Origin of the sequence: Mesorhizobium sp. BR1-1-13, from assembly GCF_020165515.1 — a bacterium.
Taxonomy (GTDB): domain Bacteria; phylum Pseudomonadota; class Alphaproteobacteria; order Rhizobiales; family Rhizobiaceae; genus Mesorhizobium.
In genome coordinates, this window is sequence record NZ_JAIUIH010000013.1 from 1 (window position 1) to 55683 (window position 55683).

Sequence of the window (55683 nt, forward strand, 5' to 3'; positions counted from 1 at the left end):
CCCCCCCCCACGGCGGCACTGGCGGCGGCGAACTCGTAAGACTGCCGGTCGCGGACCTTCACGTAGGTCGAGCGGCGGGCGGCGGCGGATCCGGGGATTTCGATGGCGGTAATCATCTCGCCCGGTTCGATCGCGTGTTCCTTGTGAGGCGTGGTGCCGGGCAGCAGGAAAAAGTCGTCGACCAAGACGCGGCGTTCGCCGAGATGGACCACCGCATCGAAGGCGACGAGCGCGGTGGCGAGGTCGCCGGGATACGTGGCGATGCAGGCCTCGGTGGTGCCGAGCACCGCATGGCCCCTGGTGACGCCGCCGATCGCCGAACAGCCGCTGCCGGGCTCGCGCTTGTTGCAGGCGGCAAAATTCGAGGGATCGCGGAAATAGGGGCAGCGCGTGCGCTGCATCAGATTGCCGCCGACGGTCGCCATGTTGCGGAGCTGCGCCGATGCCGCCTGCCACAGCGCCTCCGAGACGGCGGGAAAGCCGCCCTTGATGCCAGCGTGGTCGGCGACATGGCTCATCCTGGCGAGCGCGCCGATGACCGCGCCGCGCTCGTCGATCTCGATTGTGTCCAGCCCCTTGAGATGAGTGATGTCGACCAGGCTGTCGGGCTCGGCGACGCCGCATTTGGCGAGGTCGATCAGCGTCGTGCCGCCGGCCAGCAGCATGGCGCCGGGCAGGGCGGCCGCCCGGCGTGCGGCGTCGACCGAGGTGGCGCGAAGATAGGAAAAATCCCTCATGACGCTACCTCCAGCGCTGCCTGTCGCACGGCAGCGACGATGTGCGGATAGGCGCCGCAGCGGCAGAGATTGCCGGCCATGTATTCGCGGATCTCGTCATCGGAGCCGGCATGGCCTTCGCGGATGCAGGCGACCGCCGACATGATCTGGCCAGATGTGCAATAGCCGCACTGGAAGGCGTCCTGATCGAGGAAGGCAGCCTGCACGGGATGCAGTTCGCCCTCCCGTGCAAGCCCCTCTATGGTGGTGACGGCGCGGCCTTCGGCCTGTGCCGCCAGCGTCAGGCAAGCCAGCACGCGCTCGCCGTCGACATGCACCGTGCAGGCGCCGCACTGACCGTGGTCGCAGCCCTTCTTGGTGCCTGTCAGGCCGAGGCGGTCGCGCAAGGCGTCGAGCAGCGTGACGCGCGGTTCGAGGTCCAGCGTATGCGGCTGGCCGTTGATATCGAGATGGACGGGGATTGTGGTGTTCGTCATGGGCGTCTGGCTCCAGTTGCTTGACGCTGAGGGAAATGAAGTGGTGTCGGGGCGGGGAAGGGCAAGGCCAATCGAGGAGGCGGAGCGGCGGAGACGGCGATCTCCCTCGCAACAGGTGAGATTGGCAGCTTTGCGGTCACGGCCACTCTCCAGCGGAAATCGGCTTTGGCTTGCAAGCTTTCAGCACGTGACATACCGGTTCCCCTGATTATATGATAAAGGTGCTCCACTAAAACGGAGGCGCCTCCGTTTATTACGTGGGGGCTGACCCGATGGGGTTCAAGCCCCATATTTCGACAGTGGAGAAAAAATTGGCCGCAGAGCCGTCCGCCATCCCCGATCGGAAGACCGCAGAGGCCAAGCCGTTGCGCGCCGACGCGCAGCGCAACCGCGACCGGCTGGTCGAGGTGGCGGCCTCGGTCTTCGCCGAGCGCGGGATCGATGCCTCGCTGGAGGAGATCGCGCGCCGCGCAGGCGTCGGCATAGGCACGCTCTACCGGCATTTCCCGACACGGGAGCACCTGGTCGAGGTGGTCTACCGCCGTGAGGTAGAGGGACTGTGCGCGGCCGCCGGCGAACTGGCGGCAAAACATCCCTCGGATGTCGCGCTGGAGGAATGGATGCGGCGCTTCGTCGACTATATCGCCACCAAGCGCGGCCTGGCGACCAGCCTGCGCATCCTGCTCACTACCAATTCGAGGCTGTTTTCAGACACATCCGGCAGGGTGTCGCAGGCCTTGCGGCAACTTGTCGAGGCGGCGGTGGCCGACGGCACCATCCGCGGCGATGTCGACGCGTCCGACGTGCTGCACGCGCTGGGCGGCATCTATTCGGCGCCCGACACTCCGGATTGGCGCGATCGATCGCGCCGGCTGGTCGGGCTGCTGATGGACGGATTGCGGTTCGGCGCCGTCAAGGCTAGGTGAGGGCGACTGGAGACTGGCCCGCGGCTGGCGGGCACGTCCGCGATTTGGGGGCATCTTATGTATGTAGGCCGTTCCTACAAGGTGATGGATTTCGCGCTCTGGTCGCGGCGCAGCGTCATCTACATGGTGGTGGTGAGCGGACTGGCTGTTGCGGCCTACCGCCTTCCCGGCCTTGCCGGGTTCTCGGTGCCGTGGTCTGTCGTGCTGGTGCTCGGCACCACGGTGTCACTGGTTGCCGGTTTCAAGAATTCGCAGGTGTTCACCCGCAGCGGTGAGGCGCTGCAGGCTTTTGCGCAAATCACGGCCAGCAGCCGGTTGTGGTCCAATTTCTGCAGGGACTTCACCGACGCCCCGACGGCGAAGCAACTCATCTATCGCCACATCGCCTGGATGACGGCGCTGCGTTTCGCGCTGCGGCGGCCGATGCCATGGGAATCCATGGCGCGGGCCGCCAATGTCGAATACCGGCGGCGTTACCATGTCCAGGAGGATACGGGCTTGATTGCCGACGAATTGCGGCCGTTGTTGGCCGAGCAGACCGGGGGCGTCCTGAAATCGCCCCGGCCGGCAATCGCCTTGCTCGAAATGCAATCGGTGCAGGTCAACGGGTTGTTCAAGGACGCCAAAATTCCTCCGCAGATCTATGTCGAACTGACGAAACTCATCCGCGACTTCCACGACCAGCAGGCGCGCTGCGACCGCATCAAGAATAATCCCTATCCCCGCCAATACGCCATCGTCAGTTCCATGTTCGTGATGATCTTCTGCACGCTGTTGCCGTTCGGCGTCGTTCCGGTCTTCGCGGAGATGGGCAAATTCGGCGGCGCGCTGGGCTCGATCGCGATCTGGCTGACGATCCCGTTCAGCACGCTGCTGGGCTGGGCATACATGTCTCTCGACCAGGTCGGCGAGAGCAGCGCCAACCCTTTCGAGGGCAACGCCAACGATGTGCCGATTTCGCAGATCTGCCGCGACATCGAGATCGAAATGCGGACTTGGCTCGGCGAGGTCGATCTTCCCGCGCCATTGCTGCCTGTCAACGACATCGCGACGTAAAAGCCAGCGCGCTTGGCGGGGATGAGCAGAGCGAATGGCCGGCGTCATTTCCGCCTTGGGCGGCGCGCCAGCGCCGTCGAAGCGTCAGGTCTTTTCGGGCGTGCACCAGGGGCAGCCCTTGGCGGGTTGCGACGGCTCGTCGCCGCGCCGTGTCGGCTCCGCCTCGATCGGCTCCCGTGTGTCGGGACCGTGCGTCTCGCTCGTCTGTGTCATGGTCTTCTCCTTGACGGGGTTGCGATTCAAACTGCTTGCGCAGTGCCCTGTTTTTGCAGCGTTTTCTCCAAGCGCTTGGCTTTCTCCCGGCCCGCCTGCCTGTTGGAAATCACGCGCAGCCACGGCGCCAGATGAAAGGCGCTCATCAGCAGGTACATGGCCGGCATGCCGGTGAGCGGCGAGGGCGTGCCCATGCACAGCATCGTCGCATCACCGCCGAAGATGCCGGCCAGCAGCGCCATCAGGGCGAAGGTCGGCGCCGCGGCGAGACAAAGCCAGTCGGCGATGCCGAGGCGGGCCGCGTCCTGATCGGGACAGGGGCGGGCGCCTGTATGGATGTCGCTCATGTCTTTCTCCTCGGTTGCGCATTGGCGCGAGCCCGGAAAGCTGCAGCAGTTCTGGGAAAGCTGCCGCCTTGCGAAGAGCGTCCGGCCGTGCTTGCGCGGAGCCGGGCGCTCTAGCCAGGCTCTACTGGGCGTCTTTGTTGCGGAACGCCGCCTCGCCGGCAGCAGACACTTCGTCCCATTTCCTGTCCGGCGCGGCGTCGGCGTCGTAATTGTCGCTCCAGTTCCACCATTTGTAGGTCGGGGTCTGCGGATAGCCTTCGGGCGAGTCCTCCCAGACCTCCTGGCGGCCGAGCGGCGTGGCGTCGAGGTAGCTCCAGACGGTGCCCATCGCCTCGTCGCCGCGGTTATTAATCAGATAGGTGCGGAAGATGCGGTCCCCGTCGCGGATGAAGACGTTGTGGCCGTGCCATTCGTCGACGCCAAAATCTTTGTCGAAGCTGTCGGTGATGGTGTACCAGGGCATTGCCCAGCCCATCCGCTTCTTCAGCCGCGCAATGTCGGCCTGCGGCGCGCGCGAGGCATAGGCCAGCGTGGTATCGCGGGCGTTGAGATGGGCGAGGTTGGAGACCTGGTCGGCGCCCAGCGAGCAGCCGCGGCAGGCGTGATCAGGCCAGCCATACACACCCGGCTCGAAGAAGGCGCGGTAGACGATCAGCTGGCGGCGGCCCTCGAACAGGTCGAGCAGGCTCGCCTTTCCATTGGGTCCTTCGAATGTGTAATCCTTCTCGACGGCCATCCAGGGCATGCGGCGGCGCTCGGCGGCCAACGCATCCTTGGCGCGGAGCGTCGCCTTCTCCTTTACGAGCAACTGCTGGCGCGCCGCCTCCCATGCTTGCTGGGAAACGATCGGCGGTGTGTGCATCTGCTTGGTCATGGCTTTTGCCTCGCTGTTCCGGTTTGATGTGACGGGACTGACATAGCGCCGGACAGCGGGACGGTGAGAGTTACAAGTATGGCGGGATTCGCCATGGCGGGATTTTGAATGGATTCGCTGATCACGGCTGCGGGTCTGTTGCTGGCGGCGGGCGATCCGCTCGGCGCGCTCGACCGCGTGGCACTGCGCGAGGACGCACCAGCGCTGGCGCTGCGCGGCATCGCCATGGCGCAGCTTGGCGATCTCGACCGAGCCAGGGCGCTGCTGCGGCGCGCGGGGCGCGCCTTCGGACCCAGGGAAGCGGTGGCGCGCGCCAGGTGCGTCGTCGCCGAAGCCGAGATCGCGCTGGTTTCGCGCGACCTCGGCTGGCCGGCCAAGGCGCTCGATGCGGCGCGGGCGACGCTGGAAAGGCAAGGCGACCGGCTGAACGCCGCGCATGCGCGGCACCTGGAAGTGCGGTTCCTGTTGCTGATCGGCCGCCTCGACGAGGCCGAGAAGGTGCTGGCCGGGCTCGATGCGACGCCGTTTCCGCCGGCTTCGCGGGCCGCGCACGAGCTGGTCGTGGCCGGCATCGCCATGCGGCGCCTCAGGACGAAGACCGCGCGCGCGGCACTCGAGCGGGCGCGGCACGCCGCATGGCGGTCCGGCATTCCCGGACTGATGGCCGAGGTCGACAGCGCGTTCCGGGCGCTGGCAACGCCCGCGGCGCGACTGATCGCGAACGGCCAGCAGCGTCCGCTGCTGCTCGAGGAGGTCGAGGCCTTGCAGGCATCGGAAGCGCTGGTGGTCGACGCTCTTCGTCATGTCGTGCGCAGGCAGGAGGCGCTGGCCTCGCTGGCGACACGCCCGGTGCTGTTTGCGCTGGCGCGCGCGTTGGCCGAGGCCTGGCCCGGCGACATGCCGCGTGCGGCGCTCATCGCCAGAGCCTTCGGCGGCAGGCACGCCGACGAGTCGCATCGCGCCAGGCTGCGGGTCGAGATCGGCCGGCTGCGCGCCGAGCTTCGCGGGCTGGCCAGCATCCAGGCGACGAAACGCGGTTTTTCGCTGGCGCCGAAAGGGGGCGGCGAGGTGGTGGTGCTGGCGCGGCCGATCGAGGAGCGGCATGCGGCGGTGCTCGCCTTCCTCGCCGACGGCGAAGCCTGGTCGAGCTCGGCGCTGGCGCTGGCGCTCGCATCCAGCCAGCGCAGCGTGCAGCGCGCGCTTGAACAGCTTGCCGAGACCGGCAAGGTGCAATGGTTCGGTCACGGCCGGGCGCGCCGCTGGATGACACCGCCGGTGGCGGGTTTCACGACCACCTTGTTACTCCCGGCGCCGTTGCCGAACGGCTAGAAACGGATCACACGATCAAAGGCGAGGATGAAGGACATGAAACATGCAGCGGCCGAGATCCTGCGCGAATACGGCCCCTTTGCGGGCGTGGACAGCGTGCATGGGGTGAGCTTCGATGGGCGGAACGTCTGGTTTGCCTCGGGCAAGGGGCTCACCGCCTTCGACCCGGAGAGCGGGCAGGCGGTGCGCTCGATCGATGTCGCCGCGCATGCCGGGACGGCCTATGACGGCCAGTACCTCTACCAGCTCGCCAAGGACCGGATCCAGAAGATCGATCTCGACACCGGCACGGTGCTGTCCACCATTCCGGCGCCCGGCGGCGGCGGCGATTCCGGCCTCACCTGGGCCGAGGGCACGTTGTGGGTGGGGCAGAACCGCCAGCGCAAGATCCACCAGATCGATCCCGAGACCGGGGCGATCCTGCGCGTCATCGAATCCAACCGCTTCGTCACCGGCGTGACCTGGGTCGACGGCGAGCTATGGCACGGCACCTGGGAAGGCGACCAGAGCGATGTGCGACGTGTCGACCCGGAGACCGGAGATGTGCTGGAACGGCTCGACATGCCGCCCGGCAAGGGCGTATCGGGGCTCGAATCCGACGGCGGCGACCGCTTCTTCTGCGGCGGCGGCCCGGGCGGCGTGGTGAGGACCGTGCGCCGGCCGAAATGAGGACTGATCCTTGCGGTGAGCTCAAATGCCGACGCCTGCGGACAAAGCGACAGGAGCATCGCCTGTGTCGATCACACATTCGGCAATTTGTCCGCCGCCGACTGGCCGTTGCCCGATGCCGGGCCTAGATAGGCTGGACCATCTTCGCAGAGGACCAGACCATGCCTGAACAGATTTCGTTGAACGACGGCTCGACCATTCCCCGGCTCGGCCTTGGCGTGTGGCAAGTCGATCCGGCTATCACCGCCAAGGTGGTGGGCTGGGGGATCAAGGCCGGCTACAGGCTGATCGACACCGCCGAAGGCTACCAGAACGAGAAGGGCGTCGGGGAGGCGATCCGGAGCGCGGGCGTGCCGAGAGGCGAGCTGTTCATCACCTCGAAGCTGCGCAACGGCGCGCACCAGCGCGATGCCGCATTGCGCGCTTTCGAGGATACGATGGACAAGCTCGGCATCGAACAGATCGACCTGTTCCTCATCCACTGGCCGGTGCCCAGCCAGGACAAATATGTCGAGGCCTGGCAGACGCTGGTCGAGCTGCAGAAAGCCGGCCGGATCAAGTCTGTCGGCGTGTCGAATTTCAACCGGGATCACCTGGAGCGCATCATCGGCGAAACCGGCGTCACGCCCGCCGTCAACCAGATCGAGCTGCATCCGCGCTTCCAGCAGCGCGAGATCAGGGAATTCCATGCCCGGCACAACATCCACACCGAAAGCTGGAGCCCGCTCGGCAGCGGGAGGCTGCTCGGCGATCCGACCATAGCAGGCATCGCCGCAAAGCACCGCAAGTCCGCGGCGCAGACGATGATCCGCTGGCATCTCCAGGAAGGGCTGATCGTCATCCCGAAATCGGTCCACCAGGACCGCATATCAGCCAATTTCGACGTCTTCGATTTCGAACTGGACGCGCAGGACCTGAAAGCCATCCGCGGCATGGATTCAGCCGACGGCCGCGTCGGGCCGAACCCTGCCACGGCGGCGTTCTTGTTCTGAGGTCACCAAGGTTTTTACTCTACGCCGGCGTCTCAGGAGATCAGCAGCTTCAGCGCCTCAAATCCCCGAGCCGTCCAGCTGCTGGGCGTCGTCGCCTTCCCAGGGCGAGGGCATGGAGGCGCGGGCGAGGTTGGCCGAGGGCATCGGCATCCAGCATTTCAGCTCGGGCTCGGCGTATTCGACGATGCGGCCGGGCGAGGAGTCCGATGCGCGCCAGCCTTCTTCGCCGAACTGGTCGCCGTCCGACCAATAGGCGAGGTCGACTTCCGCCGGCCCCTGCTCGGACGGCCGGACCGTGACGAGGATCCGGCTGCCGTCCTTGGGCGCGCTTGACATGTGGCGCCAGCGGTCGGGCTCATCCATCGCTCATCCTCCTCGAGATCCATTGCCGTGCTTCGGGAGGGATAGTCGCCTCGCGTCCGGAAGCGGTCAACCCGGACTTTTCGCAAAAACCCGTTCTTGCGGTCGCGACCGCATTGTCGGATTCGATGGGCTCTATCCGTCCTTGGCGTGCATGCCGCAACAAAGGAGCGAGGCGATGGCGAGTGACAAGGTCGGGCCGAAACCGCACGGGGCGGACGCGGGGATGAAACTGTTCTTCAGCCGCAACCCCAATCCGCGCCTGGGAGTCGCGGTGGCCCGTCACCTCGGGGCGAAGGTCGCGTTCGAATTCGCTTCGCCCATGGCGCCGGGGCAGGCGGAGCGGTTCCGTCCGCTCAATCCCAACCTTTCCCTGCCCTTGCTGGCCTGGCCGGGAGGGAGCCTCTGGGAAGCGGACGCCATAGCCTGCCGGCTTTCGCGCGACATGGGTTCGGATTTCTGGCGCGCGGGCGACGACGAACCCGAGATGATCCGTTGGCTGAGCTGGGGCAAGGAGGAGTTCGTCAGGGCCTGCGACATCGTGCATTTCGAGCGCGGCACCAAGCAGCGCTACGGCATCGGTCCGATCGACGCGGAAAAGGTCGCGGAGGGACTGGAACAGTTCCACAGGACGGCGCCGATCCTCGAGGCGGCACTTGGCCGGCGGCCATGGCTGGCGGGGACTTCGGTCTCCTATGCCGATTTCCGCATGGCGACGTTCCTGCCCTTCAACGACGCCGCCCGCTTGCCGCTCGGCGATTATCCCGGGATCGAGCGCTGGTACCGCCGGCTCGAAGAGATCGAGGCCTGGCGCGATCCGTTCCAGGGGCTGGACGCGCCCGCATTGGCGCCGGTCCCCGGACAGTGATGCCCGCGTGAGACGAAGCGAGAGCGGTCGACGAGGCTTCAGGGTTTGAATCGCGATTCCGCTTCAACTGCTTGTTTTCACGTCCATCCAAAACGATTGCGCGCTTGTCCTGCAATCGTTCCCCCGGTCCGATATTCGCATCCGGCAGGCAGTATTCGCACAACTGTGCGCAACGCCCAACTGCCGGCCATCGGCGCTCGACGCGTTGCAATCGGGTTGATAAGTCCCTCTGCGAAGGAGCGGCTGAGTCTGACATGACCGTTGCGATCGAGATGGGACAGACGACCGCCGGCGCGCCGGCAGCGCTGGACCTTGAGGAACTGCTGGCGACGCGGCTTTTGGTGCAGGGCAATTCGGGCTCCGGCAAGTCTCATTTGTTGCGCCGGCTGCTGGAGCAGAGCGCGCCCTGGGTGCAGCAGACCATCATCGACCCCGAAGGCGACTTCGTGTCGCTGGGCGAACGCTTCGGCCATCTGGTGATCGATGCCGAGGAGCATACCGAGCGCGGGTTGCAGAGCGCCGGCGAGCGGGCGCGCATCCACCGCGTCTCCACGGTGCTCAACCTCGAAGGGCTCGACGCCGAGAACCAGATGCGGCGCGCCGCCGCCTTCCTCGGCGGTCTGTTTGAGGTCGCGCGCGACCATTGGTATCCGATGCTGGTGGTGGTGGACGAGGCACAGCTTTTCGCGCCGGCGGTGGCCGGCGAGGTTTCCGACGAAGCGAGAAAGCTTTCGCTCGGCGCCATGACCAATCTGATGTGCCGCGGCCGCAAGCGCGGGCTTGCCGGCATCATCGCCACGCAGCGGTTGGCCAAGCTGGCCAAGAACGTCGCGGCCGAGGCCTCCAACTTCCTCATGGGCCGCACCTTCCTCGACATCGACATGGCGCGCGCGGCCGACCTGCTTGGCATGGAGCGGCGCCAGGCGGAGGCTTTTCGCGACCTGGAGCGCGGACATTTCATGGCGCTTGGGCCAGCGCTTTCGCGCCGTCCGCTCGGCCTGCGCATCGGCCCGACCGATACGAGCCCGCGCAACGGCACGCCGCGCCTGATGCCATTGCCGGAGGCAGCGCTGGAGGATGCACGCGCGATCATCCTGGCCGCGCCGCCGCCTGAGGCTGTCCGGCCGCGACGCCAGGCGGCATCGCCGGATCTGCTCGACCAGCTGATGGCGGCGAAGTCGGCGGCGCTGGAGATCCGCCCCGAACCGGCCGAGCCGGCGCCCAGCGCCGAGGACCTGGCGGAGCGGCGCGAGCGGATGGACCGCATCCTGCGCGCCATACTGGCGGAGCCCGACGCGGGCTTCCGCGTCATCGGCGTGCTCTACCAGGAGTTCGTGGTGCGCTGCCGCATCGAGGGCCTGGCGTCGGTCGTGCCAGACCTGCAGGAGTTCCGCCGCATGCTGACGCGCGCCCGCGCCGGCGTCGGCTCCGATATGGCCGAGGGCGATGCGTGGCGCGACGTCTCGGTGCGCGCCTCGCTGCTGCCCGAGGACATGCAGGGCGTGTTCATGATGATCGCCCGCGCGGCAAAGGAGGGCTGGCCCTGCCCGAGCGACGCCGCGATCGCCCGCGCCTATGGCTCGCACTCCATGCGCCGCGCCCGGCGCCTGCTCACCTATATCGAGGAGCAGGGCCTGATCGTTTGCCAGCTCGACGGCACCGGCCGCCGCACCGTGACGCTGGTGGAACTCGCCTGGGCGACGGCGCCGGGCGATCCCAATGCGGCGCCGGGCGAGCCCAACGCCGAGGAGACGGAGCAGGGCAGCCTGGCGCTGTGAACGATGCATGCGCGCGGCATGGTTGCGGTTTTTCACTGGAACATAACGAGAACATGTGATACTCTATCGCATCGGTGAGTCTTGCGCGGTACGGTTGAGGGCGATGGGAAAAATTTCACAGATTCGCGGGTCGAAATTGCCTGCCGTCTTGCGCTCGGTGGTTGATGCGTTGGCAGCGGCGCGCGCTGAGCTGTCGAAGGCTCGCCTTCTGGCACGCGCATGGTGCGAGACGATCAACGAGTGCGACCGCGAAGCCTATGCGGTTTCGCTGACCCGGCGCGCGCTGGCGGCCTTGTCGGCGGCCCTCGGCATTTCGCCGGCGATTTGCCCCTCGCTCGCCTTCGACACGGAGCCGTTGGACGAGCCGGCATCGGCACTTGCACACAGCATCGGAGAAACCGCCGCAAGGCTGCCGATCCTCGAAGCGCTGCATCTCGTCACGAGCCTCTATCCGGTCCTGCTGCCGACCAGGGAGCGAGGCGAGCGCGGCGCCTTCTACACGCCGCCGGCGCTGGTCAACCGCCTTCTCGACCAGGCTGAAGAAGAAGGCCTCGACTGGCGCACCGCACGGGTTCTCGATCCGGCCGCCGGCGGCGGGACGTTCCTGTTCCATGCCGCGCACCGCATGGTCGCCGCGCTCGGCGATTGCGAGCCCGCCTTCGCGCTCAGCCATGTCGGCACCAGGCTTGCCGGTTTCGAGCTGGACCCGCACGCGGCCAGGCTCGCGCAGGGCGCCCTGGAGATCGCTCTCGCCGATGTCGCGACCAAGGCCGGCCGCGCTGCGCCCGCCATCGTGACGGCGTGCAACACGCTCGAGGCCGATCCGGAACCCGTCTTCGATCTCGTTGTCGGCAATCCGCCCTACGGACGGGTGTCGCTGCCGTCGCAGTTGCGGGAGCGCTATGCGCGCAGCCTTTACGGGCACGCCAACCTCTACGGCGTTTTCACCGATGCGGCGCTGCGCTGGACGAAGCCGGGCGGCCTGATCGCCTTTCTGACGCCGACAAGCTTTCTCGGCGGCCAGTACTACTCGGCCCTGCGCGGCCTGCTCGCCAGGCAGGCGCCACCCGTCGCCATCGACTTCGTGCATGCGCGACGCGGGGTTTTCGAGGATGTGCTGCAGGAGACGCTGCTTGCCGTCTATGTCAGCGGCGCCGAGCCGCGGCGCGCGCAGATCCACTACCTGACCGTGGCCTCCGAAACCGAGGCCAAAATTGTCCGCAACGGCACGATAGGCTTGCCATCCGACCGCGCCATGCCCTGGCTTGCGCCGCGCACGCCGGAGCACAGCCGGCTCATCGCCCGGGCCGAGACGATGACGCATCGGCTTGCCGATTGGGGCTATGGGGTCTCGACCGGCCCGCTGGTCTGGAACCGCTTCAAGGGCCAGTTGCGCGACCGTGCCGGCGGCAAAGGCGTGCATCCGCTGATCTGGGCGGAAGCCGTCACCTCCGACGGCCAGTTCGCCTATCGCGCGCGCAAGAAGAACCACGCCCCTTATTTCAAGCTGGAGGCTGGCGACGGCTGGCTGCTTGTCGAGGAGCCCTGCGTCCTGGTGCAGCGCACGACCGCCAAGGAACAGGCCCGGCGCCTGATCGCCGCCGAACTTCGCCAGGAATTCATCGATGCGCATGGCGGCGTCGTCGTCGAAAACCACCTCAACATGGTCCGCGCGACCGGCAGCACGAAGGTGCCGGCGGCAGTCGTGGCTGCGCTTTTAAACAGCCGTGTCGCCGACGATCTTTTCCGCTGCATCAGCGGCAGCGTCGCCGTTTCCGCCTTCGAGCTCGAAGCGCTGCCGCTGCCGTCGCCCAAAAGCACCAGGGCGTTGGCGAAGCTCGTCGCAGCCGGTGCGGCGCGCGATGAGGTCGAGGCGGAATGCCGCCGCCTCTACGGTGAGCCTGCATGACGGCACGGCCGCCCTATGCGACGCGCGATCTTGTCGCCGGGCGCCTGCCGCTGATCTTTCCGGAGGGCACGCCGAACCGCACCTACTGCATCCGGGAACTGGCCGCCAGCACCGTGTTCGCCGCCATCTATATCGGCGCCGTCGAGGGTTCGGGGCGGTTTCTCGGCCCGGTCCATGTCTATCGCATGACCCGCGAACAGGCGGCGCTGGCGGACGATGTAGATCGGGATGCCTACGCCGCAACCGTCCTGCGCAAGAACGGCGTCGTTGCGGGATCGCGCTGGTACGCGGACAATACGCGCGAGCCCATCCGCGACGAGACGCTGCGCGACGGGCTGGTGGCGATCGGCGCGGTGCTGCGCCGGGAAGATCTGCCGACGACATCGGGTCAACCCCGCTATGCGCTGAAAGCGGCGTTTGCCGCCCTGTTCGATCCGGCGCTGGAAGGCGAGGCGCTGGAAACCGCCATCGCGGACTTCCAGGAAACGCATCTCAGCAAAGGCGCGCTGGCCCGCGTGACCATCATGCGCGCCGGCGCCGTCGCCAACACCGCCGGCATCCGCGTCACGTTTCCGAACGGCGACACGAGGCTTTTGGCGCCGGGACCGAGTTCGGTCATCGCGCAAGCCGTCATCGAGGTGTTCGCCAAACGGTTTCTCGCCGCCCCTGCCATGTTGTGGTTGAGCGAGAGCGGCAACAAGGTGGTCCTGCGCGACGACGCCATCGCCAGTGCGATCGGCCTCAAGATCGAGGCCGACAGGAACCTGCCCGACATCATCCTGGCCGATCTTGGCCGCAAGGAGCCGCTGATCCTGTTCGTGGAAGTGGTGGCGACCGACGGCGCGATCACGGACCGCCGGCGCGATGCCCTCCTTGCCGTGACGGACGCGGCTGGTTTCGAGCGAAAACAGATTGCCTTCCTCACGGCCTACCAGGATCGCCAATCCGCCGGCTTCAAGAAGACCGTTGCGCAACTCGCCTGGGGTTCGTTCGCCTGGTTCGTCTCGGAACCCGGCCAACTGCTCGTGCTGCATGACGGCGCGGGCGACGGGCGTCCATTCGGCAGCTTGCCTTGGACAGTGGTGTAATAACGCTTCCCTAGCGTCAATAGGACAGCCGGTCGATACACGGTTTATCCGGTGTTGCGCGCCCTTGGCGGCCTGGCCTGTTATGTTTAATGTTGGACTTATTGTATAAAAATAAGGTCTGGCGAATAGCACTTCGTTGGTCGGGAACGAGGAGCATTTTCGTTTGATGGCGAGGGGAGCGCCAAACGATGACGTTCAACTTCGATGGACCTCCAGTGGATGAGTCCGAGGCTGACATCCCGCTTGCCTGCCAGCGCCAATTGTTGCCTCTCGTAGGCGAAATCGTCGAGGCGGCTGTCGCGGCCGGCTGGGACAAGGATGATGTGCTTCTGGCTTTTGTGGAACTCGCGTGGGATCTTTACGAGAAAGGTCGCGGCGACCCGCAATAGACGGCCGTGAACGGCTGGCTCCGCGCCGTTCCGTTGCGTGCCACTGATGCCGAACAACGCTGTCGAACCACGGGGCCGACACAGCCTCGCATGTGAACTCTTCCTTCGTGACCGATGCGTTGCCGGCTTCCGCCTGGGGCGACGAAACCGTAAGCGAAGAACCGTCAAGGCTCTTCGCTATTGACGGTAGAAATGCTGCTGAACTTCCTTCGACGGTCAATTCTTCTTTCTTATCTCGAATAAAGAATTTTCTTTGCGCGTGGAAGTTCTTTCTAATTCGAGGCGTGTGCGTTACGTTGATTCCGGGTTAGGGGAAGGGGATACCAAGCGGCGATAAGCCGGCTGAGGCGACACGTATGAAACATGCGGACCGGGCTCGGGAAAGCGGCGATTCCCGGGGCGTCGATCAAGAGCGGACAGCTCGATACGTGCTAGACATCATTCCGGAAAGTGCTGGTCCCAGAAGAGCCACCGCCCGCGGCAGCGTCATCTATTCCGTCCGCAGTCCTGGATCCCAGAAATTCCTGGCCAGGGAGCATTCCACGGGAATTGTGCTGAGGCCGGCACGCAAACTGAGAGCCTCGCTCGGCAGTGACAGGATCACGCAGTACGATGCGCCGGTCGGCTGTCTCGTCATCAACCCAGCGGGAATCGACAGCACGCTGGCCTGGTCGCAGACCAGGGAGAACGCCGTCGTTTCCATCTCTCCCGAGGCGCTGTCCGAGCTGGCGACCCATGAGTTCGACCTCCCGGAGGTGGAGCTCGAGCCGCCTGCATTCGGCACCGTTGACCTGAGGGCGCTCAACATAGCCCAGATGATTACTGCCGAATTGACCGACAGGCTGCCGCCGAACGAGCTTTATCTGGACTCGCTGCTGACGGTGTTCGGGATACATCTGCTGCGCAGTTACACGGGTCGCAAGAGGCGGGCCGCGTCGCCGAGAGGCGGGCTCTCCGCCGTTGGCGCCCGACGCGTGCGAGAGTATCTCGACCAGAACTTCGCGCGGAAAGTCATGGTCGCCGAGCTCGCGTCGGTCGCGGGGGTCTCGCCAAATCATTTCATAGCAAGGTTCGCCAGGACATTCGGCATGCCGCCGCATCGGTATCTGATCAACCTGCGGCTCGACCTCGCGGAAAAGCTGCTGGCCGGCGGAGGGTTGCCCATTGCCGAAGTCGCCTACCTTGCCGGATTTTCGGATCAGAGCCATCTGGCCGCGACCATGAAGAGATACAGGGGAAGGACGCCAGGCGGACTGGTGGCGCTTTCCGCAAGAATTGAAAGCCCGACCATGGCAAAGTAGCAACACCTGCCGGCCGGCGATCCAAGACCGGAATTTCCTACAAGGCTTCCGGAGTTTTTCAAAATACGTCCGTCACCACCTGTGCCCCAAGCTTTGCTGGAGTCATTTGGAATGCCATTCAGTTTGCGTATTGTTTGCCGACCGGCCGGATCGATCACATGAGCGGGGCTGGCGATGCGGGCCCGCTTCGATCAATCACGAATTGTTTTTCAGGGGAACGGGGAGGGAGGCCTCGGGTTGAAGTTCATCTGGGAAATATCGGGAGGCCGAAAAATGCCGGGCGATGATGGTCCCCCCGGAGCGGTTTCCGGAACCAATCCGGCGCGGCAGCCGCTGCTCGACGTGAAGGGCGGGCTTTCCGTCCGCAGCGCGCGCAAGGTGCAGGAGTTCCTGAACGAGAACTTCTCGCGCAAGCTGGCGCTTGCCGAAATGGCCGCCGTCTGCGGTTTTTCATCCTATCACTTCGTGCGCGCCTTCTCCAAGACGTTCGGCATGCCGCCGCATCAATATGTGCTCGACCTCAGGCTGGATTTCGCGGAACGGCTGCTTGCCGACAGCCACATGACCATCGCCGACATCGCCCATCTCAGCGGTTTTTCGAGCCAGAGCCACTTCACCACCATGATGAAGAAATACCGGCAGGTGACGCCTATGCAGGCGCGGCTGACCAAGTTTAACGCGAAGATTAGATGAAGCCGCTCTGTGTCATTATTTGATTTCTTTGTTTTAAAGCAGCTGCTAAGGTAACGAGCCGTTAACCTCCGCCTATATGCTCGGCTCTTTTCTCACAAGACAGCAATTTCATGAAATACCGCGAGCGGGAATCATGTCTTCCTGCCGACGAGCGGAATTCTCAGACATTTCGTGCCGGCCAGCGGAGAGGGAACCATGACCGACAACCAGATTTCGGGCGGCCAGATTTCGAACGGCTCGCTTCTTGTTCGGCGTCGTGCGGTGCATTTCGCCAGTCACTGGATCGCGAATGCCGATCCTCGCTCCCGCTCGGCCCGGCGCCGCTTGATGGCGGTGCTGCGCATGGCGCATCGTGCGCTCGGCATGGGACGTAAGCGCCTGGGGCTGGGAACGCTGGGCGTCGGCGGCAGTGTGCGTTCGGCCCTGGCCTCCTCCGCCAGCCCGACCAGCATCATCGGCGGCCTGGCGGCGCTCGCCGCGCTCGGCCTCGCGACGCCGGCCCAGGCACAATACCAGGCTGGCGGCGGTTCGGCGACAGGCGGCAACGCCGTCGCCATCGGTAACGGTGCCACGTCGAATGGCGCGAACAGCGTGGCGTTGGGCACCTCCAACAGCGCAACGGGCGATGCCACGATCGCCATCGGCTATTCGATGAGTGTCAATGGCCTCAATTCCATAGGCATAGGTGTTTTCGCGAGCGCGACCGGCGTCAACGCCCTCGCGTTAGGCGGGAACGCCCATGCCAACGGAGACGCAGCAAGCTCCATTGGCGTCAACTCGGTTGCAGCCGCGGGCGCGGCGGCCTTCGGCCTGAACGCGCGTGCCGACGGATTGGAGTCTACAGCGATCGGCTATGTCACCCGGGCGACCGGGCTGCGCGCGACGGCGCTCGGGCATGGGGCAACAGCATCCGGAGTGGATTCGCTTGCCCAAGGTAGCAGCGCCGTCGCAAGCAACCAGAATGCCATCGCCATTGGATTCCAGGCGACCGCGACCGCGATCAACGCCATCAATCTTGGCAACCGAACTGTTGCGGGAAGGGGCGCCCTTCAAGAGAGCGCCATCGCCATCGGTACTGATGTGCTGGCGTCCCAGGTTGACACCACCGCGATCGGACGCGCGAGCAAGGCAACGGGAACGGGCGCCATGGCGATGGGCGCCACGGCCAGTGCGTGGGGCAACCAGTCCATCGCGCTCGGCCTTGGTGCGATTGCAGGCGTTCAGGCCAACACGGCCTTGCCCAACAGCATCGCCATCGGCACCAATTCTACCTCTTCCGGCGCGTTCGCCACCGCGATGGGCGCTACCTCAATTGCGAGCGGCGACGCTAGTACGGCCGTCGGCAACACAGCCGCTGCCAGCGGTGCAAACGCTTCCGCATTCGGGTCTGGAGCGAATGCCGCGGGCGATAATTCTCTCGCTGCCGGCGTCAGCGCCACGGCTAGCGGAATCGGCAGCACCGCGCTCGGCATCGGCGCCGTAACCAGCGCCACGAATGCCGTCGCCATCGGCAATACGGCGAGCGCGTCCGGGGTGAACTCCATCTATCTCGGCGCGCGCACCTTTGGAGCCGGGGCCAGCGCACAGAGCGCCATCGGCATCGGCACGGATGTGTCGGCGTCCGCAACCAACGCCATCGCGGTCGGTCTCCAGTCCACTGCGAGTTCCGCCGATGCCGTCGCCATCGGCACCAGGGCGAATGCAAGCGGCGGCAAGGCCGTCGCCATCGGCGCCGACAACGTCGCTTATGGCGACGGCGCGGTCTCGATCGGCGATCCGAGCTACGCCAGCGGTACCGGCGCCTTCACCGGCGGCGCCAACAACATCGCCAACAGCGACGGCACGACGACCGCCACGGCAGCGAACATGGCGGCCGGCGCCGTCGCCATCGGCAACAACAACAAGGCGATCGGGCAAGGCTCGGTGGCGTTGGGCAACGGCTCGACAGCGGGTGCCGCCGGCCTTGCCGGCAATGTCGCGCTGGGCGACGGCGCGACGGCGGCGGCAAGCTCCGGCGACGTCGCGCTGGGCTCGGGCTCGGTGACCACCACGGCCGTCGGCACGGCCAGTGGGGTGGTCAACGGCACGACCTATGCCTTCCAGGGCATCAACCCGACCTCGACAGTCAGCATCGGGGCGCCCGGCGCGGAGCGCACGCTCACCAATCTGGCGGCGGGGCGGATCAGCGCGCTCTCGACCGATGCGATTAACGGCTCGCAACTCTTCGCCACCAACCAGGCGGTGGACGCCATCGGCACCACGCTCAACAACATCAATGTCGGAGGCGGCATCAAATATTTCCACGCCAACTCGGCCCTGCCGGACTCGCAGGCTCTTGGAGCCGATTCCGTCGCGGTCGGCCCCAATGCGGTAGCCAACAATGCCGGCGACGTGGCGATCGGCCTGAATTCGACGTCGGGCGCGACGACCAATGTCGGCGGCACGACGATCGGCGGCGTCAACTACACCTTCGCCGGCGGCACGCCGGCCGGCGCCTTTTCGGTCGGCTCGGCCGGCGCCGAACGCCAGATCCAGAATGTCGCCGCCGGACAGTTGAACGGCGGTTCGACCGATGCGGTCAACGGCTCGCAGCTCTTCGCCACCAACCAGCAGGTGACGCAGAACACGACCGACATCGCCAATATCGGCACTGGCGTGACCGATCTCGGCAACACGATCAACAACATCGCCGGCGACACCTCGACCGCCTATACCGACGCCAACGGCATCGGCATCCGCTACGCCCGCACCAACGAAGCCGGCCTGGCGCAGACCGATTCCTTCGCACAGGGCGTCGGCTCCACGGCTGTCGGCTACCAGGCGACCGCAACCGGGGACAGCGCGCTGTCGCTTGGCCGCGACACCCTGGCCAGCACCGACGGCAGCGTGGCGCTCGGCTCGGGTTCGCTCTCCGATCGCCCGATCGCTCCGGCTACCGGGCAACTGCCCGCCGGCCCGTCGAACTTCATCCAGTACAACACCACCGACAAGGCGCTGCTCGGAGCGGTGTCGGTCGGCAACGCCACTTCGTACCGCCAGATCACCAACGTGGCCGACGGCACGCAGGACCAGGACGCGGTGACGGTGCGCCAGCTCGCCGGCGCCATCGCTGCCGTATCGGCGACCTCGACCAAGTATTTCCATGCCAATTCGGTGGCTGCCGACTCGCTGGCGGTCGGCGCGGAATCGGTCGCGGTCGGTCCGACCACGGTCGTCAACGGCGATAACGGCATCGGCATCGGCAACGGCGCCGTCGTCGACCAGACAGCGCCCGGCGGAACGGCCATCGGCCAGAACGCGCATGTGATGCTGGCCGACGGCCTGGCGTTCGGCACCAATTCGCTCGCCTCCGGCATCCAGTCGGTGGCGCTCGGCGCCGGCGCCCAAAGCACCTTCATCAACAGCGTGGCGCTGGGCGCGCAGTCCATCACCTCGGTCGGCGCGCAGGCCGGCTACACGGCTTTTGCACTGACCGCCCCGCAGACCTCGGTCGGCGAAGTGTCGATCGGCGGCGCCGGGGCTGAACGCAAGCTCACCAATGTCGCGGCGGGCTCGGCCGACACCGACGGCGTCAACGTCTCGCAGCTGCGCGGCGTGTCGCAAAACGTGACCAACCTGTTCGGCGGCAGCACCACGCTCAATCCCGACGGCTCGATCACCGGTCCGACCTACACCGTCCAGGGCAACACCTACACGACTGTCTATGACGGCCTCACGGCGGTCGACAATGCCTTGACCACCATCAGCAATGGCGGCGGCATCAAGTACTTCCACGCCAATTCGTCGCTGGCCGACAGTATCGCCGGCGGGACCGACGCCGTGGCGATCGGCCCCGAAAGCGTGGCGAGCGGCAACGACAGCCTGGCCGCCGGCCATGGCTCTACGGCTACCGGGGCGGGCGCCGTCGCGCTCGGCCAGGGCGCGCAGGCCAACAACGCCAATGATGTGGCGCTCGGCTCCGGCTCGGTGACGCAGACCGCCGTCGGCACCTCCAGCACCGTCATCAACGGCAAGACCTACGCCTTTGCCGGCACCACGCCGACCGGAACAGTCAGCGTCGGCGATGCCGGCGCGGAGAGGACGATCACCAATGTCGCAGCCGGACGGATTGCCGCCGACAGCACCGACGCGATCAACGGTTCACAGCTCTTCGCCTCCAACCAGGCGATCGAGGCCCTGCAAACCGGCGTCGGAAATCTCAACCAGAATGCGGTGACCTATGACACGCAGGGCGGCGCCAAGACGAACACCATCACGCTGCAAGGCGGAGACGTCAACGCGCCGGTCGTCATCTCCAATGTCGGACCCGGCGTGGCCGGCACCGACGCGGTCAATGTCAACCAGCTGACCAAGGGCCTGGACACCGCTATCAGCACATCCAACAGCTATACCGACAAGGTGGCGGCCACGACCCTGCAACAGGCCAACGACTATACCGACCAGAAACTCGGCCAGCTCAACTCCGACATCAGCGGCATCAGGGACGAAGCGCGGCAGGCCGCGGCCATCGGTCTTGCAGCTGCCTCGCTGCGCTACGATGACCGGCCCGGCAAGCTGAGCGTGGCGGTCGGCGGCGGCTTCTGGCGGGATGCGAGCGCCTTCGCCTTCGGCGCCGGCTACACCAGCGAGGACGGCCGTATCCGCGGCAATGTCTCGGGCACGGCGGCGGGCGGAAATGTCGGTGTCGGCGCCGGCCTGAGCCTCACGTTGAACTGAGGCGGGAATGAACGGGGCAACCAGCCATCATGCCCGGCTCTTCCTCCTGACCTGCCTGGCGGTTGCCGGCGGCCTTTCCCTGGCCGCCGGGCCGGCCGCCGCGCAAGCGACCGCGCCCTACAGGATCAAGCCGTCCGACGTGGTGGTGCCGCCCGAGGTGAAGATGGGCCAATACCAGCGCACCATCCGGCCCTTCGAGAACTGGACGCTGATCTGCGACGAGAACCTCAAGGCGCGCAAGAAGGTCTGCAACGTCTCGCAGGTGATCGAGGACGGGGCCGGCAAGATGGCCTTCAGCTGGTCGCTCGCCGCCACGCAGGACGGCAAGCCTTACATGATCCTGCGCACCGCGCCGAACGCGAAGAGGGACGGCCTGGTATCGGTGAAGTTCGACGGCCGCGACCCGATCGGCGTTCGCTTGAATGGCTGCAACGAAATGGTCTGCGTCGGCATGCTGCCGGTGGGGCCTATCATGCGCCAGGAGATAGTGCAGAAAGCGACGCCGGCGATTTCCTACAAGACCGTCGACGGCCAGACGATTACAGTGACCGCAACGCTCAAGGGGCTGTCCGAGGCCCTTGCGCCAGTCAAATAACCGAGGCAGCACCGTGAGCCACCAAGACCCGTTCATCTCCCCAGCGCGCGGCCCGAGCGTGGAGCCGGACCGCAAGAGGATCGTCGAGCCCGATCGCAAGAGGGTCGCCGAGCCGCAGCGGCGGTGGCCGCGCGTCCTGGGCTTCTCGCTGCTGGGGCTGGCCATGATCGGCATCGGCTTCGCTGCGGCGAACTATGCCGCGATCGCCGGCCTCGTCGGCACCCCGACGGCCGCGCAGGCCGGGACGGCGCCGCCCGCATTGCCGGACTCACCTTTCCTCGAACATGTCAAACAGGCCGGCGTTCAGGCCTGCTCGACAATCTTCCCCGTGCTCGGACAGGTCCTGACGACTGGTTCGAAATACAGCGTCAAATCCTTGTGGAACGATCAGGCCGCCGACAAGCACGCCGTGCAGGCCCTCGTCGGCATGGATTATGCGACGGAAAAATACAGCGGACCGGCCGCCGGCATGGTTTTCGCATCGCCCACCGCTTCCGGCTGCGAAGGCGCGATGGTGCGGGTGGCACCGTTCGCCAGCCCGTGTTCGGAGATCCCGTCCGTTCTTCCGCAAGGCAGCAAGATCACCGACCATCTCGGCCAGGTCGAAGTGTACGAGCTCGGCGGCAATTCGGGTGAAGCGCTTCTGCTGCCGACCGGTAATAGCTGCGTCGTGATCTCCATCGCGTCGGCGTCGAAGTGAGACACGGGATAGGCGAATGGGCGAGGGCTCCTGGAAAGGATTGCAGACCATGAAATCGCGACGTCTGGCAGTTTTGTGCATGGCCCTGCTGTGGAGCGGGCAGGTTGTCTCGGCCGACCTTGTGGCGCCGCCGGAGCCGGAGCCGAAGGAGGAAAAGGGCATCTGGGGGGCGATCGCCTATTCCAGCGTCGATACCAAGCACGGCTTCTTCTGGGGCGCCGACAAGCGCCAGGAGGCGAAGGACGCCGCGATGAAATATTGCGAGAACGCCGGCGGCAAGGGCTGCACTGTTGTCACGGTATTCCGCAATCACCGCCATTGGACAGACGACGACGAGACGGGCTTTCCCTACAAGCACTGCGGCGCCCTGGCTGTGGCCGAGAAGAAGCAGACCGACCGGCTGACGCCGTGGGGCGCGAACTCCGCCGAGACCCGCAAGGACGCGGAAGACCTCGCTCTGCATGCCTGCGAGGCGGCGGGAACCGAATGCAAGATCCGCGAGTGGGTCTGTACCTGAAGCGCGTCGGCCGAAACGGATTCGGGCGAGGCGCTTTGGAATTGCTTTTGCACCCTGCGTGAGGCAGATGACGGTGGCCCGCGGGTCCCGAAGATCGCACCGGTTTTCGGGGGCCATGCGCGTAAAAACCCGAAAGAGAAAGTCGCAATCGTTGTTTGACAGATTTGTTCTTCTGAAGGCGGCCGCACTCTGCGCGGCGGCCCTGGCCGCATCGAGTGCGGGTGCGCAACAGCAGCAGGCGGCCACGCTTCCAAACGGCGCGTCGTCGCTCCAGGAGACCTATCAGGACTGGAGCCTGGCCTGCACCATCCAGGACAATGCACGCGCCTGCTCGGTTTCGCAGGACCAGACGCAGAAGAACGGCCAGAGGCTGCTGGCGGTGGAGCTGCGCACGGGGCCGAAGGCTGGATTGACCGGAACCCTGCTTCTGCCGTTCGGCATCCTGTTCGACCCAGGCGTGACGATCCAGATCGACGACCAGCCGCCCCTCGGCCAGTTGCGGTTCCGTACCTGCCTGCCGAACGGATGCGTGGCGCAGTTTCCGATCGACCGGGCGCTGGCGCAGAAGCTGAAGGCGGGCGGGGTCTTGACGCTCAACGTCATCACCGACGCCGAGACCAAGCTCAGCTTCCCCGTCTCTCTGAAAGGCCTCGGCGCCGCCCTCGATCGCGTCGCGGGGCTGAGCGGGCGCTGAGGAGGGACGAAGTCGGTTTAGTCCAGATCACGCGGCCTCTGGACCGGAGTGCCGGAGCCCCACAGGGCGCGCCCGAGCAAGTTCCGTCTGCCCTTGCGCGGGCCAAGATCGATATCGCTGACAAGCTTCGCGCCGCCCTCGCGCCGCTCCAGCGTGATCTTGCGGCTGTGGAAGGCCTCCAACTCGGCGCGATGCGCGACGCTTATGATCGTCACCTTCGGCAGTTCATGGATGACGGTCTCCATCATCTTGTCCTGGCTCTTCTCGTCGAGGGCCGACGTCGCTTCATCCAGCACGATGATGTCGGGATGGTGCAGCAGGAGGCGCGCGAATGCGAGGCGCTGCTTTTCGCCACCCGACAAGGTCTGGTCCCAAGGCGCGTCTTCCTCGATCCTGCCGGTCAGGTAGTCGAGCCCCACCTTGTCGAGGGCGGCGTTGATCTTCTTCAGCGTCCAGTTGTCGGCGGCGGCCGGATAGGCGACTGCGCGCCGCAGCGTCCCGGAAGGGATGTAGGGACGTTGCGGCAACATGAACAGCCGCCTGCCGGGGTGGAAATCGACGCTGCCGCCACCCCACGGCCACAGACCCGCGACGGCTCGCACCAGCGTGCTCTTGCCGGAACCGGATTCGCCTGATACCAGCACCCGCTCGCCGGGCTCGACCACGACCTCGGTTTCCTTGACCACGCCGGTGCCGTCGTCCAGCGACACCGAGAGATTGTCCAGGCTGAGCATCGCACCGTCTTCGGTTTCGCCGTGCTTGATGCGTCCCAGCGCATCGCTCTGCTCGGCGCGCTCCAGCCCGTCGAGCGACATCATCAGCGAGGCGATACGCCGTGCCGAGGCGTTCCAATCGGCGAGACGCGGGTAGTTGTCGACCAGCCACCCGAACGCGCCCTGCACGATGGCAAAGGCGGAGGCAGCCTGCATGACCTGTCCAAGGGTCATGCTGCCTTCGAGAAATTTTGGAGCGCAAAGCAGGATCGGCACGACCGGCGCAAACAGGCTCGACCCCTGCGACACCAGCGCGGTGCGCATGTGCTGGCCTGTCAGCAGCGCCCATTGCCGGAGCACCGTGCCGAACGTCTTGTCGATGCCGCTGCGCTCCTCCTCCTCGCCGCCGAGCAAAGCGATGCTCTCGCCGTTTTCGCGCACGCGCGTCAGCGTGTAGCGGAAATCGGCTTCCGCCTGGTTCTTCTGCTCGGAGAGCCGCACGAAATGGCGGCCAATGACCACCATCGAGGTGGAGGTGATGGCGGCATAGATCACCGCGGTGACAACGAGGAAGCCGGGAATGGTGACGCTCGCACTTCCGATAGGCAAAGTCAGCGCCCCGCCGATCGTCCACAGCACCAGGATGAAGGTCGAGGCCGACAGAAACGCGTTGATCACACCGGAAATGAAATCGACGGGCGATTCCGTGGCAATCCGCAAATCCTCCGCGATTCGGGCCTCGGGGTTCGTGTGGTCGCCGCCCACGAGGTTCAGTTGATAGTAGCGGCCGCCTGCGAGCCAGCGCGCGATGGTCGCCGTGGTGAGCCAGGAACGCCAGCGGCGCTGGATCGTCATGCGGAGATAGACCTGTGTAACGACAAGGCTTGCGCTTCCGACCACGAGCGGCGGGAATACGGCGCTGAGCACATAGACGGTGTGGGCGTCGCGTTTCTCGATGGCGTCGAAGATAGAGCGGTTCCAGATGTTGATCCCATACTGGAAGCCGACATTGATGCATATCAGCATCAAGAGCCCGATCGTGAACGGCCAGGCCAACTTGTCGCCGCGCCGGCTCCAGTAGCCGCGCGCGCTGATCCAGAAGCGCCTCAGCAGGTAGCGCTTGCGCGCCTGCTCGGCCGCCTCCGGCGTCAGTTCCGGACCGGGTTCGATGGCGCCGGGCGGCGGCGCGGCCTCGCCGACGACCTCGGACGCAGCTTCGACAGTCGAGGCCTTCTCCTGGCGGCGCGACTTCTCTGCCTTGCGCCGTTTGGCGCCGTCGATCGATTTCGCCATGAGTTTAGCCTCGGATGTAACGGCGACAACGGCCTAAAAATCAAAAGGTTTCACCAGGCCCGCTTCAGACGGCGCCATGGCTCTTCCCGTGCTCCCATGCTCAATCCGCGATGCCGCCAGCAGCCGCTGGACAATTCGCCAGCCGCCGGGCCCGTTTCGCGACGGTCTCCTCGCAGCCGGAGCGAGACGGTGTACTTGGAACCAATGATGGGCGAGACTGTTTAGCCATGAACTTCGATGCGACGCCGACGTCCCGGCCCGGCCGGTAGGCGGCAATCTTGAGGAGCGCTTCGTCATGAATATTTCGTCCAGATTTCGTTCAGTCGCGATTGCCGTCATCACCGCCGCGGGCGTTGGCTTTGCCAGTGCCGCGCAGGCCGACACCGGAACGATCCGCTTCTCCATCTACAAGGCGGCTTTCTTCGTCGGTGGCTCCGGAGGCGAGGGCACGCTGACCTTCCACGGCCGCCGATATCCGATCTCGGTCGGCGGCATCTCGGGCGGCCTCGCCTTCGGTGCCTCCAAGACCTATTTCCGGGGCACTGTGCGTCATATCAAGCGCGCCCGGGACGTGACGGGGGTCTATGGCGCGGCCGGCGGCGGCGGCGCGCTCGGCAAGGGCGCCCAGGTGATCGTCATGACCAACGACAAGGGCGCCCAGCTCGAGCTCACGGGCAGGCAGGTAGGGCTGCAAGTCAACGCCGATCTCAGCGGCATGAGCATCACGGTGAAGTGAGCCCCGTCACTGCGTTAGCCTTTTCGAGGGATGGGCCGGCGGCCCCTCCCTACCGCTCCTCCACGATCCTCAGATAGGCCGCGGTCACGAACAGCACGATCAGGCCGAACAGGATCCTTCTTGCCCCCTCCGGCATCTGTAAAATCGTCAGCAGCGTCGTCAGCACGGTCAGGATCAGCGCACCGATGATGGTGCCGGCATAGCCGCCGCGGCCGCCGAAGATGGAGGTGCCGCCGATGACGGCGGCGGCCACGGAGGGCAGCACGAGCGGTTCGGCAAGGGACAGGGAAGGTGCCTTGATCAAGCCGATATAGAGCAGGCCGGTGATGCCGGCGAGCAGGCTGGAGAGAACGTAGAGCGCGGTGATGACCTGCCAGTAGCGCACGCCGGAAAGGCGGGTCGCGCGCTCATTGTCGCCGACGGCATAGAGCAGGCGGCCGAAGCCGGTGCGGTTGAGGCCGAAGACGATCAGCACCGCGACGGGGACGAACAGAAGCAGCGCGTTGGGAAACCCTGCGGTCACGCCGGTGCCGAGCCAGGCGAGGAAATCGGGGATCTTGGCGCCCGAGGCGATCACCGTGCGTTGATAGACCTGCAGGAAGCCGGTGCCGATCAGGCTGGTGCCCAGCGTCATGATCAGCGGGTGGACGCGGAAGACGCCGACGCCGATGCCGTTGACCAGGCCGATCAGCACCGCCGGCATCATCGCCAGGAGGAAGGCCACGGCCGGGTCCTGGTTGACGGCTTGCGTAGCCATGATGAAGGCGCTCATCGTCGCCACCGTGCCGACCGAAAGGTCTATGCCGCCGGTCAGCATCGTCATGGTCTGGCAGCCGGCAAGGATCGCCAAGGGGATGGCGAATTTGACGGTGTTGGCGATCCAGCGCTCGTTGACGATGCCGGGGCGCAGGATCTGCAAGATCACAACCAGGATGACCAGCAGGATGATCAGCGGGATCAGCGGCCGGTCGGCCATGAAGCGTTTGACGCGGCGGCCGAGGGGGACAGGGGTGATCGCGGTGGTGCTCATGAGGTGGCTCGTGCTTGGGTTGGGCCGGTGCCGAGGCTGGGGAGGAATGGCGCTCTACGGCGCGCCCCTCTGGCCTGCCGGACATCTCCCCCACGAGGGGGGAGATTGGCTGTCATCGCGGCTTTCGCCAATCTCCGACGTTGCAGAAATGAGAGGGGCGCCGAAACTGCCAATCTCCCCCCTTGTGGGGGAGATGTCCGGCAGGACAGAGGGGGGCGCGAAGGAACGCTAACATCCAGCTCCGTCAGCCTCACGGCACCACTCACGACTGCCGCCCCCGCATCGTAATAAACGCGCCGAACATCACCACGGCGACCATGATCAAACCCTCGATGATGGCGGTGACGTTGGGGTCGATGGCAAGCAGGGTGAGGTCGGTGCGCACCAGGCGCAGCACGAAGACGGCGACGATGGGGCCGAGCAGGCCGCCCTTGCCACCGCCCAGCGCCACGCCGCCCAGCACCACGGCCGCGACGCTGGCGAGCAGATAGGGGCCGGGAATGGGCGCGCCGATGCCGGTGCTCATGGTCAGCGCCAGGCCGCCCATGGCCGCGAACAGGCCCGACAGCGCATAGGCGATGATGCGGGTGCGCTTGACCGGCACGCCGCTGCGGAACGCTGCCAGCTCACTCGAGCCGATGGCGTAGATAGACAGGCCGAGGCGCGAGCGCCTCAGCGGTATCCAGACGATACAGAGACAGATGATCAGCACCAGCAGCGCCTTCGGCAGCCAGGCGTCGATGCTCTGCGGCAGGCCCGGTATCGGCACGGTGCCTGAAATCATCGCCTTCAGCCATTCGGCGGCGGCGCCGCCCGGCGCGCCAAGCACCAGAAGGGCCGCCCCTTGCAGCACGAACAGCATGGCGAGCGTCACCACGATGTCGGGGACGCGGGTGACGACAATGAGCAGGCCGTTGAGTGCGCCAAGCACAAAACCCATGGCCAGCACGAAAGGCACCACGAACAGCGCGTATTCTTCCGAGGCGCCGGCCATCATCGAGGCGGCAGTGACGCTGGTCAGCGCCATCATGGCGGCGACCGACAGATCGATGCCGCCGGCGATGACGACGACGGTCTGCGCGGCCACGGCAAAGGCGTAGGGCAAGACGGCCCGCGCCAGCGAGCCGAAATCGCCGCTGCCATAGCCAGGCTGGATCAGCTTGGTGACGACGAACAGCACGATGAGGAGGCCGAACAGGCCGGCGACCCAGCCCTGGCGGCGCAGGAGATGGCTCATGGCGTCGCCTCCGGTGCATCGGGGGCATTTGCTGTGGGGTCCGCCAAGATGCCGACATCGGCCTTGGCGCCGCGCCGCAGGCCGTAGGCGGCGCGCATCAGTGCCGGCTCGTCCGCCTCCTCGACCGGGAAGATATCGACGACGCGGCCGCCGAAGATGACGATGACGCGATCGCAGACGCGCTGCACCTCTTCGAGTTCCGAGGTGTAGAACAGCACCGACTTGCCGTGGCCGGCGAGCTCACGCAGCAATTTATAGATTTCCTGCTTGGTGCCGACATCGATGCCGCGCGTCGGGTCGAAGCACAGGATGGTGCGGGCATCCGCCGCGATCCAGCGGGCGATGGTCACTTTCTGCTGGTTGCCGCCGGACAGGCGCTGCACCTCGCCTTGTGCTCGGGTGTCGATCTGGAGGCGCGCGATGGCGCTCGCCACCGTGGCGCGCTCCTTGCGCATGGCGATCGGCCCCCAGTTGCGCAAGGCGGCGCTGAAGGGCAGCGCGATGTTCTCGCGCACCGAGCGCTGCATGGCGAGGGCTTCGGAGCGGTCGCCCGGCACATAGGCGATGCCGGCGCGGATGGCGTCGATCGGATGGGTGAATTTCGCCGGCTGGGCGTCGACCTCGATGGTGCCGCCGGACGGTTTGATCGAGCCGGCAAGGGCGGCGAACAATTCATCTTGGCCCTGGCCTTCGAGCGCGACGACGCCGGCGACCTCGCCATCGGCGAGATCGAAGGAGACGTCGTTGAGCTTGGTGCCGACGCGCAGATTGCGCACGGCGAGACGCGGGCGGGCAGGGGCCGACGTGGCGGCCTGGCCGGCGGCGCGTGCGGCCATCTTGGTCTTCTCGATGCGGGCGCCGAGCATCAGCTCGACGATCTTTTCCTCCACGCCGGGCTCGATGTCGAGAACGCCGACGGTCGCGCCGTCGCGCAGCACGGTGGCGCGGTCGCAGAGCGCCGAGATCTCGACGAAACGGTGCGAGATGAAGATCACGGCGCGGCCGCTGTCGCCCTGGCGACGCACGACTTCCAGCACCTTTTCGGCAAGATTGGCGGGGAGCGCCGCGGTCATCTCGTCGAGCAGCAGCACGTCGGGCTCGACGGCGAGCGCCCGCGCCAGGTCGAGCACGCGCAGCACCGCCAGCGGAATGTCGCGCGCGGTGTCGCGCAGGTCGAGGTCTGATATGCCGAGTTCGCGCACCCAGGCACGGAACGGCTCGACGGGCGTACCGGTCAGCCGCAGATTGGACAGTATGTCTAGATCGGGGATCAGCGACGGTTCCTGGTAGACCGGCAAAAGGCCAGCGCGGCGCGCGGCGGCGGGCGAGCGAATGTCGCGCGCCTCGCCACGGATCAGGACGCGCCCGGCCGAGGCAGGAACCGCGCCGGTCAGGATCTTCACCAGCGTTGACTTGCCGGCGCCATTGGCGCCCATCAGGGCATGCACCTCACCCGGCAGCACGGACAGCGACGCGTCGCGCAGCGCGGCAACCGCGCCGTAATTCTTGGCGACGCCGGAGGCGTCGAGGAGGGGGCTTTTCGGCAACGGGTTTGATGTCAAAACGTGTTGTTCTCGGGTGAATCTGTTCAAGAATTTTATAGAGCCGATAATTCGGGTGAGTTGGCGCTCTACGGCGCCCCCCTCTGTCCTGCCGGACATCTCCCCTCAAGGGGAGAGATTGGCAGTTCCGGCGGCGGCCTTCCCTTCTCTTGTGGGAGAAGGTGGCCTGGCGAAGCGAGGTCGGATGAGGGGTGCTCCAGGGAACGCTAACGTCTCACTGCGCTGGAACACCCCTCATCCGTCTCGGCGCTGCGCGCCGATCCACCTTCTCCCACAAGGGAGAAGGAAGAAGGGCGTCTCGTCCAGCTTACTCGCCCGGGCCCTTACAGGCCACGATCTGCTCCTTGGTGTACGTCGTCCAGTCCGGGATCGAGATCGAGACCGGCCATTCCGGGCTGAGCGACGGATCGGCGGCGGCTTTCAGCTTGGCCTTGCCTTCCTCGGTGGCGTTTTCCCAGAGCTGCGGCTCGACCAGAACGGTCTGCTGCGCCGGCTTCTTGCCGTCGAGGATCTGGAGCGCGAGCGTCACGCCGGCGCCGCCGATCGAGCCGGGATTGGTCACGGCTGCCCCGACGAGGTCCTTGACCGAATTCAGCTGGCCGACGAAACCGGCATTGTCGGCGCCGACGACCGGCACCATCGGCGCCTGCGATTCCACCAGCGCGTCGACGATGACGTTGTCGATGCCCGAGGTCCACACGCCGTTGAAGGGCGTGCCGGTGGCGAGGAAGGACAGCATCTGCTGCTTGGCCTGGTCCTGCTGCCAGCCGGTGAACACTTCCTGTGCGACCTTCACGTCGGGGAATTCGGCCAGCGCCTTCTTGAAGCCCTTGTCGCGGTCGCTGTCGGCCGAGGCGCCGGCGGCGCCGCGCATGTAAAACACCTCACCCTTGCCGCCCATCTGCTGGAACAGCCATTTGGCGCCGAGATAGGCATATTGTTCCTGGTTGTTGGAGATGATGTAGGCCGAGGGTTCGGTGACCGCCTGGTCGACGGCGACGACAACGATGCCGGCCTTGGTGGCTTCCTCCAGCCCCGCCTTGATGCCGGCGGGATCAGCCGGATTGACGACGATGGCGTCGACCTTGGCGCTGATAAGGTTGCGGATGTCCTCGAGCTGCCCGGCGGCGTCGGTGTTGCGGTGGGCGATGTTGAGCTTGGTCACTTCGCCGGAGGCCAGCGCCTGCGCCTTCATGGCGCAGACCATCTCCTCGCGCCAGCCATTGCCCTGCACGGTGTTGGAGATGCCGATCGTGTATTTGCCCTCGGCGGACGAGGCGCCCATCGAGGCCAGCAAGGCAGCGCCGGCAAGGAGTGGAACAATGGGCAGCGGCGCCATGGTCAGGTATTTCTTCATTTCAGATTTCCTCCACTTTGATTTTCATTTCAATTCCAAGTCGTTACACCGCGCCGCGCAGAAAGAGATTCAGGTGGCGTAATTCAAGTTTCCGTTTCAGTTTTCCGCCGTCATTTCACGAAAGGTCGCAACACGTCCCGCGCGAGCAGGAAACCGCGCTTGACCTTATCGTCGCTGCCCTCGAACCACCGGTCCTCGTGCTCGATGATGATCGGGCCGTCATAGCCGGCACGGTAAAGGCCGGAGAAGAAGCCGTTCCAGCCGACATCGCCCAGCCCCGGCATGCGCGGCACCTGCCAGCCTATGCCAGACGAAAGGATTCCGCGCTCGTACAAACCATCATGATCGATCATCAGGTCCTTGGCGTGGACATGCAGCATGTAGGGGCCGAATTCCCTGATGAAGCGGGCCTGGTCGATCATCTGCCAGACAAGGTGCGAAGGATCGAAATTCATGCCGACATCGCCGCCCCAGGTTTCGAGAATGCGGCGCCAAACCAGCGGCGAATAGGCGATGTTGTGGCCGCCCGGCCATTCGTCATAGCTGAAGATCATCGGGCAGTTCTCGAAAGCGAGCTTGACGCCGTGGTCGCGCGCATGGGCGACGATGTCGGGCCAGACCTCGAGCGCGTGCTGCCAGTTGACGTCGACGGTCTTCGAGGCATCACCGCCGCAGAAGGTGTTGACCAAGGGCACGCCCATATTCGCGGCCAGCACGATCACCTGCTTCAGGTGGTCGATCACCGTCTTGCGGTGGGCGGCATCGGGATGCAGCGGGTTGGGATAGTAGCCGAGACCGGAAATGGTCAGCCCCTTGCCGGCAAGGTTTGCCGCGATGTCCCTGGCTTGCGCCGGCGAGGTCGCGGCGGCGTCGATATGGCTTGTACCGGCATAGCGGCGGGTGGCGCCCGAGGCTTTCGGCCAGCAGGCGATTTCCAGCGCCTCGAAGCCGGCCGAGCTTGCCCAGTCGGCGACCGCGTCGAGCGGCGTCTCCGCGAACGGTGCGGTGAGCAGTCCAAGCCTCATAGTGCCTCCCCTGGTCGTGAATTCACGACCGATTCCTACTATGCAGATCGTGCCGGCTGCTTCAACCGCTCATCTGCCGGTTGCGCGCATGCATGCCTGACGGTTGCCATCGGATCGTCCGACAACAGCCCGTCGAGCGCCGATGTGACGGCCTTGCGAAACATGTCGTTGGCCGCGAGGGCGGGATCGAAGATGGCGTCGATCGCCAGGATGCCCGCGGCCAGCGCCGGGACGTCACGTCCGCTTGCCTCCGCTATGCCAGCAATCTTGCCGGCATAGGGGTCCGACACCGGCCAGCGCCGGCCGAACCGGGATGAAGCCTGGATCAGATAGGCCATCCAGCCGGCGACGGACACCGACAGCAGCGCAATGCTTTTTTCCTCGCGCAGCCGATCACGGATCGGGTTGAGCAGGCGCTGCACGATCTTTTGCGAGCCGTCGGTGGCGATCTGGTGATTGCGGTGGCGGATCGCGGTATTCTGCAGACGGCCAAGGCTCTGCTCGACATAGGCTGACGGGTCCATGCCCGGCACCGGCTTCAACGTTGGCAGCGTCTCCTCGACGAGCATGCGGCGCACGAAGGCTGACAGCAGCGGGTCCGCAATCGCGTCGAAAGTGTGTTCGAGGCCGGCCAGCACGCCGAGATAGCTGAGCGTCGTCTGAGCGCCGTTCAGCACACGCATCTTGAGATGCTCGAATGGCGTGACGTCGTCGACGAAGGTTGCCCCCACCAGGTCCCAGTGCGGCGCGCACCCTGCGAATTTCTGTTCGATCACCCATTGCCGGAACGGCTCACCGGCGACGACGGCTCCATCGCGGTAGCCGAAAAGCTGCTCGACACCGTCGAGATCGGCCTGCGTGCTCGCGGGCACGATGCGGTCGACCATGGCGCAGGGGAAGGCGGCATTGGCCGCGATCCAGCCGGCAAGGCCGTTGCCGCGCCGTTCGGCAAAAGTCCGCACGACATTTTCCAGGATGGTGCCGTTCGCCGGGATGTTGTCGCAGGAGAGCAGCGTCAGCGGCCGGCCGTGCGCGGCCATGCGTTGCTCCAGCGCCCGCGCCAGAATGCCGGGCACGCTGCGCGGCGTCAGCGGGTTTGCGAGATCGTGGACGATGTCGGGATGGTCGAGGTCGAGCGCGCCGCTGGCCGGTATATGGCAGTAGCCCTTTTCGGTCACGGTCAGCGTCACGAATTCGATGTCCGGGGAGGAGAGCACTTCGAGCGCGGGCATGGCGCTCGCCTGGCTGTCGACAACGCGCACGATGCTGCCGATGACGCGGGCCTCGACACGGGAATCCTGGCGGATGAGCCTGGTGTAGAGCCCGTCCTGACGGCCGAGCGTATCGGCGAGCGCCGGCGGACGGATGTTGATGCCGACCACGCCCCAGCGGCCGAAGCTCCGCGCCAGGAGGTCGTCGGTGTATTCGGCCTGGTGGCAGCGGTGGAAGGCACCGACGCCGAGGTGCGCCATGCCTGCCTGGAGCAAGGCACGGTCGTAGTCGGGCTTTTGCACCGTCGCCGGCAGGCGGCCGAGCAAGGCCGGACCGAGCGTCTCGGGCGCGGCTGTGCTCACCGGTTGGCTCCAATCACCCACTGTTCCTGGTCGATCAGCGCGCCGGTCATCGGTCCCGCAGCGTCGGAGAGAAGGAAGACGGCGAGCCTGGCCACATCCTCCGCCGAGAACAGCCGGCCGAAGGGCTGCGCGGCGTTGGCGGCATCGAGCCAGCCGGCGCCGTGGCCGAGCGTCTCGGCCTGCATGACGCGCTCGGCGGGCGTATCGGTCCAGCCGACATTGATGCCGTTGACGCGGATGCGGTCGAAGCGGTGGGCGTTGGCAGCGTTCCTGGTCAGTGTCGCCAGCGCGCCCTTGGTGGCGGAATAGACGGCGAGCTCGGGCGAGCCGCAATGGGCATTGATCGACAGGATGTTGACGATCGCGCCGCCCTGGCCCCGCTTCCGCATGTCGGCAATCGCCGCCTGCATGAGGAAGAAAGGGGCGCGGGCATTGACGGCAAACAGCGAGGCCCAGTCGTCGGGGGTCGCATCGAGGAAGGAGGCCCGGTCGGTCAGGCCGGCAGCGTTGACCAGGCCGTCGATGCCACCGAAGTGGTCGATGCAGGCCTGCGCCACAAGGGCAGGGGCTTGCGGATCGGCGAGATCGGCGGCAACGAAGGCGGTGGGCGTGCCCATGGCCGACAAGTCCGCCGCCACCGCATCGCCGCGCTTCGCATCGCGGCCGGTGATCAGCAGGCCGCCGGCGCCGGCACGCGCCAGCGTTTCGGCGACCGCCCGGCCGATGCCTTGCGTCGCGCCGGTGACCAGCACCATCTTGCCGTCGAGCTGAAGCTCCATTCCTCCTCCCGGAACAAAGTTTCTATTTCTGGAAATATGGAATGTCAGTTCCCGTTAGTCAATCGCGCAATCATTCTGCCCGTTGGGCCACGACGCCATGGACCAAAGCCATGCCGACGGCGAGCGACGCCGCCAGCGAGCGGAAGCCTGCGAAGTCCTGTTCCACCACTTCCAGCCAGGTGTCCGAGAACTTGACCAGCGGAGAAAAAGTGCTGTCGGTGATGGTGACGATCCGCGCGCGCCGCTCATGGGCGACCGCGACGAGGTCGGGCGTGATCGAATTGTAGGGGCTGAAGGAGACCGCTAACACCACATCGCGTCTGTCGATGCAGCCGACCTGGTCGAGCGCGGTGGAGCCGACATTGTCGACCAGCACATTGCGCACGCCTTGCTGCGACAACGTCAGCGAGAGATAGCTGGTGACGGGAAAGGCGCGCTTGGAGCCGATGACGTAGATCAGCTCGGCGGCCGAAAGCAGCGCCACCATTTTCTCGAAGCTCTCGATATCGAAGCCGGCTTCGATGCGGCCGAGCGAGGCCTGCGAGGCGCCGACCAGGCCGCGCAGGAAATGCAGATCGGCATTGGCTTCGGGCGCCGTGCGTTCCTGGCCGCGCCCTTCCGGCCACGACGCCTTGACATGGTCCTTGAACAAGCCCTGGAAATCGGAAAAGCCGGCATAGCCGAAGATCTGGGCGAAGCGCACCAGCGTCGAAGGCTGCACGCCCGCTTGCGCGGCCACCTGCGCGATGGTGCCGAGCGCGACGTCGCTCGGATGCTGCCAGAGGAAGATGGCGACCTGGCGCAGCCGCTTGGGGAAATGCACCGTGCCGGAGGACAGCACCGCGCGCAATTCCTCATAGGTCCGCGGCTGGATGTAGCCGAGCGTCGCCAGCGAGCGCCCGCGCTTGCGGGTCGCCGCTTCGTCGGCAACCGGCGGTCCGGATGATTTGCGCGCCCCGCTCATGATTTCAGGCTAGCGCGATACGATCGTTTTACAATATGGAAATTGGAAATCGTGTTCGATTGAAGGGGCCGGTGGAGTGATAACGGTTGGAGAGCTGCGGCTGGCGCTATGGATTGTTCGCTGCGACGGTAGACGATTGGCCGGAGCCTCCGCCACTTCGTCATCCCAGGGCGAAGCAGCCGCGCAGCGGCGTCGCGGAGACCCTGGGATCCATGCCGCGACATCCATCGAAGGGATGCAGCGGAGCAAAATTCTGTACCGTGGCAGCGCTTTGAGATCACGGAATGGATCCTATGGTCTTCGCCGCGTCGCTTCGCTCCTTGCTTCGCCATAGGATGACGACGCGACAAGTGATCCGCCAGGAGGAGAAAACATGGTCTACGCAACATCGGATGGATCGGCGGGCAGGCGTTTGCGGGTCGGCATGGTAGGGGGCGGGCAGGGCGCTTTCATCGGCGCGGTGCACCGGCTGGCCATGCGGCTCGACGACCAGATCGCGCTGGTGGCCGGGGCGCTGTCGTCCAATCCGGAGAACGCCGCCGCCTCGGCCGCCGAGATCGGCATCGCGCCGGAGCGCAGCTATGCCGATTACCGCGCCATGGCAAAGGCGGAGGCGGCGCGCCCGGACGGCATCGAGGCGGTCGTCATCGTCACGCCCAACCACCTGCACGCGCCGGTCGCGACAGCCTTTCTCGAAGCCGGCATTGATGTGATCTGCGACAAGCCGCTGTCGACGACGCTGGGCGAGGCGCAAGCCCTGGTGGCGCTGGCGCGGGAGAAAAATCGCCGCTTCGTCGTCACCCTCAACAACACCGGCTACGCCATGGTGCGCCAGGCGCGCGAGATGGTCGCGGCGGGCGAGCTCGGCCGCATCGTCTCCGTGCACGGCGCCTATATCCAGGACTGGCTGACCAGGCCGATCGACGCCGACGGCCAGAAGCAGGCGGAATGGCGCACCGACCCGGCGCGCGCCGGACAATCGGCCGTGCTGGCCGATATCGGCGTGCATGCGTTCAACCTGGCGAGTTTCATCAGCGGCCGCGAGGCCGAGACCGTGTCGGCCGACCTGTTCACCGCCGTGCCGGGACGCCGGCTCGACGACAACGCGCATGTGCTGGTGCGCTGGGCGGGCGGGGCACGCGGGACGATCCTGGCCAGCCAGACGTCGCCCGGCCACTATAATGATCTCTCCGTGCGGATCTATGGCGACAAGGCGGGACTCGAATGGTCGGGCACGCGGCCGGAAGAACTGCGCTTCTCCAGATATGGCGAGGAAACCCGCACACTGATGCGCGGCGGCCATGGCTCGACCGAGGAAAGCCGGCGCGTGTCACGCATGCCGGCCGCCCATCCCGAAGGCTATATCGAGGCCTTCGCCAATTTCTACCGCGACGCCGCCGACATCATCCGCGCGCATCGTTCGGGCGCTGCCGTCGATGCGGCTCGGGCGGCGCAGGTGCCCGATGTGGTCGACGGCGCGCGCGGCGTGAAGTTCGTGGCTGCGGCGGTGGAGTCCAACGCGGCGGGCGGGGCGTGGACAGCGGCGCGGTTCGCGTGAGGGCGTGCTCCGCATTTCCTGCACCATCGAATGTGAAGCACGCCGTCGCGGCCACGCCGACGGTGCCGCGCTGTTGACGGCGATCGAGAGACTGCGCTGCGTTCCGCCCTTTTTCAGCTCGTTGCGAGGCTGGTTTCGAGGGGCAACAGCCGGCTGACTGCTTCCAAATCGTTGCCGCCGACCTTGCGCGAGGTGATTGCGACGCTATGTCAGGCGCATCCGCGTTGCTCCCCGCCCGCGCGTTCGGCAATCTATCGCTTCGGCGTTGAAGGCTTGCTCCGATGGAACTAGGTCTCATTGGATACTACAGCGACTTCGTTGTTTACCCGCTGGCGATCGCCGTGCTGGCGGTGGCCGGGCTTATCGAGGCCGGCGAAGAGAGCGCGCCAGGCTGGCTGGCGACAGCGCTGGCGTGCCTGTGCCTGTGGACGCTGATCGAATATGTCATGCACCGGTTCGTCCTTCACCACATTCCCTGGATCAGGGATCTGCACGCCCGCCATCATGTCGAGGAGCGCAGTCCGGTGGGCACGCCGACCTGGCTCAGCCTCGGCGTGCATGCGCTTGTCGCGTTCTTGCCCCTATGGATGATCTCGGATTTCGCGGTCGCCAGCGCGGCGAGTTGCGGGCTGATGCTGGGCTACCTCTGGTACATCAGCATCCACCACATGATCCATCACTGGCATCCCACCCATCCGAGCTATCTCTACACGCTCAAGCGCCGCCACGCGCTGCATCATCATGTCGACGAAAACGTCAATTTCGGCGTGACGTCGATATTCTGGGATCGGGTTTTCGGCACGGCGCGGCTCTGAAGCCCGTAGGCGTGCGCAGCCGTTCCTGCTCACAGCTCCTTCTGCGCCAATTCCCTGAATTCGTCGGGCACGGAGCGGGCGGCCTCCAGCGCCACGGTGCCGTAGCCGACGGCGTGCCTGCCCAAGCGCTCACGGATCCTGTCGATGGCACGATCAGCGCCGAAGCGGGCCAGCCAAGAGCGCTATCCCTTGCAAGTGCATGAGCGGACAGCGCGGCATTATCCAATTCGAGATCGGGGTCCGCAGAGCTATTTTCCGAATCTTGCCCGCTAGGCCATGTTCATCAAGTCGCGGCGCAGCTTGCCCGTCAGTCCGCGCCGCCATCCGCGGCACGCCGACCTGTCCGCGGGCGCTCGCCCACCGAGGAGGCGAGCCCGTCCAGCACCAGGCTCCGGAACATGGAATCGACCTGAGACGGCGACAGTTTCGGCTTGCGCTCGAACCACCAATTGAGGGTCGTGATGAAAGCGCCGACGATGAATTGCACGACGAAGTCGCGCGGAATGGAATCGCCGTAGAGGACAGGGGGCAGCTCTTGCCGCACCATTTCTGACAAGGCCTGGCGAATTTCGTTCTCCGCCGCGGCGCCGCCCCGCCCGCCAATCATTGTCCGGTAGTGGTCGGCGTAGCGGGCCGCGTGTTCGAACATGGTCCCGCTGAAGCTCAGCGTATCGTTCGGCACCCGGGCGCTCGCGTCCACCTGCGCTTGTGCTTCCTTGAGTTCTTCCCGAAGCCTCTGGAAACCGCTGCGCAGCAGGTCCTCCTTGCCGGTATAGTGCGCGTAGAACGTCGAGCGGCCGACATCGGCTTCGTCGATGATGTCCTGGACCAGGATGGCCTCGTAGCCCTTGCGCAGCATGAGCCTCAGCAGCGCCTCGTGAAGAGCCCTGCGCGTTCGGGCGGCCCGCCGGTCAATCCTTTGTGGCATGCTCCCTCCGTTGCCAGGTCGCACGCCTGGAACGCCTTTCCAGGCAAGCTTTTCCGAGACGGGCGCGTACGGTTTGTCCGGTAATGGATGTTCCGTCCGCATCGTCCGTCGAAATCTCGGACAGCGCGTCCATTATCATACTTATTGTTTCGAAGTTTCGCCAGTTCGGCAGACGCTGTCACGGCGTTGGCCGATCCGGGCACCGTTGAAGGAAAGGACGATGGACATGCACCATCTGCGAAGCGAAGCGCACATTGCTCGGGCCCAGGGCGCAACCGGCCCGCAAGCCGACAAGGGCATCGGCTTTCCGCGCCTCTATGACCTGTTGCTTCTCATCCTCACGCGCGGGCGGGACCGGGCCTATCGGGAAGATCTGCTCGATCTTGCCGGTTTGGCGCCGGGTTTCCAATTGCTCGATGTCGGATGCGGCACCGGCACGCAGGCGATTTCAGCCTGGCGCCGGGTGCAACCTGGTGGATCGGTGGTTGGCGTCGACGTTTCCGAAAAGATGCTTGCCGCGGCTCGTCGCAAGGCGAGCCGGGCGGGCCTCGAGATCCCGTTTCACCATTCCGATGCGGCCAAGCTGCCGTTCGAGGACGGGCGCTTCGATGTGGTTACCTTCACGACCGTGCTGCACATGGTGCCTGAGGCGAGGCGCGGCCTCTGCCTGCGCGAAGCAGCGCGTGTCCTGCCCCCGGGCGGACGGCTGTTGCTGATCGACTATGCAGGGCCGGTAAGCGAGCGCAGACATGCGTCGGCAAGGCACGGCCGGCATGGCCAGTTCGACCTGGACCACCTTCGCGGACCACTGGCGGAAGCAGGGTTCGAGCGCATCGAAGGCGGCCCGCTCAACTGGCTCGGCCTGCATTTCCTGCGCGCCATCAGAGTGTGAAGGACGCCATGGCGTCGCGCCGGCGGTGCAGCGATGCGACCGCCGTCGCAATGAAATTTTAGCCTCTCTGTGACGAGCGCGCTGCGCCAGTGCGATAGTATTTTTAACATCGCGGACCCCAGCGGTGCCGGACGGCGATGGAGCCACTCCTGGCATCTTACTCCAGCCGCTCACAACTCCTTCTGCGCCAATTCCCTGAATTCGTCGGGCACGGAGCGGGCGGCCTCCAGCGCCACGGTGCCGTAGCCGACGGCCTGTTTGCCAAAGCGCTCGCGGATCTTGTCGATGGCGCGGTCGGCGCCGAAGCGCGCGAGCCCCTTTTTGGTGCCGGGGCGGCGCTTTTCGTCGGCGAGGCCGAGCGGCAGTTCGAGCTGCAGCTCGGCGCTTTCCTCCAGATGCGAGACCGAGATCGCCAGCAGTGAAATCGTCCTGTCATGGGGATGGTCGGCGAGCACGCCGCGCACCAGGTCTATCGCGATCTCGGCCAGCATCACCGTCGCCGAGATCGGCTGGTCTGATGTGATCGAGCGGGTGACGGCGCTGAGGTCGGCGAAGCGCACGCGCACCGTCACCGTGCGGCCGGGGCGCGCCTTGGCGCGCAGCCGGCTGGCGACGCGGTCGGCCAGATGCAGCAGGACAGGGATGTAGACGCGTTCCAGTGCCGGCTTGCGGCCAAGCGCCGACTGGGCACCGGCCGAATGGGCGCGGCGATGTGTTTCCAACTTGCGCGGGTCGCGGTTCCACGACAGAGCGGCGAGCTTTTCGCCGGCGGCGGGGCCGAGCAGCCGCGCCAGCGCGCCGCTGTGCGTCCTGGCCAGTTCGCCGATGGTCTCGATGCCGATCTCGGCCAGCCGCGCCCTGGTCGCCGGGCCGACGCCCCACATCAGGGAGACCGGCAAATCGTGTAGGAAGGCGATCTCGGTGCCGGGCTCGACCACCACCAGTCCGTCGGGCTTGGCCACCTGCGAGGCGATCTTGGCCAGGTGCTTGGTGCGCGCCACGCCGATCGAGATCGGCAGGCCGAGTTCGCTTCGCACGCGTTGGCGAATGGTCGAGGCGATCTCCCGCGGCTGTCCGAACAGATGCGTGCAACCGGCGACATCGGCGAAGGCCTCGTCGATGGAAATGCGCTCGACCAGCGGCGTGAAATCGTCGAGCACCTTCATCGCGGCGTCGCCGAGCCGCTGGTAGTCGCGGAAATTGCCGCCGACGAAGATCAACTGCGGGCAGAGCTCGCGCGCCTTGCGCCCCGGCATGCCGCCGCGCACGCCGAAGGCCCGGGCCTCGTAGGAGGCGGCGAGCACGACGCCGCCGCCGACCGCGATCGGCTTGCCGCGCAGCGACGGATCGAGAAGCTGCTCGACCGAGGCATAGAAAGCGTCGAGATCGGCATGCAGGATGGTGGGCTCCATCCCCGGTTCCTCGCCACGTTGTAGAATATCGAACATAAAGAGAACAAACGTTGCTCTCTGTCAAGCGAGGTCGCGATCCGCCGGAACATTGTCGCTCACAATCGCGTTGACGGGCCGAAGGGCGCCGCGTGCGGAGGCTGGCATGGGCAACTTTGAAATGATCGATCTGGTTTGCGTCGTCAACGCCTGCTCGACCGACCGCGCCGCGGGGCGGCTGGTTTCGATGGCCAGGGCCGTGGAGGAATTGCGGGTGCTGACCGGCGATTTCGTCTCGGCCGACGAAACGGTCGCGAATGCGCTGAGTGAAGTCGCGCTGCAATGCGGCTGCGCCGTGCTGTTCGATGAGCAGGCGGGCGCCGACATATTGCGCACGCCATAGCTCGTCGCCGGCGTGGTGCAATGCATCACGCAACCGCTCCAATTGCTTGTTTTTGCGCTATTCCGGACAGAGGGCCGTCACACGCTTTCCAACGCGCGTATGCGTGTCGCTGTTCCCGAGTCCGCTTTGGCGACATCCACTAACCGAGATGCTCCGCCCGCAGCGCCTGCTTCAGGCGCTCCAGCGCCGGCTCGCCGCCGGCAGCGAGCGTATCGGCGATCCTAGCCAGATGATCGTCGGCCTTGCGGTGCTTGCTGCCCCAGGCGCCGAGCGCGGCCAGCACGGGCACAAGGTCGATGCCGGCCTCGGTCAGGCGATAGATCGCCTTCAGCCCGTGCGTGGGATCACCGCTGCGGGTGAGGATGCCTTCGTCCTGCAATGTCTGGAGGCGCTCGGCCAGCGTGCGCGAGGAGATGCCCTCATCGGATTGCAGGAATTCGCGAAAGTGCTTTTTTCCGGCGAAGACCAGATCGCGGATGATGAGCAGCGTCCAGCGGTCGCCGAGCAGTTCGAGCGACAGGTTGATGGGGCAGCCGGACCGGTCCCGTGTCGACATGTATATGGTTCCGTTTTTAAATCGCTTTACTATTGACATCATTTTCATCTCAGGTCAATAGTTCCAAATGTAAATCATCGGCAGCCGTGCCAGCCGGGCGGGTAAAATGAGCCGCTCGGCCCTTTGACCGGGAGAACCATGATGAAAAAGCTGATCCTCCAGATGCAGATGTCGGTCGACGGTTTTGTCGGCGCCGACGCGGATCATCGCTGGCAGCTCTGGGAATGGGGCGACGACAGCGCCTGGGACGAGGAGCTGAAACGGGATTTCAACGCCGTCTTCGCCGGCATCGATACCATCCTCTTGAGCCGCAAGATGGCCGAGGAAGGGTACCTCACCCATTGGGGCAATGCGGCGAAGAGATATCCGCGCGACCCGTTTTACGCTTTCGCCCAGCGCATCGTCGAGGCGAAGAAGGTGGTGCCGAGCGACAGGCTCAAGGCCTCGCGATGGGAGCGCACGACAGTGGTCAGCGGCGACCTGCCGCGGGAGGTCGGCGCGCTTAAGGCCGGCGAGGGCGGCGACATCGCGGTGTTCGGCGGCGCCGGCTTCGCCTCGGCGCTGATCGCGGCCGGGCTGGTCGACGAGTTCCAACTGTTCATCAACCCCGCGGTGCTTGGCGCCGGACGCCGCATCTTCGACCAAGGCGGGTTCCGGACATTGGGGCTGCTCGGCTCGAAATCCTATGCCTGCGGCATGGTGGTGAGCCGATACGCGCCAGCGGGGTGACAGGGTGGCGTAAGCCCTGCGCCGCCAAAAAGACGTGCGGATGGAATCCTTTGCCCGGCTCTCTTCGTCTTCAGCGTGCGGTCGCCGGTAGGGCGGCTCGCATCAACGCTGAACGGAGAGACAAGACCATGATCCTGGTTACAGGTGCCACGGGCCTGAACGGAACGGCCATCATGCGCGAATTCGCGAGGCACAAACATGCGGCGAGGGCGCTGCTGCGCGATCCCGCGCGGGCCTCGGCGTCAGGGCTGGACCGACTTGCCGGCGTCGAACTGGTCGAAGGCGACATGCGCCGGGCCGAAACGCTTGGCCCCGCGCTCGACGGCGTCGAGCGCGTGCTGATGATTTCGACCGCAGCCGAGGATATGACGGAGACGCAGTGTCGTTTCATCGACGCCTGCAGAAAGGCCGGCGTCGCGCATGTGGTGAAGTTTTCCGGCGCGGAATCCAACATCGGCTATGACGCGACGAAATTCCGCTTCACTCGCATGCATGAGGAAATCGAGCGCTATCTGGAAGGCGCCGGCATGGTCTGGACGCATTTGCGCCCCAGCCAATTCATGCAGGTCTATCTGCGCGATGCGCCGACCATCGCCGCCGAGGGCGCTTTTTACCTCGCGCTCGGCGAGACCGAACTGTCGCCGGTCGATGTCGAGGACATAGCCAAGGTGGCGTTCCGGCTGTTGCGCGATGGCGGACACGCCGACGAGCGGCTCGAGATGACGGGGCCGGAGGCGCTGACCATGAGCGACATCGCGGCACGGATATCGCAGGCGACCGGCAAGCCGATCCGCTATGTCGACATCAGCCCGGAGCAGCGGCGGTGCAATCTTTTGGCGGCCGGCATTCCAACCGAGTTCGCCGATGCGCTGGATGAGCAGTTGGCCGAGCGGCGGCGGCGGCCGAAATCGCGGGTGCATCTGGCCACGCATGAGATGTTCGGCGTGCGCCCGACGCCCTTCCTCGAATTCGCCCGGCGCCACGTGGCGATGTTCAGCGGCGCGGCTTGAGCCGCCCGGCAAAAAACATCGCCGTCAGGTATCCTTTTTGGCCGCTCGTCCGTCTCTGCTTCCGATGGCCGCGCACCGCGCGACCTGCAACCGGCAAGAAGACCATCATGGCGAGCGCCGAGCGAGGCAAACAAGAACCACTGCGCGGCGCTTGCCGCCAATGCCGGCAAGCGGACCAGTCCGCAGGTGCGGCCGGGTGCGATCCGCGCGGAGTTGGTGCTGGTGCTGGAAAGGCCGCATGGCGACGTCTGGCGGCCCGCACATCTGGTGCGGATCCATGCCGATGGCGGAGTGATCGACGGCATCGGCAAGCATTATGCCTGTCCGTGGATAATGGAGATGATATCCGCCGATACGGCTCCCCGACCGGGCTCACTTCGCATCATGAAAAATAATGCCCGCCGTGTGCCGCATGCCCGAGCGTAGGCGGCTGACGCCGTGGCGCAAATTGACCCGGTAATTGCCCTTGGTGCCCTGCACCGGCCGGTTGTGGACGGCGAAGGCGACGGCATCGCCCTGGCGCAAGGGCACCACTTCCACCCGGCTCTGCATGCGCGGTCGCTGTTCGGTCAGGGCGAACTCGCCGCCGGTGAAATCCTCGCCGGGTTCTGAAAGCAGAATCGCCACCTGCAGCGGAAAGGCGAGGTCGCCATAGAGGTCCTGGTGCAGGCAGTTGAAGTCGCCGGGCACGTATTGCAGCAGAAGCGGCGTCGGCCTGACCTGGCCGGCGGCGTGGCACTGTTCGAGAAAGGCGGCATGCGTTTCGGGATAGCGCATGGCGATGCCCATGCGCTCGTTCCACCGGTTGGCGACCTCGGCGAGCCTGGGATAGAGCGCCGTGCGCAGCCCGCCGATCAGGTCCGGCAAGGGGTAGCGGAAATAGCGGTATTCGCCCTTGCCGAAGCCGTGCCTGGCCATGTGGACATGACTGCGGAAATGCTGTTCGTCCGAATAGAGCCCGGCGATCTGCCGGCACTCCTGCGGCGTGAGCAGCTTTTCCATCACCGCACAGCCGAAGCCGTCGAGTTCGGCGGCTAGGGCTGGCCAGTCGTAAGTAGCAACGCGTCCCTCGGCGGCTTTCACCACCGATGCCGCAACCTTGGCTTGGGCATTCATATCGCGGCCTCCCTGTCGAGCAGGGCGCGCTTGCGCTCAGTGCCCCAGCGGTAGCCGGAGGGCGTGCCATCGGCGCGGACGACGCGGTGGCAGGGAATGCCGAGCGCGATCGCGTTGGCGGCGCAGGCGGTCGCCACGGCGCGGGCGCCGTTCGATTGGCCGAGGCGTTGAGCTAGGGCGATATAAGTGATCGTGGCACCGCACGGAATCGCGCGCAGCATCTCCCAGACCCGCTGCTGGAACGGTGTGCCGTGGCTGATGTCGAGCGGCAGCTCGAGACCGGCGGCGGGCGTTTCGATGAAGCGTGCTATCGCCGCGAGATCGTGTTGCAAGGCGGTCTCGTCCTCGACCAGCATCCTACCGGGGAAGCGGCTGGCGAGGTCCTGCTCCAGCGCCTCGGCGTCGGAGCCGATCAGAATGGCGCAGACGCCGATATGGCTGCGCGCCGCCAGGATGTTGCCGATCGCGGATTGGCCGATGGCATAGGCGATGGTGCCGAGGGCGGCAGCGTTGGAGGCTGTTGCCGGGATATTGGCTTGCATGAGGTTCATTGTTTTCACTCCTTGATCTGTGCCTGAACCTACAGCGATGGTTCGCCGCGCTCACTCCGGTGCTTGCTTTCAAATTCAAATCCAGGATCTGAACGGCGAAAGTCGGCGGGGCGCGGCGTAGAGCGCTGAGTGTACTCAGGCGACACGGGTGACCGCGACCTCGCCCAGCAGGAACACCTCGCCTGATTCCAGCCTCAGTTCGATCTCACCGGTCGCCGTGCGGCTCCACTCGGCCTTGCTCCCATCGACAAGTCTGCCGATGGCTGCCATCACCAGCGACTTGGCATCTTCGGCGCGTCTGACGGCGGCGCCGTTGGGGAGCTGGATGTTCGCACCGGTAGTGGAAGACCTTGCCGTCGCGCGCATTGCCGGTCCTCCTCAGGCCTCGCGGCCGAGCAGCGCGCGCTTGCGCTCGGCGCCCCAGGCGTAGCCGGACAGGGCGCCGTCCTTGCGGATCACGCGGTGGCAGGGAATGGCGACCGCGAGCGCGTTGGCGGCGCAGGCGCCGGCAACGGCGCGGATCGCTTTCGGCGCACCGATGCGCCCTGCTATCTCGGCATAGGAGACGGTGCGGCCGGCCGGGATATCGCGCAGGGCCTGCCAGACCCGCTGCCGGAACGCGGTGCCGCGCAGGTCCAGCGGCAGGTCGAGACCGAGCCTTGGAGCCTCGACGAAGCCGACGACGCGGGCGACGAGCGCCTCATAGTCGCGGTCGGCGCCGATCAGGCGCGCCTTGGGGAAACGGTCCTGCAGGTCGCGCACCAGCGCGTCCGGTTCGTCGCCGAGCAGGATCGCGGCGACGCCCTTCCTGCTCGACGCGACAAGGATGGCGCCGAGCGAGCATTCGCCGACGGCGAAGCGGATCTCCTCGCTGGCGCCGCCGGCACGGTAACGCGTCGGCGTCATCCCGAGCATGCCGGTCGACTTCTCATAGAAGCGGCCGCTCGAATTGAAGCCGGCATCGTAGATCGCCATTGTCACGCTGGCGCCGTCTTCCAGGCCCCGGCGCACCCTTTCGGCGCGCCGGGCGGCCGCGTAGTCCTTCGGCGTCAGGCCGGTAACGGCCTTGAAGGTGCGGTGGAAATAGCCGGCGCTGCGGCCGGCGGCGGCGGCCAGTTCACCGAGCGACGGTTCTTCCTCGCTCTGTTCGATCCTGCGGCAGGCCTCGGCCACCATCGCGGCGTTGCCAGCCTCGAGCGAAGGTCCGTCGGGATTGCAGCGCCGGCAGGCGCGAAAGCCGGTCGCCCTGGCCTCGTCCAGAGTGTCGTGGAGCTGCACGTTCTTCGGGTTGGCGCGCCGCGACGGGCAGGAGGGCCGGCAATAGACGCCGGTCGTGGCCACCGAATACCAGAAGCTGCCATCAGCCGATTTGTCGCGCGCCACGACTTGCGTCCAGCGCGGATCGTCGGCCACCGGCAGCGGCGCGGGTTTGAGATTCTTGGCAAGGGTGATGAACATGCCGGCATTGAAGCCGCAGACGACCCGCGTCGCCACCCGTTTCCTGCCAGGGACCTTGATTTCCCAATTTGGGAAATTCCCCTTGTTCCCATTTTGGGAAATTGCTATATTTGGCCATGCAGATCATCGCCAGGAAGGCGCTGAAGGACTTTTGGGCCAAACACAATCAAGCCGAAACTCCTTTGACGGCTTGGTATGTGGCGGTGAGCAATGCTGATTGGAAGGCCCCGGCCGACATCAAGGATATGTTTGGAGCGACGGTCGATTTCGTCGGCGACAATCGCGTTATTTTCGACATCGGAGGCAACAAGTACCGCCTGGTTGTCCATGTCGCCTACAAGTTTCACCGGGTTCTGATCAAATTCGTCGGGACACACAAAGAATATGACAAGATTGATCCGGAGAAGGTGTGATGGAAAACATTCGACCCCTTAAGACCGAAGCCGATTACGATTGGGCGATTGCCGAAATCACCCAATATTTCGAGAACGAGCCGGAAATCGGCTCTCCCGATGGCGACCGATTTGATGTTCTCGCGACCCTGATCGAGGCCTATGAAGACAAGCACTATCCCATTGAAGCACCCGATCCCGTTGAAGCAATTCAGTCCCACATGGAGTTGTTCAACTTGTCGCGAAAGGCTCTGGCCGAGGTGATCGGATCATCACCGCGGGCAACGGAGGTGCTGAACAGGAAGCGGGCCTTGACCCTGGACATGGTCTTCAAACTGAACAAGGAATGGAACATTCCCGCCGAAATCCTCGTGAAACCCTATCATCTTGCAAATGATGGGGGTCGAAAGCGCGCCTAACGGGCTCCAGACTCCTACGCCGCCCGCTTGGGCTCGACCGCGAACGGGCTCAGCCCTAGCCATGTTTGCATCTTCCTTGCGATGTGCTGATCTCCGGTCAAGGCGACCTTTGCACCTGCCTTCTCGACCGTGATCAATCCCATCCAGATCGCCGTCATCGTGTGCAGGTCGGTCGAGACATAGAGATCGACGTCGAAGCCTGGATCGTACCAGCACAGATCGACCTCCCCATGCTTTTCGACGATCAGCCACCACGACCGTTTGGACGCCGGCAGGTCCTGGTACAGGAATTGTATCACGGTGCGCCCCTCGGGCAGCGGCGAAGGGTTCAGGTTGCGCCGCATGTCCCACATCAGCAGCGACGGATCGAGGTTCTTGAGAGACAGCCGGGACTCGACCCATTTCTGTCCCCAAAAGCCCATCGCCTCGACGACGGGGCGCAAATCCCGGCCGGCCTCCGTCAGCCGGTATTCGAAGATGCCCTTCTCGCCCGGAATCCCCTTGCGCTCGACGATCCCCGCGAGCTCGAGCTCCTTCAGCCGTTGCGACAGAAGGGTGGGCGACATTTTGGGGACGCCGCGGCGCAGGTCGTTGAAGCGGGTCGAACCCGCCACCAATTCGCGCATCAGCACCATCGTCCAGCGGGTGCACAGCACCTCGGCGGCCATCGATAGTGGGCAGAACTGCTTGTATCCGTGCTGGGCCATGATCCGACGTCCTCCCTCGAAACTGGCCTGAACATTAGACTTTCATGAAGGAAGCGGCCAGTACGGAAACTGTACCGGCCCGGTACAGATCGCGGACTGGCTGGCGCCGGCCCTGCCATGCGAGCCCTTTGACCGGCCGCGGGGATCTCCCCTGTGCGCCGTAACAGGGAGACGACCATGACCACATATGTCATCGCAGACATCAAGGTGAAGAACCCGCAGTGGATGCCGGCCTACGCCGCATCGGTGCACGACCTCGTCCACAAGCATGGCGGCAGGTATCTGTCGCGCAGCGGCAATGTGAAGACGCTTGAAGGCAAGCCGCTCGACACCACGCTGATCGCGCTGATGGCGTTCCCGTCGGAAGCGGCGGCGCGCGCCTTCGCCAACGATCCGGCCTACGCGCCCTTCGTCTCGGCCCGTCAGGATGGCAGCGATAGCCGCTTCCAGATGATCGACAACACCGACCTGGCGGGGACGATCCCGTATCTGCCGAAGGGATGAACCTTCCCTCCATGGGCCTGGAAGGGCAATCCGACCGGCATCTTCGCCGACATGAACCCGAAAGTCTCGTGCGAACACGCGGTGGCGCCCAGCCAATAGTCAACGAGGCCAGGCGGCGAGGGCCGCCTGGCCGAACGATCGTTCCGCGTGGCTGCCCTATGCGGCCTTGATCAGGCCGAGCTGGGTCAACGCCGCGACGCCGTCGTCGAGGCCGATCTCCTCGACGATCCTGCCGTCGATCACCTTCAGCACCGTGGTGCCGGTGAAGCGCATGGTGCGGCCGGTGGCGGCGGGCAGCGAACCGACGAGGAAATCGCTGAAGGCCGGGCCGGTATGCGTGCCGCCGCCTTCCCACTGGCCGACGACATAGTCGCCCTCGGCGATGAGGTCGGCGGTGGCCCAGAAGTTGAGATCCGGGAAGGCGGCGCGGAAATCGGTCATGAAGGCCTTGATGTCCTCGCGGCCGCGGCGCGGTTCATGCAGCGAATATTTGAGCAGCATGTCGGGCGCGGCGATGGCGTCGACGACGGAAAGATCGCAGGTTTCACCCCAGAAATCGGTGAACCATCTGACGACGACGGCCTTGTTGTCTTCCTGTTTGGTCATGGGGAAAGTCCTCTTCCTGTTTGCACGAGATCACCAGGACGGGTGGCGACCCCGCGCAACCACTAGGAGGATCGGCGGGCGGGCAAACTCCGCTTCTTGCCCGCCAATCGAAAGTCGGGGCCGCAAGCAAGGAACGCGGCGGAGCCACCGGCGTGGTAACGCTTTCTTCTCTGGTTTTGCCGCAGATTGCCCCGGGCGGGGTTGGACGAAACGGAAGATGGCGGGTCAGGACAAGAAAAGCCGTGATGGAACGTTCTGGGAGAAGGCCCTGGAGCGCGCCCAACTTGGCGTCTGGGATTGGGACCTTCGGACAGGCGAGTGTTTCTATTCCGCCACCTGGGCGCGGATGCTGGGCTATGACGAGGACGAGCTCGCCAACAGCAGCGACCTCTGGCTGCGGCTTACCCATCCCGACGATCGCGAGCAGGCGCTGGCCAGCGGCGACCGTCACATCGCCGGCCTGACCGACACCATCGAGACCGAGCTCAGGCTCCGGCACAAGCAAGGCCACTGGGTCTGGGTGCTCGACCGCGGCGGCATCGTCGAACGCGACGGCGACGGCCAACCGATCCGGCTGATGGGCGTGCAGACCGATATTTCGAAACAGAAGGCGGCAGAGGCCGCGCTGGAACAGGTCAACATCCGCTTCCGCCTGGCGCTCGCGGCCAGCGGCACCGGCATCTGGCACTACGACATCGCCACCAACAAAAGCTATTGGGATTTCCGCACCAGGGAAATTTTCGGCCTTGTAGCCGTTACCGACGAGGTGACCGCCGACCTATGGCACAGTTACCTGCATCCCGACGACAAGCAAGCGGCCGAACGCGCCCACAGGGCGCCGCTGGAAACCGACGGCGTCATTGCCGCGCAATATCGCATCATCAGGCGCGACGGCGATATCCGCCATGTCGAATCGCTGGTGCGTTTCGTGGCTGCCGCCGGTGCCGCCGGCCAGATCCTCGGCACGGTGCGCGACATCACCGAGGATAAGCTGCGCGAACAGGAACTGGCCTATGCCGCCCGCCACGACGCGCTGACCGGCCTGTGGAACCGCGCCGCCTTCGACAGGCTGCTTGGCGAGCATATTGCGGTGGGGGCGCCGCTGGCGGTGTTCTATGTCGATCTCGATTACTTCAAGGCGCTCAATGACTTCGCCGGGCATGCCGCCGGCGATCTGGCGCTGAAGAGCGTTGCCGGGGGCATACGCGGCTGCCTGCCGTCGTCGGCGCATGCGGCGCGCCTGGGCGGTGACGAGTTCGCGCTGCTGGTGCCGCATTGCGACGCGATGCAGGCCGAACGGATCGCCGGCGCCGTGCTTGGGGCGGTGCGCGAGGCCGACCTCGGCCCGGCCGCGTCATCGCGCCGACTGGCGGCCTCGATCGGCATCGCCTTCATCGATGACGCCACGACCTCCGTGGCCGATGCGCTGGCTTGCGCAGACGACGCCTGCTACGCGGCCAAGGCGGCGGGGCGCAACCGCTTCGCGGTGTTCTCGGCCGCGGCGCGATCGGGGGCCGCCGGCCTCAATGCGGCGCGCATCGCAGCCGACACCGTCGATGCCATGGACGACGGGCGGCTGAAACTGTTCGGCCAGGAAATCCATCTCCTGGGAAAGCCATGGCAAGAGTGCCGGCACGTCGAAGTGCTGGCAAGGCTCGCCGCGCGCAACGGGCGGCTGGTGCCGCCGAGCGAATTCATCCCGGTGGCCGAGCGTTTCGGCATCGCCTCGAAACTCGACCGGTGGATCATCCGCACGGCGCTGGTGCGGCACGGGCCGGCGCTGCGTGCCGGGGCGCTGACGCTCGGCTTCAACCTGTCGGCTCAGACATTGAGCGATCCGGGGCTGTGGAATTTCGTCGACAACACCATCGAGGAAACCGGAGCGCCGCATTCCGGCATCGGATTCGAGATCACCGAAACCGCGGCCGTCACCAATTTCGACGCCGCCGAGGACTTCGTGCGCAAGGCGCGCGAGCGGCGCTGTCGGGTGAGCCTCGACGATTTCGGCGCCGGCATGAGCTCGTTCGAGTATCTCAGGCGCTTTCCCGTCGATGCGATCAAGATCGACGGCTCGTTCATCGAACATATCACCGACAGCCGCTTCGACCGCGAGATCGTGCTGGCGATGACCGGCATTGCCAGGAGCCTCGACTTCGCCGTGGTGGGCGAGAAGATCGAACGGCACGATACGCTTGCGATGCTCCAGGACATGGGCGTCGCCTACGGCCAGGGCTTCTTTCTGCATCGTCCCGAGCCGCTGGAGGCGATCGTTTCGCGCGCGACGGCCGGGACGCCGGACAGGCGGCGCGCCTGAAGCGGCACGCCGCCCGCCAGAATCGCCGAGCCACGCCAACACTCCATTAGGCAATCCCGAGAGCTGTTGAGCACGGCTCCTGGAACTGCTCCGGGCGATCGGCCGGGCGCGGCGGAACGATCACTGGCGGTCGGCGAACCGTGCCGATCGCGGAAACTCCAACACCTCTGCCTCCGATCGCCTGTGCTGCGCCTCCGCGACCGCTTCGATCAGCAGGTCGAGGGCTTCGCATGCCGAGCGGCTTGTCTCGTCATCGCCGCGCAAATAGTGGTAGGCGCGCTCGAGATGCACCCGGGCGGCTGAAAAATCGCTGGTCAATGATCCCTCCATTACCTCGCCCTAATATATCTTGGCGGGTCCGGCGGAACGCAGGGTAAATATCCACAGGCGGATTTTATTCAAATGCCGGGGGATTCCGGCAAGAAGGGCGAGGCCGGCGCTGTCAGGAGAGACAACGCCCAACTCTTTGCCATGCCTTGCCACGCAGCTAGAATGCTACCTCCCTTGTCCGAGGATGGCAGCCATGATCGTCCAGGCCTGCATCAATGGCGCACGACCGCGCGATTTTCATCCGAAATTGCCGCTGACGGCGCAGGCGATGGCGAGCGATGCGGCCGCTTGCGTCGCCGCGGGCGCGGCCGAGCTGCACATCCATCCACGCGGCGCGGACGGGCGCGAGAGCCTGGCCGCCGTGGACGCGACCGTGCTGGCGGTGCGTCGGGCCTGTCCCGGCACGCTGATCGGCGTGTCGACAGGCGCCTGGATCGAGAATGACGTCGAGCGCACCCGCGCGGCGATCGCCGGCTGGCGCGAACTGCCCGATTATGCCTCGGTCAATCTTTCGGAGGCAGATGCCCCCGACGTCATGGAGCTGTTGCGCCAGCGTGGCGTCGGCGTCGAGGCCGGGCTTGCCACCGTCGCCGATGCCGGCCGCTTCATCGGCCTCGCCGATCACAACCGGGTGCTGCGCATCCTGATCGAGATCGACATACAGGAATTGCCCGCCGCACTCGCCGAGGCGCACGGCATCGCCGCTCTGCTCGAACGCGCCGGGCTGCGACGGCCGGTCCTGCTGCATGGCGTCGACGCCACGGTCTGGCCGTTCGTGGGGCTGGCGCGTCGAAGGCGCTGGTCGACGCGGGTCGGACTGGAAGACGGCAGGACGCTTCCCGATGGAAAGGTGGCGCAGGACAATGCGGAGATCGTTTCGGCGGCGGCGGCGGTGTTTTGGTCGAAAACCTGAAGGGTCTCAAGCGCCTTGGCTGTGCAGCCGGTGCGACAAGCCGACCCGACCTGCTCCGCCATAAATCGTTCTCACTCGAGGCGCAGCTAAATAAAGGCAAATTCGGCCGGGCGCGGGGAGCCTTGTGCAACTGCCGCGGAGTTCCTGCATGTCACTGTCCGGTACCACAACTCGCTACGGAAGCCTTGCCCAGGCATTCCACTGGTTGACGGCACTGCTCGTGCTCATCGCCTTCCTGGTCTCGGCAGGCGGCCCTCCTACGCGCGTTTATTCAGCGCCCAGGGCCTCGATGCTGCTGCTTCATGAATCGCTCGGCTTCGCGGTTTTCTGGCTGCTGGTGATCCGCCTGGCCTGGCGGCTGTTCGATCGCATTCCCGACGCTCCGTCCATGCCCGCCTGGATGTATGTCGGGTCGAAGGCGGTACATTGGGCGCTCTACGCGTTGATGTTCGCTGTGCCGGTGACCGCCATGCTCGGAGCATGGTTTGGCGGCCATCCGGTCATGGTGTACGGCTTCGGTCCGATCGGTCCGCTTTTCGCCCCATGGGACGTCGGCGCTTCGCTGGCGGAAATCCACGGCACGCTTGGGGACATCCTCGTGTGGCTGGCCGGCCTGCACGCCGCGACGGCCGTCTTCCACCACGTTCTTCTGCGAGATCGCGTGCTCAGCCAGATGCTGCCCGGCTTGGCTGCTCCAGAATGATCCGGATCGCCTGATCCACCACGGGATGCAGGCCGCTGGCCTGGAAGGACAGGCGGTTGCCGGAGCCGACATTGCTGGTCATGGCGATGGTAAGACCGGTCGCCGGATCATGCAGCATGACCGCGACATAGCCCGGGATGCTGCCTTGGTGGCCGTAGAAGGCGCGGTCGGCATAGGCGCTCTGGAACATGCCGGCGCCCGTCTCGCGCATGCGGGTGCCCGGGAAGCTCGCCGGCACGCGGTGTTCGAACATCTCGGCGAAGAAGGGCGGCGACAAGAGCTTGCCGGAGAAAAGGCCGCGCATGAAGCTCACCATGTCGGATGGCGTCGACACCATGTCGCCGCAGCCATAGGCGGCGCCGAACGGGAAGGAATCGGAAGAATCCTGCAATTCGCCGGAGTAGGGCAGCACGCCGTCCATGCGCCACATCTCGCCGCCGGAAGCGATGTCTGTCGGCGCGCCCGGCGCCGGCGGCGGCCGGTGATAGTAGCCGCGCACCATCGACTTTTCCGGAAATGCTTCGGTGGCCGGCGACCAGGTGTTTTCCAGGGCGAGCGGCTGCAGGATCGCGCTTCTGACATAGGCGCCGAGCGACTGGCCGGTGACGGCCTCGATCACCATGCCGGCCAGCACGTAGCCGGTGTTGTTGTAGACAGCGGGTCCGCCCGATGCCTTCTGCTTGTCGGAGGCGAAGGCGATGTCGACCAGCTGCTGCGGCGTCCATTGCCGGCCCGGATCCATCGGAATGTAATATTCGAATTCCGGCAGGCCGCTGCGATGGTTGATCAGCTGTCGCACCGAAATATTCCCCGCACCCGGCAGATCCGGGAACCAGGAGGAGATCGGCGCGCCGAGCTCGAGCTTGCCGGTCTCGGCGAGCTTGACCAGGGCGGCGGCGACGAAGGTCTTGGTGCAGCTGCCGATCTTGAACAGCTGGTCTGATCTAACTGATGTGCCATGCGCACGATCGGCGAGGCCCGCGGTGAGGGCGATCGGCGAGGCGCCTGTCGAATAGGCCAGCGAGGCACCCACCGCGCCGTCGGCGAGGTAGCTGTTGAGGAGGGAGGTCAGGTCTTTCGGCATCGATGGTCTCGCTTTTTTTGGGGCAAAGGATCTTCGCAAAATCGGCTGGCGTTGTGGCTTAGGAGAGGCCCCCTCATCCGGCCCTTCGGGCCACCTTCTCCCCGTGGGGGAGAAGAGGGGGCCATGCTTTGTCAGCTTCTTCCGACTCCGCTGTTGAAAGAGGGGCCGACGCTGAAAATCTCTTCTCCCCACCGGGGAGAAGGTGGCCGCGTAGCGGCCGGATGAGGGGGCGGCGCCTGCCCTCACTCAGCCACATCGACCGCGGCGAAATTCTGCCGGCCGAAGGGGTCGAGCACGTAGTTGAGCACGCTCTTGCGGATCGGGATCGCCACCATCGAATGGGCGATCGGCGCCACCGGCACCTCGGCCTTCAGGATCGCCTGCGCCTTCCCGTAGATCGCGGCGCGCTCTTTCGGGTCGGCGGCGACGCGGCCTTCATCCAGCAGCTTCTCGAAATCCTTGTCGCACCAGCGCGAGCGGTTGGAGCCGCCCTTCACGCCGTCGCAGGACAAGAGATAGCTCAGCATGTTGTCGGGATCGCCATTGTCGCTGCTGCCGCCGAGCAGGAAAGCGTCCTGCTCGCCCGCGGCGGTGCGCTTGAGATATTCGCCCCATTCGAAGCTGACGATCTCGGACTGCACGCCGACCTTCGCCCAGTCGGCCTGGATCATCTCGGCCATGCGCTTGGCGTTGGGGTTGTAGGGGCGCGACACCGGCATCGCCCAGAGGCTGATCTTGAGGCCGCTTTCGTGGCCTGCTTCCTTCAGCAGTTTCCTCGCGCCGTCGGGATCATAGTCGATGCCGGCATCG

General features: G+C 65.7%; 57 protein-coding genes (1 of these 57 only partly in view). 30 read left to right on the top strand and 27 right to left on the bottom strand.

All coding sequences use genetic code 11. From position 1 onward, the window contains the following. Positions 1-737, bottom strand: a 737-nt coding sequence (locus tag LB533_RS24650; RefSeq protein ID WP_224678375.1) for an FAD binding domain-containing protein, incomplete at its 3' end; no start/stop codon positions are given. Beyond that, positions 734-1213 (bottom strand): (2Fe-2S)-binding protein, encoded by a 480-nt coding sequence (locus LB533_RS24655; protein WP_140642784.1) that lies wholly within the window; start codon positions 1211-1213, stop codon positions 734-736. The genes LB533_RS24650 and LB533_RS24655, both read right to left, overlap by 4 nt. Before the next feature lie 311 nt (positions 1214-1524). Here LB533_RS24655 and LB533_RS24660 point away from each other — a divergent pair, with 311 nt between their 5' ends. Together LB533_RS24660 and LB533_RS24665 are read left to right on the top strand one after the other, a co-directional pair. Continuing rightward, complete coding sequence (locus LB533_RS24660; RefSeq protein WP_140642785.1) at positions 1525-2139, top strand: TetR/AcrR family transcriptional regulator; 615 nt, start codon at positions 1525-1527, stop codon at positions 2137-2139. A 57-nt stretch (positions 2140-2196) separates the two neighbouring features. After that, positions 2197-3195, top strand: coding sequence for a bestrophin family protein (locus tag LB533_RS24665; RefSeq protein WP_140642787.1), 999 nt, complete (start codon positions 2197-2199; stop codon positions 3193-3195). Between the two features lie 84 nt (positions 3196-3279). On the opposite strand, the gene LB533_RS29920 is transcribed toward LB533_RS24665, so the two are convergent. The 3 genes from LB533_RS29920 to LB533_RS24675 form a co-directional block, all read right to left on the bottom strand. Beyond that, entirely contained in the window at positions 3280-3408 is a 129-nt protein-coding gene (locus LB533_RS29920; RefSeq protein WP_263487670.1) for a hypothetical protein, read from the bottom strand. Between the two features lie 26 nt (positions 3409-3434). Continuing rightward, a complete protein-coding gene (locus LB533_RS24670) occupies positions 3435-3755 on the bottom strand; it encodes a hypothetical protein (protein WP_140642789.1) in 321 nt (106 codons plus the stop codon). Positions 3756-3876: 121 nt separating this feature from the next. Beyond that, positions 3877-4629, bottom strand: a complete 753-nt coding sequence (locus tag LB533_RS24675; RefSeq protein ID WP_140642791.1) for a DUF899 domain-containing protein — start codon at positions 4627-4629, stop codon at positions 3877-3879. Positions 4630-4737: 108 nt separating this feature from the next. Here LB533_RS24675 and LB533_RS24680 point away from each other — a divergent pair, with 108 nt between their 5' ends. The 3 genes from LB533_RS24680 to LB533_RS24690 all read left to right on the top strand — a co-directional run bounded on the left by LB533_RS24680 (position 4738) and on the right by LB533_RS24690 (position 7619). Beyond that, on the top strand, positions 4738-5958 hold the full coding sequence (locus LB533_RS24680; RefSeq protein WP_140642792.1) for a helix-turn-helix domain-containing protein: 1221 nt from the start codon (positions 4738-4740) through the stop codon (positions 5956-5958). Positions 5959-5994: 36 nt separating this feature from the next. Beyond that, entirely contained in the window at positions 5995-6627 is a 633-nt protein-coding gene (locus tag LB533_RS24685) for a PQQ-binding-like beta-propeller repeat protein (protein ID WP_140642794.1), read from the top strand. A 161-nt stretch (positions 6628-6788) separates the two neighbouring features. Beyond that, entirely contained in the window at positions 6789-7619 is an 831-nt protein-coding gene (locus LB533_RS24690) for an aldo/keto reductase (protein ID WP_140642795.1), read from the top strand. Between the two features lie 57 nt (positions 7620-7676). Here the strand turns inward: LB533_RS24690 and LB533_RS24695 are convergent, their stop codons facing one another. After that, a complete protein-coding gene (locus LB533_RS24695) occupies positions 7677-7982 on the bottom strand; it encodes a hypothetical protein (RefSeq protein WP_140500102.1) in 306 nt (101 codons plus the stop codon). Between the two features lie 223 nt (positions 7983-8205). Between LB533_RS24695 and LB533_RS24700 the strand changes: the two genes are divergently transcribed. The 12 genes from LB533_RS24700 (at position 8206) to LB533_RS24755 (ending at position 23227) form a co-directional block, all read left to right on the top strand. Then, positions 8206-8847, top strand: a complete 642-nt coding sequence (locus LB533_RS24700) for a glutathione S-transferase family protein (RefSeq protein ID WP_224556634.1) — start codon at positions 8206-8208, stop codon at positions 8845-8847. 254 nt (positions 8848-9101) lie between these two features. Further along, the gene (locus LB533_RS24705) at positions 9102-10625 is read left to right on the top strand and encodes an ATP-binding protein (RefSeq protein ID WP_140642796.1); all 1524 of its coding nucleotides are present in this window, start codon (positions 9102-9104) and stop codon (positions 10623-10625) included. A 136-nt stretch (positions 10626-10761) separates the two neighbouring features. Further along, entirely contained in the window at positions 10762-12534 is a 1773-nt protein-coding gene (locus LB533_RS24710) for a class I SAM-dependent DNA methyltransferase (RefSeq protein ID WP_224556437.1), read from the top strand. Beyond that, positions 12531-13622 carry a BsuBI/PstI family type II restriction endonuclease gene (locus tag LB533_RS24715; RefSeq protein ID WP_140642798.1) on the top strand — a complete coding sequence of 364 codons (1092 nt, stop codon included), beginning with the start codon at positions 12531-12533 and terminating at the stop codon, positions 13620-13622. Before LB533_RS24710 ends, LB533_RS24715 begins: the two co-directional genes overlap by 4 nt. A gap of 188 nt (positions 13623-13810) precedes the next feature. Next, positions 13811-14011: a hypothetical protein gene (locus LB533_RS24720; protein WP_140642799.1), complete on the top strand. Its 201-nt coding sequence runs from the start codon at positions 13811-13813 to the stop codon at positions 14009-14011. A 428-nt stretch (positions 14012-14439) separates the two neighbouring features. Then, on the top strand, positions 14440-15312 hold the full coding sequence (locus tag LB533_RS24725) for a helix-turn-helix domain-containing protein (RefSeq protein WP_224556438.1): 873 nt from the start codon (positions 14440-14442) through the stop codon (positions 15310-15312). 273 nt (positions 15313-15585) lie between these two features. Further along, positions 15586-16005 (top strand): helix-turn-helix transcriptional regulator, encoded by a 420-nt coding sequence (locus LB533_RS24730; RefSeq protein ID WP_224678376.1) that lies wholly within the window; start codon positions 15586-15588, stop codon positions 16003-16005. Between the two features lie 195 nt (positions 16006-16200). Beyond that, complete coding sequence (locus LB533_RS24735; RefSeq protein ID WP_140642803.1) at positions 16201-20721, top strand: YadA-like family protein; 4521 nt, start codon at positions 16201-16203, stop codon at positions 20719-20721. A gap of 7 nt (positions 20722-20728) precedes the next feature. Further along, entirely contained in the window at positions 20729-21316 is a 588-nt protein-coding gene (locus tag LB533_RS24740) for an invasion associated locus B family protein (protein WP_140642804.1), read from the top strand. Positions 21317-21329: 13 nt separating this feature from the next. Continuing rightward, on the top strand, positions 21330-22016 hold the full coding sequence (locus LB533_RS24745) for a hypothetical protein (protein ID WP_140642805.1): 687 nt from the start codon (positions 21330-21332) through the stop codon (positions 22014-22016). A gap of 49 nt (positions 22017-22065) precedes the next feature. Next, positions 22066-22533 (top strand): DUF4189 domain-containing protein, encoded by a 468-nt coding sequence (locus LB533_RS24750; protein WP_140642806.1) that lies wholly within the window; start codon positions 22066-22068, stop codon positions 22531-22533. A 151-nt stretch (positions 22534-22684) separates the two neighbouring features. Beyond that, positions 22685-23227 (top strand): invasion associated locus B family protein, encoded by a 543-nt coding sequence (locus tag LB533_RS24755; protein ID WP_411908872.1) that lies wholly within the window; start codon positions 22685-22687, stop codon positions 23225-23227. 17 nt (positions 23228-23244) lie between these two features. Here the strand turns inward: LB533_RS24755 and LB533_RS24760 are convergent, their stop codons facing one another. Beyond that, positions 23245-25233 (bottom strand): ABC transporter ATP-binding protein/permease, encoded by a 1989-nt coding sequence (locus LB533_RS24760; protein WP_224678377.1) that lies wholly within the window; start codon positions 25231-25233, stop codon positions 23245-23247. Positions 25234-25528: 295 nt separating this feature from the next. Here LB533_RS24760 and LB533_RS24765 point away from each other — a divergent pair, with 295 nt between their 5' ends. After that, the gene (locus LB533_RS24765; RefSeq protein ID WP_140642809.1) at positions 25529-25969 is read left to right on the top strand and encodes a hypothetical protein; all 441 of its coding nucleotides are present in this window, start codon (positions 25529-25531) and stop codon (positions 25967-25969) included. Positions 25970-26018: 49 nt separating this feature from the next. Here the strand turns inward: LB533_RS24765 and LB533_RS24770 are convergent, their stop codons facing one another. The 8 genes from LB533_RS24770 to LB533_RS24805 form a co-directional block, all read right to left on the bottom strand. Then, entirely contained in the window at positions 26019-26999 is a 981-nt protein-coding gene (locus tag LB533_RS24770) for an ABC transporter permease (RefSeq protein ID WP_140642810.1), read from the bottom strand. A 262-nt stretch (positions 27000-27261) separates the two neighbouring features. After that, positions 27262-28236 (bottom strand): ABC transporter permease, encoded by a 975-nt coding sequence (locus LB533_RS24775; RefSeq protein ID WP_140642812.1) that lies wholly within the window; start codon positions 28234-28236, stop codon positions 27262-27264. Next, entirely contained in the window at positions 28233-29783 is a 1551-nt protein-coding gene (locus LB533_RS24780; protein WP_140642814.1) for a sugar ABC transporter ATP-binding protein, read from the bottom strand. Before LB533_RS24780 ends, LB533_RS24775 begins: the two co-directional genes overlap by 4 nt. Positions 29784-30105: 322 nt before the next feature. Further along, entirely contained in the window at positions 30106-31155 is a 1050-nt protein-coding gene (locus LB533_RS24785; protein ID WP_140642815.1) for an ABC transporter substrate-binding protein, read from the bottom strand. Between the two features lie 110 nt (positions 31156-31265). After that, on the bottom strand, positions 31266-32180 hold the full coding sequence (locus LB533_RS24790) for a sugar phosphate isomerase/epimerase family protein (RefSeq protein ID WP_140642817.1): 915 nt from the start codon (positions 32178-32180) through the stop codon (positions 31266-31268). A 38-nt stretch (positions 32181-32218) separates the two neighbouring features. After that, a complete protein-coding gene (locus LB533_RS24795) occupies positions 32219-33754 on the bottom strand; it encodes a mannitol dehydrogenase family protein (RefSeq protein WP_140642819.1) in 1536 nt (511 codons plus the stop codon). Continuing rightward, positions 33751-34533 carry an SDR family oxidoreductase gene (locus tag LB533_RS24800; protein WP_140642820.1) on the bottom strand — a complete coding sequence of 261 codons (783 nt, stop codon included), beginning with the start codon at positions 34531-34533 and terminating at the stop codon, positions 33751-33753. Before LB533_RS24800 ends, LB533_RS24795 begins: the two co-directional genes overlap by 4 nt. Before the next feature lie 70 nt (positions 34534-34603). After that, positions 34604-35497 carry a MurR/RpiR family transcriptional regulator gene (locus tag LB533_RS24805; RefSeq protein WP_140642822.1) on the bottom strand — a complete coding sequence of 298 codons (894 nt, stop codon included), beginning with the start codon at positions 35495-35497 and terminating at the stop codon, positions 34604-34606. A gap of 373 nt (positions 35498-35870) precedes the next feature. Between LB533_RS24805 and LB533_RS24810 the strand changes: the two genes are divergently transcribed. Both LB533_RS24810 and LB533_RS24815 read left to right on the top strand, forming a co-directional pair. Further along, positions 35871-37055 carry a Gfo/Idh/MocA family protein gene (locus LB533_RS24810; RefSeq protein WP_224678378.1) on the top strand — a complete coding sequence of 395 codons (1185 nt, stop codon included), beginning with the start codon at positions 35871-35873 and terminating at the stop codon, positions 37053-37055. Positions 37056-37336: 281 nt separating this feature from the next. Next, positions 37337-37870 carry a sterol desaturase family protein gene (locus LB533_RS24815; protein ID WP_140642826.1) on the top strand — a complete coding sequence of 178 codons (534 nt, stop codon included), beginning with the start codon at positions 37337-37339 and terminating at the stop codon, positions 37868-37870. 307 nt (positions 37871-38177) lie between these two features. Here the strand turns inward: LB533_RS24815 and LB533_RS24820 are convergent, their stop codons facing one another. Beyond that, on the bottom strand, positions 38178-38900 hold the full coding sequence (locus LB533_RS24820; RefSeq protein WP_318012451.1) for a TetR/AcrR family transcriptional regulator: 723 nt from the start codon (positions 38898-38900) through the stop codon (positions 38178-38180). A gap of 118 nt (positions 38901-39018) precedes the next feature. Here LB533_RS24820 and LB533_RS24825 point away from each other — a divergent pair, with 118 nt between their 5' ends. Beyond that, the gene (locus LB533_RS24825; RefSeq protein ID WP_224678379.1) at positions 39019-39690 is read left to right on the top strand and encodes a class I SAM-dependent methyltransferase; all 672 of its coding nucleotides are present in this window, start codon (positions 39019-39021) and stop codon (positions 39688-39690) included. Between the two features lie 170 nt (positions 39691-39860). Here the strand turns inward: LB533_RS24825 and dinB are convergent, their stop codons facing one another. Further along, the gene (gene dinB, locus LB533_RS24830) at positions 39861-41102 is read right to left on the bottom strand and encodes a DNA polymerase IV (RefSeq protein WP_224678380.1); all 1242 of its coding nucleotides are present in this window, start codon (positions 41100-41102) and stop codon (positions 39861-39863) included. A 142-nt stretch (positions 41103-41244) separates the two neighbouring features. Here dinB and LB533_RS24835 point away from each other — a divergent pair, with 142 nt between their 5' ends. After that, positions 41245-41481, top strand: a complete 237-nt coding sequence (locus LB533_RS24835; protein WP_140552234.1) for a hypothetical protein — start codon at positions 41245-41247, stop codon at positions 41479-41481. A gap of 139 nt (positions 41482-41620) precedes the next feature. Here the strand turns inward: LB533_RS24835 and LB533_RS24840 are convergent, their stop codons facing one another. Continuing rightward, positions 41621-42037: a winged helix-turn-helix transcriptional regulator gene (locus LB533_RS24840; RefSeq protein ID WP_140642831.1), complete on the bottom strand. Its 417-nt coding sequence runs from the start codon at positions 42035-42037 to the stop codon at positions 41621-41623. Positions 42038-42178: 141 nt separating this feature from the next. On the opposite strand from LB533_RS24840, the gene LB533_RS24845 reads away from it, so the two are divergent. Both LB533_RS24845 and LB533_RS24850 read left to right on the top strand, forming a co-directional pair. After that, positions 42179-42766 (top strand): dihydrofolate reductase family protein, encoded by a 588-nt coding sequence (locus tag LB533_RS24845; RefSeq protein WP_224678381.1) that lies wholly within the window; start codon positions 42179-42181, stop codon positions 42764-42766. Between the two features lie 128 nt (positions 42767-42894). Beyond that, positions 42895-43776 (top strand): SDR family oxidoreductase, encoded by an 882-nt coding sequence (locus LB533_RS24850; RefSeq protein ID WP_224678382.1) that lies wholly within the window; start codon positions 42895-42897, stop codon positions 43774-43776. Positions 43777-44148: 372 nt separating this feature from the next. Here LB533_RS24850 and LB533_RS24855 read toward each other — a convergent pair whose 3' ends face one another. From LB533_RS24855 to ada, 4 genes are all read right to left on the bottom strand, one after another. Next, positions 44149-44892, bottom strand: coding sequence for a 2OG-Fe(II) oxygenase (locus LB533_RS24855; RefSeq protein ID WP_140642837.1), 744 nt, complete (start codon positions 44890-44892; stop codon positions 44149-44151). Next, positions 44889-45443 (bottom strand): methylated-DNA--[protein]-cysteine S-methyltransferase, encoded by a 555-nt coding sequence (locus tag LB533_RS24860; RefSeq protein WP_224678383.1) that lies wholly within the window; start codon positions 45441-45443, stop codon positions 44889-44891. The genes LB533_RS24855 and LB533_RS24860 overlap by 4 nt, the downstream gene beginning before the upstream one ends. 135 nt (positions 45444-45578) lie before the next feature. Continuing rightward, on the bottom strand, positions 45579-45809 hold the full coding sequence (locus LB533_RS24865; RefSeq protein ID WP_140642840.1) for a hypothetical protein: 231 nt from the start codon (positions 45807-45809) through the stop codon (positions 45579-45581). Between the two features lie 12 nt (positions 45810-45821). After that, complete coding sequence (gene ada, locus LB533_RS24870) at positions 45822-46901, bottom strand: bifunctional DNA-binding transcriptional regulator/O6-methylguanine-DNA methyltransferase Ada (protein WP_140642906.1); 1080 nt, start codon at positions 46899-46901, stop codon at positions 45822-45824. 116 nt (positions 46902-47017) lie between these two features. Here ada and LB533_RS24875 point away from each other — a divergent pair, with 116 nt between their 5' ends. Further along, positions 47018-47314, top strand: a complete 297-nt coding sequence (locus tag LB533_RS24875; RefSeq protein WP_140642908.1) for a type II toxin-antitoxin system HigB family toxin — start codon at positions 47018-47020, stop codon at positions 47312-47314. Further along, positions 47314-47712, top strand: coding sequence for a type II toxin-antitoxin system HigA family antitoxin (locus LB533_RS24880; protein WP_140642841.1), 399 nt, complete (start codon positions 47314-47316; stop codon positions 47710-47712). The genes LB533_RS24875 and LB533_RS24880 overlap by 1 nt, the downstream gene beginning before the upstream one ends. A 14-nt stretch (positions 47713-47726) precedes the next feature. On the opposite strand, the gene LB533_RS24885 is transcribed toward LB533_RS24880, so the two are convergent. Further along, entirely contained in the window at positions 47727-48419 is a 693-nt protein-coding gene (locus LB533_RS24885; protein ID WP_140642843.1) for a winged helix-turn-helix transcriptional regulator, read from the bottom strand. A 177-nt stretch (positions 48420-48596) separates the two neighbouring features. Here LB533_RS24885 and LB533_RS24890 point away from each other — a divergent pair, with 177 nt between their 5' ends. Beyond that, entirely contained in the window at positions 48597-48923 is a 327-nt protein-coding gene (locus LB533_RS24890) for a DUF1330 domain-containing protein (protein WP_140642845.1), read from the top strand. Between the two features lie 156 nt (positions 48924-49079). On the opposite strand, the gene LB533_RS24895 is transcribed toward LB533_RS24890, so the two are convergent. Further along, entirely contained in the window at positions 49080-49529 is a 450-nt protein-coding gene (locus tag LB533_RS24895) for an ester cyclase (protein ID WP_140642846.1), read from the bottom strand. 217 nt (positions 49530-49746) lie between these two features. Between LB533_RS24895 and LB533_RS24900 the strand changes: the two genes are divergently transcribed. Beyond that, positions 49747-51843, top strand: coding sequence for an EAL domain-containing protein (locus LB533_RS24900; protein WP_224678384.1), 2097 nt, complete (start codon positions 49747-49749; stop codon positions 51841-51843). A 120-nt stretch (positions 51844-51963) separates the two neighbouring features. On the opposite strand, the gene LB533_RS24905 is transcribed toward LB533_RS24900, so the two are convergent. Continuing rightward, the gene (locus tag LB533_RS24905; RefSeq protein WP_181165267.1) at positions 51964-52161 is read right to left on the bottom strand and encodes a hypothetical protein; all 198 of its coding nucleotides are present in this window, start codon (positions 52159-52161) and stop codon (positions 51964-51966) included. A gap of 205 nt (positions 52162-52366) precedes the next feature. Here LB533_RS24905 and LB533_RS24910 point away from each other — a divergent pair, with 205 nt between their 5' ends. Then, entirely contained in the window at positions 52367-53086 is a 720-nt protein-coding gene (locus LB533_RS24910; protein WP_224678385.1) for a 3-keto-5-aminohexanoate cleavage protein, read from the top strand. A 148-nt stretch (positions 53087-53234) separates the two neighbouring features. Then, complete coding sequence (locus LB533_RS24915) at positions 53235-53789, top strand: cytochrome b (protein WP_224678386.1); 555 nt, start codon at positions 53235-53237, stop codon at positions 53787-53789. Here the strand turns inward: LB533_RS24915 and LB533_RS24920 are convergent. Beyond that, a complete protein-coding gene (locus LB533_RS24920) occupies positions 53752-54873 on the bottom strand; it encodes a serine hydrolase domain-containing protein (protein WP_224678387.1) in 1122 nt (373 codons plus the stop codon). The two genes, LB533_RS24915 and LB533_RS24920, sit on opposite strands and share 38 nt — an antisense overlap. 242 nt (positions 54874-55115) lie before the next feature. Next, on the bottom strand, positions 55116-55683 hold the 3' portion of the coding sequence (locus tag LB533_RS24925; RefSeq protein ID WP_224678388.1) for an ABC transporter substrate-binding protein. Its footprint extends 1037 nt past the window's final position; only the last 568 of its 1605 coding nucleotides appear in the window; its start codon lies off the right edge, out of view; its stop codon occupies positions 55116-55118.

Excerpts from the sequence above, each read along its gene's own strand:
- LB533_RS29920 (WP_263487670.1), bottom strand. The coding sequence starts at position 3,408 with ATGACACAGACGAGCGAGACGCACGGTCCCGACACACGGGAGCCGATC.
- LB533_RS24900 (WP_224678384.1), top strand. The coding sequence starts at position 49,747 with ATGGCGGGTCAGGACAAGAAAAGCCGTGATGGAACGTTCTGGGAGAAG.
- LB533_RS24735 (WP_140642803.1), top strand. The coding sequence starts at position 16,201 with ATGACCGACAACCAGATTTCGGGCGGCCAGATTTCGAACGGCTCGCTT.
- LB533_RS24825 (WP_224678379.1), top strand. The coding sequence starts at position 39,019 with ATGGACATGCACCATCTGCGAAGCGAAGCGCACATTGCTCGGGCCCAG.
- LB533_RS24790 (WP_140642817.1), bottom strand. The coding sequence starts at position 32,180 with ATGAGGCTTGGACTGCTCACCGCACCGTTCGCGGAGACGCCGCTCGAC.
- dinB (WP_224678380.1), bottom strand. The coding sequence starts at position 41,102 with ATGGAGCCCACCATCCTGCATGCCGATCTCGACGCTTTCTATGCCTCG.
- LB533_RS24705 (WP_140642796.1), top strand. The coding sequence starts at position 9,102 with ATGACCGTTGCGATCGAGATGGGACAGACGACCGCCGGCGCGCCGGCA.
- LB533_RS24775 (WP_140642812.1), bottom strand. The coding sequence starts at position 28,236 with ATGAGCCATCTCCTGCGCCGCCAGGGCTGGGTCGCCGGCCTGTTCGGC.
- LB533_RS24805 (WP_140642822.1), bottom strand. The coding sequence starts at position 35,497 with ATGAGCGGGGCGCGCAAATCATCCGGACCGCCGGTTGCCGACGAAGCG.
- LB533_RS24760 (WP_224678377.1), bottom strand. The coding sequence starts at position 25,233 with ATGGCGAAATCGATCGACGGCGCCAAACGGCGCAAGGCAGAGAAGTCG.
- LB533_RS24815 (WP_140642826.1), top strand. The coding sequence starts at position 37,337 with ATGGAACTAGGTCTCATTGGATACTACAGCGACTTCGTTGTTTACCCG.
- LB533_RS24700 (WP_224556634.1), top strand. The coding sequence starts at position 8,206 with ATGAAACTGTTCTTCAGCCGCAACCCCAATCCGCGCCTGGGAGTCGCG.
- LB533_RS24915 (WP_224678386.1), top strand. The coding sequence starts at position 53,235 with ATGTCACTGTCCGGTACCACAACTCGCTACGGAAGCCTTGCCCAGGCA.
- ada (WP_140642906.1), bottom strand. The coding sequence starts at position 46,901 with ATGTTCATCACCCTTGCCAAGAATCTCAAACCCGCGCCGCTGCCGGTG.
- LB533_RS24850 (WP_224678382.1), top strand. The coding sequence starts at position 42,895 with ATGATCCTGGTTACAGGTGCCACGGGCCTGAACGGAACGGCCATCATG.
- LB533_RS24665 (WP_140642787.1), top strand. The coding sequence starts at position 2,197 with ATGTATGTAGGCCGTTCCTACAAGGTGATGGATTTCGCGCTCTGGTCG.
- LB533_RS24820 (WP_318012451.1), bottom strand. The coding sequence starts at position 38,900 with ATGCGGACGGAACATCCATTACCGGACAAACCGTACGCGCCCGTCTCG.
- LB533_RS24740 (WP_140642804.1), top strand. The coding sequence starts at position 20,729 with ATGAACGGGGCAACCAGCCATCATGCCCGGCTCTTCCTCCTGACCTGC.
- LB533_RS24855 (WP_140642837.1), bottom strand. The coding sequence starts at position 44,892 with ATGAATGCCCAAGCCAAGGTTGCGGCATCGGTGGTGAAAGCCGCCGAG.
- LB533_RS24680 (WP_140642792.1), top strand. The coding sequence starts at position 4,738 with ATGGATTCGCTGATCACGGCTGCGGGTCTGTTGCTGGCGGCGGGCGAT.
- LB533_RS24920 (WP_224678387.1), bottom strand. The coding sequence starts at position 54,873 with ATGCCGAAAGACCTGACCTCCCTCCTCAACAGCTACCTCGCCGACGGC.
- LB533_RS24675 (WP_140642791.1), bottom strand. The coding sequence starts at position 4,629 with ATGACCAAGCAGATGCACACACCGCCGATCGTTTCCCAGCAAGCATGG.
- LB533_RS24860 (WP_224678383.1), bottom strand. The coding sequence starts at position 45,443 with ATGAACCTCATGCAAGCCAATATCCCGGCAACAGCCTCCAACGCTGCC.
- LB533_RS24720 (WP_140642799.1), top strand. The coding sequence starts at position 13,811 with ATGACGTTCAACTTCGATGGACCTCCAGTGGATGAGTCCGAGGCTGAC.
- LB533_RS24865 (WP_140642840.1), bottom strand. The coding sequence starts at position 45,809 with ATGCGCGCGACGGCAAGGTCTTCCACTACCGGTGCGAACATCCAGCTC.
- LB533_RS24880 (WP_140642841.1), top strand. The coding sequence starts at position 47,314 with ATGGAAAACATTCGACCCCTTAAGACCGAAGCCGATTACGATTGGGCG.
- LB533_RS24730 (WP_224678376.1), top strand. The coding sequence starts at position 15,586 with ATGCCGGGCGATGATGGTCCCCCCGGAGCGGTTTCCGGAACCAATCCG.
- LB533_RS24715 (WP_140642798.1), top strand. The coding sequence starts at position 12,531 with ATGACGGCACGGCCGCCCTATGCGACGCGCGATCTTGTCGCCGGGCGC.
- LB533_RS24910 (WP_224678385.1), top strand. The coding sequence starts at position 52,367 with ATGATCGTCCAGGCCTGCATCAATGGCGCACGACCGCGCGATTTTCAT.
- LB533_RS24835 (WP_140552234.1), top strand. The coding sequence starts at position 41,245 with ATGGGCAACTTTGAAATGATCGATCTGGTTTGCGTCGTCAACGCCTGC.
- LB533_RS24840 (WP_140642831.1), bottom strand. The coding sequence starts at position 42,037 with ATGTCGACACGGGACCGGTCCGGCTGCCCCATCAACCTGTCGCTCGAA.
- LB533_RS24770 (WP_140642810.1), bottom strand. The coding sequence starts at position 26,999 with ATGAGCACCACCGCGATCACCCCTGTCCCCCTCGGCCGCCGCGTCAAA.
- LB533_RS24875 (WP_140642908.1), top strand. The coding sequence starts at position 47,018 with ATGCAGATCATCGCCAGGAAGGCGCTGAAGGACTTTTGGGCCAAACAC.
- LB533_RS24685 (WP_140642794.1), top strand. The coding sequence starts at position 5,995 with ATGAAACATGCAGCGGCCGAGATCCTGCGCGAATACGGCCCCTTTGCG.
- LB533_RS24785 (WP_140642815.1), bottom strand. The coding sequence starts at position 31,155 with ATGAAGAAATACCTGACCATGGCGCCGCTGCCCATTGTTCCACTCCTT.
- LB533_RS24845 (WP_224678381.1), top strand. The coding sequence starts at position 42,179 with ATGAAAAAGCTGATCCTCCAGATGCAGATGTCGGTCGACGGTTTTGTC.
- LB533_RS24810 (WP_224678378.1), top strand. The coding sequence starts at position 35,871 with ATGGTCTACGCAACATCGGATGGATCGGCGGGCAGGCGTTTGCGGGTC.
- LB533_RS24655 (WP_140642784.1), bottom strand. The coding sequence starts at position 1,213 with ATGACGAACACCACAATCCCCGTCCATCTCGATATCAACGGCCAGCCG.
- LB533_RS24890 (WP_140642845.1), top strand. The coding sequence starts at position 48,597 with ATGACCACATATGTCATCGCAGACATCAAGGTGAAGAACCCGCAGTGG.
- LB533_RS24895 (WP_140642846.1), bottom strand. The coding sequence starts at position 49,529 with ATGACCAAACAGGAAGACAACAAGGCCGTCGTCGTCAGATGGTTCACC.
- LB533_RS24885 (WP_140642843.1), bottom strand. The coding sequence starts at position 48,419 with ATGGCCCAGCACGGATACAAGCAGTTCTGCCCACTATCGATGGCCGCC.
- LB533_RS24750 (WP_140642806.1), top strand. The coding sequence starts at position 22,066 with ATGAAATCGCGACGTCTGGCAGTTTTGTGCATGGCCCTGCTGTGGAGC.
- LB533_RS24765 (WP_140642809.1), top strand. The coding sequence starts at position 25,529 with ATGAATATTTCGTCCAGATTTCGTTCAGTCGCGATTGCCGTCATCACC.
- LB533_RS24695 (WP_140500102.1), bottom strand. The coding sequence starts at position 7,982 with ATGGATGAGCCCGACCGCTGGCGCCACATGTCAAGCGCGCCCAAGGAC.
- LB533_RS24800 (WP_140642820.1), bottom strand. The coding sequence starts at position 34,533 with ATGGAGCTTCAGCTCGACGGCAAGATGGTGCTGGTCACCGGCGCGACG.
- LB533_RS24690 (WP_140642795.1), top strand. The coding sequence starts at position 6,789 with ATGCCTGAACAGATTTCGTTGAACGACGGCTCGACCATTCCCCGGCTC.
- LB533_RS24670 (WP_140642789.1), bottom strand. The coding sequence starts at position 3,755 with ATGAGCGACATCCATACAGGCGCCCGCCCCTGTCCCGATCAGGACGCG.